55 protein-coding genes, 1 tRNA gene and 1 pseudogene (1 of these 57 only partly in view) are annotated in these 56,820 nt (G+C 54.5%); 28 read left to right on the forward strand and 29 right to left on the reverse strand.

The annotated features are described in order from the left end of the window. The first annotated feature begins 249 nt into the window (after positions 1–249). The gene (locus MLD66_RS12450; protein WP_247218342.1) at positions 250–2,835 is read left to right on the forward strand and encodes a DUF3536 domain-containing protein; all 2,586 of its coding nucleotides are present in this window, start codon (positions 250–252) and stop codon (positions 2,833–2,835) included. Here MLD66_RS12450 and MLD66_RS12455 read toward each other — a convergent pair. From MLD66_RS12455 to MLD66_RS12465, 3 genes are read right to left on the reverse strand one after another with little or no spacing between them, the layout of a single operon-like run. Next, positions 2,726–3,901, reverse strand: coding sequence for an aldo/keto reductase (locus tag MLD66_RS12455; protein WP_247218344.1), 1,176 nt, complete (start codon positions 3,899–3,901; stop codon positions 2,726–2,728). The two genes, MLD66_RS12450 and MLD66_RS12455, sit on opposite strands and share 110 nt — an antisense overlap. A 4-nt stretch (positions 3,902–3,905) precedes the next feature. Then, the gene (locus MLD66_RS12460; RefSeq protein WP_247218346.1) at positions 3,906–4,502 is read right to left on the reverse strand and encodes a Uma2 family endonuclease; all 597 of its coding nucleotides are present in this window, start codon (positions 4,500–4,502) and stop codon (positions 3,906–3,908) included. Between the two features lie 29 nt (positions 4,503–4,531). Further along, the gene (locus MLD66_RS12465; protein WP_247218348.1) at positions 4,532–5,119 is read right to left on the reverse strand and encodes a Uma2 family endonuclease; all 588 of its coding nucleotides are present in this window, start codon (positions 5,117–5,119) and stop codon (positions 4,532–4,534) included. A gap of 184 nt (positions 5,120–5,303) precedes the next feature. On the opposite strand from MLD66_RS12465, the gene MLD66_RS12470 reads away from it, so the two are divergent. Continuing rightward, positions 5,304–5,735 carry a VOC family protein gene (locus MLD66_RS12470; protein ID WP_247218350.1) on the forward strand — a complete coding sequence of 144 codons (432 nt, stop codon included), beginning with the start codon at positions 5,304–5,306 and terminating at the stop codon, positions 5,733–5,735. 4 nt (positions 5,736–5,739) lie between these two features. Here the strand turns inward: MLD66_RS12470 and MLD66_RS12475 are convergent, their stop codons facing one another. Next, positions 5,740–6,894 carry a cysteine desulfurase family protein gene (locus MLD66_RS12475; RefSeq protein ID WP_281438467.1) on the reverse strand — a complete coding sequence of 385 codons (1,155 nt, stop codon included), beginning with the start codon at positions 6,892–6,894 and terminating at the stop codon, positions 5,740–5,742. Positions 6,895–6,992: 98 nt separating this feature from the next. Here MLD66_RS12475 and MLD66_RS12480 point away from each other — a divergent pair, with 98 nt between their 5' ends. The 3 genes from MLD66_RS12480 to MLD66_RS12490 all read left to right on the forward strand — a co-directional run bounded on the left by MLD66_RS12480 (position 6,993) and on the right by MLD66_RS12490 (position 8,963). Continuing rightward, positions 6,993–7,205, forward strand: coding sequence for a DUF2555 domain-containing protein (locus MLD66_RS12480; RefSeq protein WP_247218352.1), 213 nt, complete (start codon positions 6,993–6,995; stop codon positions 7,203–7,205). A 67-nt stretch (positions 7,206–7,272) separates the two neighbouring features. Continuing rightward, positions 7,273–7,644, forward strand: a complete 372-nt coding sequence (locus MLD66_RS12485) for a hypothetical protein (protein WP_247218354.1) — start codon at positions 7,273–7,275, stop codon at positions 7,642–7,644. After that, positions 7,644–8,963, forward strand: coding sequence for an IctB family putative bicarbonate transporter (locus tag MLD66_RS12490; protein ID WP_247218356.1), 1,320 nt, complete (start codon positions 7,644–7,646; stop codon positions 8,961–8,963). Before MLD66_RS12485 ends, MLD66_RS12490 begins: the two co-directional genes overlap by 1 nt. Here the strand turns inward: MLD66_RS12490 and MLD66_RS12495 are convergent. Both MLD66_RS12495 and MLD66_RS12500 read right to left on the reverse strand, forming a co-directional pair. Further along, positions 8,939–9,190: a DUF2973 domain-containing protein gene (locus MLD66_RS12495; protein WP_247218359.1), complete on the reverse strand. Its 252-nt coding sequence runs from the start codon at positions 9,188–9,190 to the stop codon at positions 8,939–8,941. The genes MLD66_RS12490 and MLD66_RS12495 overlap by 25 nt on opposite strands. A gap of 19 nt (positions 9,191–9,209) precedes the next feature. Continuing rightward, positions 9,210–9,521 carry a DUF2605 domain-containing protein gene (locus MLD66_RS12500; RefSeq protein WP_247218361.1) on the reverse strand — a complete coding sequence of 104 codons (312 nt, stop codon included), beginning with the start codon at positions 9,519–9,521 and terminating at the stop codon, positions 9,210–9,212. A gap of 84 nt (positions 9,522–9,605) precedes the next feature. Here MLD66_RS12500 and MLD66_RS12505 point away from each other — a divergent pair, with 84 nt between their 5' ends. The 4 genes from MLD66_RS12505 to MLD66_RS12520 are packed head-to-tail and all read left to right on the forward strand — an operon-like array spanning position 9,606 to position 13,649. Next, on the forward strand, positions 9,606–10,928 hold the full coding sequence (locus MLD66_RS12505; protein WP_247218363.1) for an NAD(P)/FAD-dependent oxidoreductase: 1,323 nt from the start codon (positions 9,606–9,608) through the stop codon (positions 10,926–10,928). Positions 10,929–10,965: 37 nt separating this feature from the next. Next, positions 10,966–11,292 carry a rubredoxin gene (locus MLD66_RS12510; RefSeq protein ID WP_247218364.1) on the forward strand — a complete coding sequence of 109 codons (327 nt, stop codon included), beginning with the start codon at positions 10,966–10,968 and terminating at the stop codon, positions 11,290–11,292. A 5-nt stretch (positions 11,293–11,297) separates the two neighbouring features. Further along, positions 11,298–12,281, forward strand: a complete 984-nt coding sequence (locus MLD66_RS12515; protein WP_247218366.1) for a photosynthesis system II assembly factor Ycf48 — start codon at positions 11,298–11,300, stop codon at positions 12,279–12,281. Then, positions 12,282–13,649, forward strand: coding sequence for a 1-acyl-sn-glycerol-3-phosphate acyltransferase (locus MLD66_RS12520; RefSeq protein WP_247218368.1), 1,368 nt, complete (start codon positions 12,282–12,284; stop codon positions 13,647–13,649). It abuts the gene before it with no gap. Here the strand turns inward: MLD66_RS12520 and MLD66_RS12525 are convergent. Then, a complete protein-coding gene (locus MLD66_RS12525) occupies positions 13,603–14,730 on the reverse strand; it encodes an MltA domain-containing protein (RefSeq protein ID WP_247218369.1) in 1,128 nt (375 codons plus the stop codon). The two genes, MLD66_RS12520 and MLD66_RS12525, sit on opposite strands and share 47 nt — an antisense overlap. Positions 14,731–15,059: 329 nt before the next feature. On the opposite strand from MLD66_RS12525, the gene MLD66_RS12530 reads away from it, so the two are divergent. Continuing rightward, positions 15,060–15,614, forward strand: coding sequence for a universal stress protein (locus MLD66_RS12530; RefSeq protein ID WP_247218372.1), 555 nt, complete (start codon positions 15,060–15,062; stop codon positions 15,612–15,614). 502 nt (positions 15,615–16,116) lie between these two features. Here MLD66_RS12530 and MLD66_RS12535 read toward each other — a convergent pair. The 3 genes from MLD66_RS12535 to MLD66_RS12545 all read right to left on the reverse strand — a co-directional run bounded on the left by MLD66_RS12535 (position 16,117) and on the right by MLD66_RS12545 (position 17,675). Further along, positions 16,117–16,190: transfer RNA gene (locus MLD66_RS12535), tRNA-Met, on the reverse strand. Positions 16,191–16,236: 46 nt separating this feature from the next. Continuing rightward, positions 16,237–17,196: an asparaginase gene (locus tag MLD66_RS12540; RefSeq protein WP_247218374.1), complete on the reverse strand. Its 960-nt coding sequence runs from the start codon at positions 17,194–17,196 to the stop codon at positions 16,237–16,239. Next, positions 17,187–17,675 (reverse strand): CGLD27 family protein, encoded by a 489-nt coding sequence (locus MLD66_RS12545; protein WP_247218376.1) that lies wholly within the window; start codon positions 17,673–17,675, stop codon positions 17,187–17,189. The genes MLD66_RS12540 and MLD66_RS12545 overlap by 10 nt, the downstream gene beginning before the upstream one ends. A 110-nt stretch (positions 17,676–17,785) precedes the next feature. Here MLD66_RS12545 and MLD66_RS12550 point away from each other — a divergent pair, with 110 nt between their 5' ends. Then, positions 17,786–18,634 (forward strand): tetratricopeptide repeat protein, encoded by an 849-nt coding sequence (locus MLD66_RS12550; RefSeq protein WP_247218378.1) that lies wholly within the window; start codon positions 17,786–17,788, stop codon positions 18,632–18,634. A 604-nt stretch (positions 18,635–19,238) separates the two neighbouring features. Then, a complete protein-coding gene (gene lpxD, locus MLD66_RS12555) occupies positions 19,239–20,273 on the forward strand; it encodes a UDP-3-O-(3-hydroxymyristoyl)glucosamine N-acyltransferase (protein WP_247218380.1) in 1,035 nt (344 codons plus the stop codon). Here lpxD and MLD66_RS12560 read toward each other — a convergent pair. Further along, positions 20,242–20,868: a hypothetical protein gene (locus MLD66_RS12560; RefSeq protein WP_247218382.1), complete on the reverse strand. Its 627-nt coding sequence runs from the start codon at positions 20,866–20,868 to the stop codon at positions 20,242–20,244. The genes lpxD and MLD66_RS12560 overlap by 32 nt on opposite strands. 3 nt (positions 20,869–20,871) lie before the next feature. Continuing rightward, positions 20,872–22,725 carry a hypothetical protein gene (locus tag MLD66_RS12565; RefSeq protein ID WP_247218384.1) on the reverse strand — a complete coding sequence of 618 codons (1,854 nt, stop codon included), beginning with the start codon at positions 22,723–22,725 and terminating at the stop codon, positions 20,872–20,874. A gap of 108 nt (positions 22,726–22,833) precedes the next feature. Between MLD66_RS12565 and MLD66_RS12570 the strand changes: the two genes are divergently transcribed. From MLD66_RS12570 to MLD66_RS12605, 7 genes are all read left to right on the forward strand, one after another. Then, positions 22,834–23,889: a glycosyltransferase family 4 protein gene (locus tag MLD66_RS12570; RefSeq protein ID WP_247218386.1), complete on the forward strand. Its 1,056-nt coding sequence runs from the start codon at positions 22,834–22,836 to the stop codon at positions 23,887–23,889. Between the two features lie 68 nt (positions 23,890–23,957). Then, positions 23,958–25,247, forward strand: coding sequence for a pitrilysin family protein (locus tag MLD66_RS14575; protein WP_281438468.1), 1,290 nt, complete (start codon positions 23,958–23,960; stop codon positions 25,245–25,247). Between the two features lie 110 nt (positions 25,248–25,357). After that, a complete protein-coding gene (sufC, locus tag MLD66_RS12585; RefSeq protein WP_247218388.1) occupies positions 25,358–26,152 on the forward strand; it encodes a Fe-S cluster assembly ATPase SufC in 795 nt (264 codons plus the stop codon). Beyond that, positions 26,118–27,404 carry a Fe-S cluster assembly protein SufD gene (sufD, locus tag MLD66_RS12590; protein WP_247218389.1) on the forward strand — a complete coding sequence of 429 codons (1,287 nt, stop codon included), beginning with the start codon at positions 26,118–26,120 and terminating at the stop codon, positions 27,402–27,404. Before sufC ends, sufD begins: the two co-directional genes overlap by 35 nt. Further along, entirely contained in the window at positions 27,401–28,672 is a 1,272-nt protein-coding gene (locus MLD66_RS12595) for a SufS family cysteine desulfurase (protein ID WP_247218391.1), read from the forward strand. The genes sufD and MLD66_RS12595 overlap by 4 nt, the downstream gene beginning before the upstream one ends. A 501-nt stretch (positions 28,673–29,173) precedes the next feature. Beyond that, a complete protein-coding gene (locus MLD66_RS12600) occupies positions 29,174–29,920 on the forward strand; it encodes a ChaB family protein (RefSeq protein WP_247218393.1) in 747 nt (248 codons plus the stop codon). Next, positions 29,917–30,597, forward strand: coding sequence for a DUF1614 domain-containing protein (locus MLD66_RS12605; protein WP_247218395.1), 681 nt, complete (start codon positions 29,917–29,919; stop codon positions 30,595–30,597). The genes MLD66_RS12600 and MLD66_RS12605 overlap by 4 nt, the downstream gene beginning before the upstream one ends. Positions 30,598–30,800: 203 nt before the next feature. On the opposite strand, the gene MLD66_RS12610 is transcribed toward MLD66_RS12605, so the two are convergent. Further along, positions 30,801–31,973 carry a redoxin domain-containing protein gene (locus MLD66_RS12610; RefSeq protein WP_247218397.1) on the reverse strand — a complete coding sequence of 391 codons (1,173 nt, stop codon included), beginning with the start codon at positions 31,971–31,973 and terminating at the stop codon, positions 30,801–30,803. A gap of 399 nt (positions 31,974–32,372) precedes the next feature. Here MLD66_RS12610 and MLD66_RS12615 point away from each other — a divergent pair, with 399 nt between their 5' ends. From MLD66_RS12615 to polA, 3 genes are read left to right on the forward strand one after another with little or no spacing between them, the layout of a single operon-like run. Further along, a complete protein-coding gene (locus MLD66_RS12615; RefSeq protein ID WP_247218398.1) occupies positions 32,373–33,194 on the forward strand; it encodes a cyanophycinase in 822 nt (273 codons plus the stop codon). A gap of 10 nt (positions 33,195–33,204) precedes the next feature. Next, on the forward strand, positions 33,205–35,838 hold the full coding sequence (gene cphA, locus MLD66_RS12620; RefSeq protein ID WP_339397045.1) for a cyanophycin synthetase: 2,634 nt from the start codon (positions 33,205–33,207) through the stop codon (positions 35,836–35,838). After that, positions 35,835–38,654, forward strand: a complete 2,820-nt coding sequence (gene polA / locus MLD66_RS12625; protein ID WP_247218402.1) for a DNA polymerase I — start codon at positions 35,835–35,837, stop codon at positions 38,652–38,654. Before cphA ends, polA begins: the two co-directional genes overlap by 4 nt. A 343-nt stretch (positions 38,655–38,997) precedes the next feature. Here polA and MLD66_RS12630 read toward each other — a convergent pair whose 3' ends face one another. The 5 genes from MLD66_RS12630 to MLD66_RS14580 all read right to left on the reverse strand — a co-directional run bounded on the left by MLD66_RS12630 (position 38,998) and on the right by MLD66_RS14580 (position 43,119). After that, entirely contained in the window at positions 38,998–39,225 is a 228-nt protein-coding gene (locus tag MLD66_RS12630; protein ID WP_247218403.1) for a hypothetical protein, read from the reverse strand. Positions 39,226–39,308: 83 nt separating this feature from the next. After that, complete coding sequence (leuB, locus tag MLD66_RS12635; RefSeq protein WP_247218405.1) at positions 39,309–40,403, reverse strand: 3-isopropylmalate dehydrogenase; 1,095 nt, start codon at positions 40,401–40,403, stop codon at positions 39,309–39,311. 48 nt (positions 40,404–40,451) lie between these two features. Beyond that, the gene (locus MLD66_RS12640; protein WP_247218408.1) at positions 40,452–42,347 is read right to left on the reverse strand and encodes a fumarate reductase/succinate dehydrogenase flavoprotein subunit; all 1,896 of its coding nucleotides are present in this window, start codon (positions 42,345–42,347) and stop codon (positions 40,452–40,454) included. Next, positions 42,344–42,994: a succinate dehydrogenase cytochrome b subunit gene (locus MLD66_RS12645; protein ID WP_247218410.1), complete on the reverse strand. Its 651-nt coding sequence runs from the start codon at positions 42,992–42,994 to the stop codon at positions 42,344–42,346. The genes MLD66_RS12640 and MLD66_RS12645 overlap by 4 nt, the downstream gene beginning before the upstream one ends. Beyond that, positions 42,991–43,119, reverse strand: a complete 129-nt coding sequence (locus tag MLD66_RS14580) for a hypothetical protein (protein WP_281438469.1) — start codon at positions 43,117–43,119, stop codon at positions 42,991–42,993. Before MLD66_RS14580 ends, MLD66_RS12645 begins: the two co-directional genes overlap by 4 nt. A 182-nt stretch (positions 43,120–43,301) precedes the next feature. Here MLD66_RS14580 and lpdA point away from each other — a divergent pair, with 182 nt between their 5' ends. Both lpdA and trpC read left to right on the forward strand, forming a co-directional pair. Then, complete coding sequence (gene lpdA / locus MLD66_RS12650) at positions 43,302–44,735, forward strand: dihydrolipoyl dehydrogenase (protein WP_247218412.1); 1,434 nt, start codon at positions 43,302–43,304, stop codon at positions 44,733–44,735. Positions 44,736–44,742: 7 nt separating this feature from the next. After that, positions 44,743–45,633: an indole-3-glycerol phosphate synthase TrpC gene (gene trpC, locus MLD66_RS12655; protein ID WP_247218414.1), complete on the forward strand. Its 891-nt coding sequence runs from the start codon at positions 44,743–44,745 to the stop codon at positions 45,631–45,633. 226 nt (positions 45,634–45,859) lie between these two features. On the opposite strand, the gene MLD66_RS12660 is transcribed toward trpC, so the two are convergent. The 4 genes from MLD66_RS12660 to MLD66_RS12675 form a co-directional block, all read right to left on the reverse strand. Next, on the reverse strand, positions 45,860–46,426 hold the full coding sequence (locus tag MLD66_RS12660) for an NUDIX hydrolase (protein WP_247218416.1): 567 nt from the start codon (positions 46,424–46,426) through the stop codon (positions 45,860–45,862). A 14-nt stretch (positions 46,427–46,440) separates the two neighbouring features. Beyond that, positions 46,441–46,908: a DUF2214 family protein gene (locus tag MLD66_RS12665; protein WP_247218418.1), complete on the reverse strand. Its 468-nt coding sequence runs from the start codon at positions 46,906–46,908 to the stop codon at positions 46,441–46,443. Between the two features lie 82 nt (positions 46,909–46,990). Further along, positions 46,991–47,530: a cytochrome b6-f complex iron-sulfur subunit gene (gene petC, locus MLD66_RS12670; protein WP_247218420.1), complete on the reverse strand. Its 540-nt coding sequence runs from the start codon at positions 47,528–47,530 to the stop codon at positions 46,991–46,993. Between the two features lie 43 nt (positions 47,531–47,573). Further along, complete coding sequence (locus MLD66_RS12675; protein WP_247218422.1) at positions 47,574–47,786, reverse strand: DUF2892 domain-containing protein; 213 nt, start codon at positions 47,784–47,786, stop codon at positions 47,574–47,576. A gap of 227 nt (positions 47,787–48,013) precedes the next feature. Here MLD66_RS12675 and MLD66_RS12680 point away from each other — a divergent pair, with 227 nt between their 5' ends. The 3 genes and pseudogenes from MLD66_RS12680 (at position 48,014) to MLD66_RS12690 (ending at position 51,719) form a co-directional block, all read left to right on the forward strand. Continuing rightward, a complete protein-coding gene (locus tag MLD66_RS12680; RefSeq protein WP_247218424.1) occupies positions 48,014–49,306 on the forward strand; it encodes an efflux RND transporter periplasmic adaptor subunit in 1,293 nt (430 codons plus the stop codon). Then, positions 49,303–50,565: an ABC transporter permease gene (locus tag MLD66_RS12685; protein WP_247218425.1), complete on the forward strand. Its 1,263-nt coding sequence runs from the start codon at positions 49,303–49,305 to the stop codon at positions 50,563–50,565. The genes MLD66_RS12680 and MLD66_RS12685 overlap by 4 nt, the downstream gene beginning before the upstream one ends. 307 nt (positions 50,566–50,872) lie before the next feature. Next, a pseudogene (locus tag MLD66_RS12690) lies at positions 50,873–51,719 on the forward strand (IS630 family transposase). Between the two features lie 23 nt (positions 51,720–51,742). On the opposite strand, the gene MLD66_RS12695 reads toward MLD66_RS12690, so the two are convergent. The 7 genes from MLD66_RS12695 to MLD66_RS12725 form a co-directional block, all read right to left on the reverse strand. After that, positions 51,743–52,093, reverse strand: coding sequence for a transposase (locus MLD66_RS12695; RefSeq protein ID WP_247218427.1), 351 nt, complete (start codon positions 52,091–52,093; stop codon positions 51,743–51,745). Then, complete coding sequence (locus MLD66_RS12700) at positions 52,090–52,473, reverse strand: IS630 transposase-related protein (protein ID WP_247218429.1); 384 nt, start codon at positions 52,471–52,473, stop codon at positions 52,090–52,092. Before MLD66_RS12700 ends, MLD66_RS12695 begins: the two co-directional genes overlap by 4 nt. Positions 52,474–52,557: 84 nt before the next feature. Further along, complete coding sequence (locus tag MLD66_RS12705) at positions 52,558–53,364, reverse strand: class I SAM-dependent methyltransferase (RefSeq protein ID WP_247218431.1); 807 nt, start codon at positions 53,362–53,364, stop codon at positions 52,558–52,560. A gap of 92 nt (positions 53,365–53,456) precedes the next feature. Then, positions 53,457–54,257 (reverse strand): pyrroline-5-carboxylate reductase, encoded by an 801-nt coding sequence (gene proC / locus MLD66_RS12710; protein WP_247219122.1) that lies wholly within the window; start codon positions 54,255–54,257, stop codon positions 53,457–53,459. A 9-nt stretch (positions 54,258–54,266) separates the two neighbouring features. Beyond that, complete coding sequence (locus MLD66_RS12715; RefSeq protein ID WP_247218433.1) at positions 54,267–54,845, reverse strand: cell division protein SepF; 579 nt, start codon at positions 54,843–54,845, stop codon at positions 54,267–54,269. 539 nt (positions 54,846–55,384) lie between these two features. Further along, the gene (locus MLD66_RS12720; protein ID WP_247218436.1) at positions 55,385–56,065 is read right to left on the reverse strand and encodes a YggS family pyridoxal phosphate-dependent enzyme; all 681 of its coding nucleotides are present in this window, start codon (positions 56,063–56,065) and stop codon (positions 55,385–55,387) included. A gap of 1 nt (position 56,066) precedes the next feature. Further along, a complete protein-coding gene (locus tag MLD66_RS12725; protein WP_247218438.1) occupies positions 56,067–56,330 on the reverse strand; it encodes a PipX family protein in 264 nt (87 codons plus the stop codon). Positions 56,331–56,565: 235 nt separating this feature from the next. On the opposite strand from MLD66_RS12725, the gene MLD66_RS12730 reads away from it, so the two are divergent. Then, positions 56,566–56,820, forward strand: partial view of an LAGLIDADG family homing endonuclease gene (locus tag MLD66_RS12730; protein WP_247218440.1) — the 5' portion only. 2,124 nt of this gene lie beyond the right edge of the window; the window shows 255 of its 2,379 coding nt (coding positions 1–255); its start codon is at positions 56,566–56,568; the stop codon falls past the right edge of the window.

The raw sequence follows: 56,820 nt of genomic DNA on the forward strand, positions 1-56,820 counted from the left end.
AAAAATTCTGTAAAAATCCGGCAAATATCGTCACAGTCAGTCTTGCGGGATTGGGCACATTGTAACGTTTTGATAAACTCGCCAGGGTTGGGCAAGGGGGAGCAATTCTAAAGATTATGGGGAGAAATGGCATCCCTAGACAAGGGGGGGGTTATTTTGAATCAATAGGGCATCCTGTACCTACAACTCCCGTAAAATGGAGCATCGTTCGGGACGCAAGGCCTTACATCTGAGTTAGGGGGCACAGCGATGGAAACGACCCAAGTTTATGTGACCATTCACGGGCATTTTTACCAGCCGCCCCGGGAAAACCCCTACCTGGAGGCGATTGAGCGGCAGGAGGGTGCGGCCCCCTTCCACGATTGGAATGAGCGGATTTTTCACGAATGCTACCGCCCCAATGCCTTCGCCCGGGTGTTGAGTGAGTCCGGGGAAATTTTGGACATTACCAACAATTTTGAGTATCTGAGTTTCAATATCGGCCCGACGTTATTTAGCTGGTTAGAACGGTATGACCTGGAGACCTATCAGCGCATTATTGAAGCCGACCGGCGCAGTTGTCAGCGGCTCAATGGGCACGGGAATGCGATTGCCCAGGTTTATAACCATATCATTATGCCCTTGGCGTCCACCCGGGATAAATTGACCCAGGTGCGGTGGGCGAAACAGGATTTTATCGCTCGGTTTGGGCGGGTGCCCGAAGGGATTTGGTTGGCGGAAACGGCGATTGATTACGAAACCCTGGCGGTGTTGGTGGCGGAGGGGTTTAAGTTCACCATCATTGCCCCGTCCCAAGCCCAACGGTGTCGTCCGGTGGGGGCCCAGGAGTGGTACGAAGTGGGGGGCGGCCAGATTGACCCCACCCGTCCCTATCGCTGTCGGATTCCCGATGAGATTTTGCCGGAGTTGGGCAAAAACCGGGAAATTGCCATTTTTGTCTATGACGGCCCGATTTCCGGGGACATGGGGTTTGGGGAAGTTCTCAGCAGTAGTCATAATCTGGTGGGGCGGTTGGGGATGGCGGTGCAACCGGGGCGCACCCAATTGATTGCCGTTGCCACCGATGGGGAAACCTTTGGGCACCACAAAAAAGGGGCGGAAAAGACCATTGCCTACGCTTTGACCCGGGAGATTCCCCGCCGGGGCTGGCAGGTGACCAATTTTGCCCATTACCTCAGCCTCTATCCCCCCACCTGGGAACTGGTGATCAAACCCCGGACGGCTTGGAGTTGTGCCCACGGGATTGAGCGGTGGCGGTCGGACTGTGGGTGTGGCGGCGGGGGCAGTTGGCACCAGAAATGGCGGGCCCCCCTGCGCCAGAGTTTGGATTGGCTGGCGCAACAACTGGATGCCCTTTACGAGGCATGGGCGGGGGAATGGCTGGTGGACCCCTGGGGAGCCAGGGATGCCTATATCCAGGTGATCCGGGAGCGCACCCGGGAAGGGAGCCAGCGGTTTTTGGCGCAACAGCAACGCTATCCCCTCACCCCCGCCGAGCAGGTGGATGTCCTGCGGTTGTTGGAAATGCAACGCTATCGCCTGTTCATGTTCACCAGTTGCGGGTGGTTTTTCGAGGAACTGTCCCGCCCGGAGGGAACCCAAATCCTCCGCTATGCCGCCCGGGCGATGGAATTGGTGCGGGAGGTGACCGGTGAAAACCTGGAGCCGGAATTTCGCAAACGCCTGGCCCTCGCCCCCAGCAACATTCCCCAATACGTGAACGGGGAAATGGTCTATCAACAACGGGTGGAAACGGCCCGGGTGACCATGACCCAGGTGGCCGCCCACTACGGCATTAGCTCCCTGTACACCCAATACCCCCGGCAACAGCAAATCTACTGCTACAACATCGAACAACAGGATTACCAAATCCATCGCCTCGGCACCCTCACCCTCGCCCTGGGGGAACTGGTCATTACTTCCGTCATCACTTGGGAACAAAAACACCTGGTCATAGCGGTTTTACATTTGGGGGGTTGGGATTTTCACTGTTGTTTGCAGGAATTTAACCAGCGCAAAGCCTATCAACAGTTGCGGGAGCAGTTACTCGCAATCTTCCACCAGGGCAGTGGGGCGCAGACCGTATTGGCGATGGAACGGCTGTTTGCCGCCAGTCCCAGCTATGGACTCCAGGACATTTTCAGCCAGGAACGGCAGAGAATTATCGGGTTACTGGCGCAAAATACCCTCACCCAACTCGACCAACTCTACAGCCAGGTGTACCGGGAAAATTACGGGGTAATCATGGCCTTCCGCCGGGATTATCTGCCCGTGCCCCAGGAATTGCAGGTAGCCGCCGCCATTGCCCTCAGCCAGCGGGTGATGACCCTACTCCGGCGGTTGGAACTGGAAACCAGCAACCCCCTCCACGACGGCCCCCCCAACGGCACGGTTTACCTCCACGAACTGCACAGCCTCACCCAGGAAGTGCAACAGGTGGGGGTACGTTTGGACATCCAGGAGGGGCGGCAAATCGTCGAACGCCTCCTGCTCACCTGGTTGGATGAACTGCTCACCCGCCTGCCAGCCCATTTACTGGGCATCGGCGTGCAACGGTGGCAAAAACTCTTCCAACTGGCGGAATGGCTCTACCTGCAACCCCAAATGGAACGCATCCAGGAACGCTACTTCGCCGCCTGCTGTCACGGGCAATTGGGCACGGAACTGCTGGAATTGGCTCCCCTGGTGCGGGTGGCTCCCCCCAGTTGCTCCACCGAACCCTGGCTCAAGCCCCGGACAACCGTTGCCCCTTACCTGCTCCCCACAATTGATGTGCCCGGTGTAGCTTTTGTAACACGACCTCCATCTGGGGATGATTCGCCAGACAATCCCTAAGTTCCGCCAGGGGTAATTGGGCGGCATTTCGCCCCGGCACCCAATGCCCCGCATTGCCAATCATGCTGTAGCGGGTGCGGCTGTAATCCCATAAATCAAAGGCTTCCGCCAGGTTTAGCAAACGCAAAATCAAGGGCATATTGACCTGTCCCGGTGTGGCAAACCAGGGGGGCAAATTCACCGCCCATTGCTCAAACCAATCCCGCCCCAAAGCCGCTATTGCCGCCTGTTCTAAGCGTTCTAAAATCGGGGTTAATATTGCCTGGGATGTGCTTAGTAAATCCAAGGTTTTTAAGTGTTCATCAAAATCCGTCGGTTTGGCGGCTCCCAAGCTCAAAGTATGCACCTGGGGGTGGCTCAAACAAAATAGATCATTAAACACCATTGGATGCAAAGGGTGACAGAGTTGCACCAGTTTTGGGGGCGGGTCGTACAAATGTCCACCCTTATCACTGGGGCTAATAATAAATACCCCCATATCCTGCTGTTCTGCCGCCAAAATAGCAGGCCAATTTTCTTGAAAAATATAATACCAATGCAAATTCACATAATCAAATTCCCCGGTTTGAATCGCCTGGGTAATTAAACTCACATGACCGTGGGTAGAAAATCCCACATAGCGCACTCTTCCCTCTTTTTGCCATTGCCGCACCAGGGGTAAACACACCCGCAGACTCCAATCCAAATGCTCCGGTAAATTAATGCCATGAATCCCCAGCAAATCCACGTAGTCCAATTGCAGATAGTGCAAAGATTTAGTAAATTTTTGCGTAAATACCTGCGGGTCAGGGTCAGGGGAAATTTTCGTTTGCACAATTAATTGTTCTCGGGGAAATTGTCCCAAAACCCAACCCAATTGCATCTCGGAAGTCCCATAGCCCCGAGCGGTTTCAATATGGGTAATCCCCACATCCCAGGCTCGCTGAATAGTGGCTCGCAAATTCGCTTGATGATCGGGCGGAATCTTTTCTGGCGCTTGATCCTGCCATTGGAATTGGTAACGCATCCCCCCGCAGGAAAACACGGGCATCGGTAATTCGGTGCGACCAAAACGTCGGTATTGCATGGGTTTATGGTGAGGTATCATACCCAAAAATGTGCCGTAAATCTAAGGTCAATCCTGGTAGAACATCCTCCCCGGAAAGAAGCACATCAAAAGTGACAATTTCAGGGGCAACCTTGGGGCGATAAATGGTGACACTCCGGGTTTCGGGATTCACCAGCCAACCCAACCGACAGCCATTTTCCAAATACTCCTGCATCTTGGCTTCCAACGTAGCTAAATCATCCGCAGGGGAAACTAATTCCAGGACAAAATCAGGGCAAATTGGAGCAAAGGTGCGCCGCTGTTCTGGGGATAACTGTGCCCAACGTTCCTGAGCAATCCAGGCGACATCAGGAGAACGAATTGCCCCATTGGGTAACTTAAATCCGGCGGAAGAATCAAAGACTTTTCCAGTTTTAACTTGACGATTCCAAATTACGAAATCCGAAATTAATTCACTATTAAAACTGCCCGTTTCACTCCCCGTTGGTGGCATGACAATCACTTCCCCTTGAGCGGTTAATTCCCAGCGTAAATCAGGATTGCATTTCGCTAATTCTGTGAATTGCGCCTCAGTGCAACGTAAGGTCGGCGGAATCTGGATGGGAATGACAGCATTCATGGTTGTCATGGCTAGGTCATGCTTTTATTTTAACCATTTCCAAAAATGTGCCGTAAATCTAAGGTCAATCCTGGCAGAACATCCTCCCCGGAAAGAACTACATCAAAAGTGACAATTTCAGGGGCAGTATTGGGGCGATAAATGGTGACACTCCGGGTTTCAGGATTCACCAGCCAACCCAACCGACAGCCATTTTCCAAATACTCCTGCATCTTGGCTTCCAGCGTAGCTAAATCATCCGCAGGGGAGACTAATTCGAGGACAAAATCAGGGCAAATCGGGGCAAAAGTGCGCCGCTGTTCAGGAGATAATTGTGCCCAACGTGCCTGAGCAATCCAGGCGACATCAGGAGAACGAATTGCCCCATTGGGTAACTTAAAACCCGTCGAGGAATCAAAGGTTTTTCCGGCTTTTTGCTGGCGATTCCATAGTTCAATATCCGTGCCAAGACCCAGATTATAATTCCCCGTTTCACTCCCCGTTGGTGGCATGACAATCACTTCCCCTTGAGCGGTTAATTCCCAGCGTAAATCGGGATTGCATTTCACCAATTCCGTAAATTGTGCCTCAGTGCAACGTAAGGTCGGCGGAATTTGGATGGGAATGAAGGCGTTCATGGTTGTCATGGCTAGGTCATGCTTTTATCTTAGAACTTCTCTATAGCAATCCTACTTGATTAACCAAGAGAAATTCCCCAGAACCAAGGAAGAAAACGGTGCCCCTATGCCCCCTTGTTCTGAACATAACCAGGATTGATATATAAAATAGATTATAATTCCCCCAAATCCTATGGTTATTGCCATGACCCAACCCCTGTTTCATTTAGCATTTCCGGTGGGAGATATTCCCCAAACCAAAGCATTTTATGTCGCCGGTTTAGGATGCACAGCCGGCCGGGAAACCCCCCGTTCCTTGATTCTCAATTTTTATCAGCATCAATTGGTGGCTCATGTCACCCCGGAGATACATCCCCAAAAAGGCATTTATCCCCGACATTTTGGGCTGATATTTTCCACAGAATCCGCATGGCAAGAACTATACCAACGGGCAAAGACGCATCAGTTAACATTCTACCAAGAAGCAAAATTGCGCTTCCCCAATTCCCCCCTGGAACACCGCACGTTTTTCCTCGTTGACCCCTTTGGCAATTTATTGGAATTTAAGTATTACGTTGCTTCAGAAGCGATTTTTGGCTGTCAGGAATACGCCCAAATTGGGGATGCAAATAGCTGAGATTTTAACAAGGGGAGAGGGCAGGGGTTAATTGCTGTAAAATTTCCCCCAAAGCCGTAACCGCCTGGTCAATTTCAACGTAGGTGGTTCGATGGCTAAGACTAAACCGTAACCCACAGCGAGCCAGATGATCCCCATAACCCATTGCCTGCAGTACTGGACTGGGTTGGGTTTTGCCACTGGCGCAGGCGGAACCAGAACTTACACACACCCCCCGTTGATTCAGATAATGGACTAGGGTTTTGCCCGTGTGCTCCCCATCGCCGCCGGTCCAAACCACGCTGACATGGTGGGGCAACCGCTCCGGCCAAGCGCCGGTGAGCCGCAACCCCGGCAATGCCTGCAACCGAGCACAGAGGTAATCCCGCAACGCCCGCACCTGGGCGACCTGGGGCAAAAATTCCGTCTGGGCTAACTGCGCCGCCACCCCCAAACCCGCCAACAGCGCCACCGGTGGGGTTCCCGAACGCTTGCCCCCTTCCTGCCCCCCGCCGTACAACCAGGGCTGAACCGCCAAGCCCCGCCGCACCACCAACGCCCCACACCCCTGGGGCCCGTAAAATTTATGCCCCGACAGGGAGAGCAAATCCACGCCTAAGGCGGGGACATCCACCGGCAAACGCCCTACCACCTGAATGGCATCGGTGTGAAATGGAATGCCCCGGGCACGGCAAATCCGGGCGATTTCGGCAATGGGTTGCAATGTCCCCACTTCACTTTGTCCATAAATAATACTGACTAAAACCGTATGAGGTCGCAGATGGGTTGCAAGAATTTCCGGGTCAACCCGTCCCCAGGCATCCACCGGCAGGGTGGTAATCTGCCAACCCCGTTGCGCTAACACCGACAAAGGGGCACTCACCGCCGGATGTTCCACCGCCGAAGTCAGGATGTGTTGGGGGCGTTCGTACTGCTGGGCAATGCCAAAAATGGCGAGGTGATTGGCTTCCGTGCCCCCGGACGTGAAAATAATTTCCTCCGGTGTGACCCCCACCAGTGCCGCTACCGCCAGCCGTGCCCGTTCCACCACCAAAGCCGCCCGTTGTCCGTAGTGGTGAATACTGCTGGGGTTGCCCCACTCCTGCGCCAAAACCTCGCTGACCCGGGCGATCACCTGGGGATGGGGGGGCGTGGTGGCACTGTAATCCAGGTAAATCATAATTTTATTCTGCCATGAACCCCCGATTGGCTATCCATTGGCTAAGATAGAATTTACTTGATACTCACCGTTCTATTCCTCTGGGAACTGCCTGTGCCATGAATGCGCAAACCATCACCGAACAAGAGATTCAGCACCTGACACCCGCTGATGTGGCCGCCCTCGCCCAACGGTTAGAACAGGACGATTATCCCAATGCGTTTGCCAGCCTGCAGGATTGGCATTTGTTAAGAAAAATTGCGTTCCAACGCCCAGACATCGTGGAACCCTATCTGCACCTGTTGGATTGGGAAGCCTTTGACGAAGCCTGACCCAAAATTTTCGGATAAGATATAGAGTGCCCGATGAACAAATGCTGTTGTTGATGGGGGGACAATCATGGGTGTAATTGGTAGGCTGTTTGGAGCCATTTTTGGCTTTATTGGTGGTATTTTCGGGGCAATTTTTGGCATTTTTCGGCGGCGACCCCAGGGGGCATCGCCTGAGAAACCGCAGTCAAAGGAAACGGCTTTTTTCCTAGACCCAGAGGAAGCCAAGAGCATTGGGCGCAAATCGGAATCCCCGCAGGAAACGCCAGCGGCTTCTACGGAGGCTAAATTGGAAGCCAAACCCGAAGCAGTGGTGACAAAACCGGCACCTATGCCCACGCTGGTGTTTAGTTCCGGTTCCCCGGATTTACGCAACCGGCGGCGGCCTGGCCCGAATATGAATTCATTTTTAGACATGGCGAAACAAATCCGTCGCGCCTGATGGTGCCCGCCCATTGGTTCCCCGCCAGTTGGGTGACCGGGTGGTGGGGCAAGGGCGCTCCCTGGGTGCCGGGCAGTCTGCTGGGACGGTGGCGGGATGAAGTAGCCGCGCTGTGGGTGGCAGGACTACTGCTGGGTCTGCCGTTTTTGAGTAATGACCAGTTAGGTGTCCTGTTGCTCGGCGGGGTGGGGCTGGGGTGGTGGCTATGGCTGTTGGAACCGCCTGCGGGTCTTTGGGGGACGGCGGTGTTGTACTGGTTGACCCTGACCCTGGCGACGGCTTTTTCCCCGGTGAAAATGGCGGCTTTGAGTGGGTGGGTGAAGGCGAGTTTGTACTTGGCGGCTCTGGAGGTGCTGTTGCGGGGGGTGCGCCGCTGGGGGCAGTGGTTAATGATTTTGTACTTACTGGTGGCACTGCTGGTGGCGGTGGTGGGGTTGCGGCAATGGTTTTTTGGGGCGGAAGCTCTGGCGACTTGGATTGACCCGGAATCACCGCTAGCGGGCACGACCCGGGTGTACAGCTTTTTGAAAAATCCCAATGTGTTGGCTGCCTATCTCCTGCCGGGGGTGGGGATGAGTTTGGGCTGTCTGCTGGGTTGGCGTACCTGGGCACAACGGGCACTGGCTATAACCCTGGTGCTGGTGCTGACCACCTGTGTGGTACTCACGGGCAGTCGGGGGGGCTGGCTGGGGTTAGCCGCCGTCTATGCCAGTTTTGGGGTGGGGCTGGGCTGGGGCTGGTGGCAATGGAGTCCCCACCGTCCCCTCTGGCAAAGGCTATTGCTCTGGGTGGGGGCGGGATTGGTTCTGGTACTAGTACTGGCACTGTTAGGACGTTCGGAACGGTTGCGCCTGCGGTTTTTGAGTATTTTTGCGGGACGAGCGGACAGCAGTAATAATTTTCGGATTAACGTGTGGGCGGCGGTGGTGGCGATGATCCGGGATCACCCCTGGCTGGGCATCGGACCGGGGAATCGAGCCTTTAATCTGATTTATCCCCTTTACCAGCGACCGAATTTTAATGCGTTGGGAGCGTATTCCGTCCCCTTGGAGGTGGCGGTGGAATCGGGACTGCTGGGTTTCGGGGCATTTGTGGCACTCACGGGCACCATCCTGCACCGGAGTTGGCAAAAATTAATTTATTTAGTCAAGCAACCTTGTCCCCAAACGTTTTTGCTGATGGGCATTTTGGCGGGGATGGCGGGCACAATGGTACACGGGCTGGTGGATACCCTCTGGTTTCGCCCCCAGGTGCAAATGCTCTGGTGGTTTAGCGTCGCTTTGGTGTTCAGTCGCTACGATTCCAAGTCGTCCCCGTAGAGTTTGTCCAACTGCTGGCGGGCTTCCTCCAAATTCACGCTCCGCATCACCAGCAGGGGTTCGTCCACCGGATTACCCGCCTCGTCCAACAATTCCGGGTGGGGAACGGGGCGTTGGCGGGGATATTGGGATTCCAAACTCAAACGCATTAAACTCCGTAGAAGATTGCCCAGCGCCAGGACAGCCAGGATGGTAAATAGGACAACGTACAGCAAATGGAGAATCATTGTTTAACCAGAAGTAGGGTCAAGGATGGGGATGGGTACGGGTCTGCATACGGAGATGCCAACATTGTAAAACCAGACGATGCCAGGTCATTAACACAGTCGTATCCACCCCGACCCCGGTACTGCTGAGCAGGGCATGGGCGGCTTGGACTTCTTGCTGGGCTTGGTTAATCTGGGCAAGCAGGGCTTGCCGTTCCGCAGGCTCCAAAAAGGGGAGGGTCTCCCCCTCGAGCATTTGGCGCGCCTGGCTAAACCAGTACACGAAGTCACTTAACAGTGGCTCTAAAAGCGATTTTACTATGGGAGAATGGGGCAAATGGGGGGAGTTCATAGGGGGCTATCAAAGGAAATTTAACATCTGCATAATATATTAAATCTTTTTACACTTCTTAACAATAGGGGGGAGGGGACGGAAATGCGGCGGCGGCAGTTGGGGCTGGTGGGCTTGGGGGTGTTGGCGGGTTGCCAAGGGTGGCGGGTGGCGGCGGTCGATCTGGATGTCGTCGTGGTGGGGGCGGGGTTGGCGGGGTTGACGGTCGCCTATGGGTTGGCGCAACGGGGGGTGCGGGTGCGGGTGTTGGAGGGCAGTGACCGCCTGGGGGGACGGGTGTGGACGCAGGCGCAGGGGGGACAGCCGGTGGAGTTGGGGGGGGAATTTATTGATGAAGACCATCGGCAGGTGCGACAGTTAGTCCGGGCATTGGGGTTATCCCTGGTGCCGGTGCAGACCCAGGGGCGGATGGGGTTTTTCCTGGGGGGACAGCAGTACACGGCGGCGCAGGTAACAGAGCAGGTGCGACCGATTTGGCAGAGGGTACGCCGGGATTATCAGCGGTTGCCGGAGCGGGAACAGGATTTTCCCCAGGATGCCCTGACCCGTCAACTGGATCGGGCTTCGATTACTGATTATTTAGACCGGTTGGGGGTGCGTCGTTATTTGGAACTTCAATGCCAGACGGAATTTGGTCTGGAGGTGGGGGAGCAGTCGGCGTTGAATTTGATTTTTTGGTTGGCGGCGGCGGGGGCGGAGCCGGAGCAGGAGGCACCCCGGTATCGGATCGCCGGAGGCAATCGTCATTTGGTGGAACGGTTGGCGGCGAAATTAACCGGGCAGATTGCGTTGAATTGGCAGGTGGAGGCGGTACAGGCGGTGGGGCAGGGCTATCGGCTCAGCGGCGGGGGCAAGGAATTGCGGGCGCAGGCGGTGGTTTTGGCGGTGCCCCTCACCCGGTTGCGGCAAATGGAGTTGGGGATTGGGCTATCCCCTGCCCAACAACGGGCGGTTCAAACCTGGGGCTACGGCACCAATGGCAAGGTGGTGATGCAGACGGAGCGGGCGTTTTGGCGCACCCAGAGCTACAGCGGCGAAACGATCACGGATGGGGGGTACCAGTATTCCTGGGCGCATGGGGAGCAGGGGTTGACGTTTTTTTTAGGGGGACAGGCGGGGTTGAATTTACCAACCGGGCAGGCGGGCTTAGCGGTCATGCAAAAATACATGGGCAGTACGGCACCGATTACCGCCGAAACCCAGGTGGCTTGGGGGCGGGAACCCTGGGCGTTGGGCAGTTATACCTGTTTTCAGCCGGGGCAGTGGACGACTTTGGCGGGGGCGTTGACCCAACCGGTGGGGCGGGTTTGGTTTGCCGGGGAGCATACGGGCGGGGAATGGCAGGGTTATATGGAGGGGGCGGTGCGTTCGGGGCAACGGTTGGCGCAGGCGTTGGGGCGGGGGTAGCCCTATGGCATAATGGATAAGGCGTTGGGGATGCACTATGAATGAACCAGCAGTGGCGGAATTGTCCCGCTATGAGTGCCGAGCCTGTGGTTACATTTACGAGCCGGAGCAGGGGCAACCGGATAAGGGCATACCGGCGGGAACGGCGTTTACCGCTTTGCCGGTGGATTGGCGCTGTCCCGTGTGTGGTGCCCGGAAAACCGCATTTGCCGATATTGGCACCAAATCGGTGGCGGGGTTCCCGGAAAATTATCGCTATGGGTTGGGGGTGAATACCCTGACGCCGGGGCAAAAAAACCTGCTGATTTTTGGCGGGTTGGCGCTGGGGTTTCTTTTTTTAATGAGTTTTTACGGGTTGAAATAGGGGCGATGGGACGACTGTTGGCGGTGCTGGTGTGTGTGTTGTTGTTGGGGTGTAGTCGGGGTCCGGTGGCGACGGCGGTGCATCCCTGGGAGCAGGTACCTCTGCCAACGACGGCGACCCTGATGGATATTGCGTTTGACCCGGATCAGCCCCAGCATGGCTGGTTGGTGGGGACGGAGGCGACCCTGCTGGAAACCGAGGACGGGGGCAAGACTTGGAATTTGCGCACCCTGGATTTGGGGGAAGGTTTATACCGGTTCACGGCGGTGAGTATGCGCTCCGGGGAGGGCTGGGTGGTGGGGAAACCGGCTCTGCTGTTGCACACGACCGATGGGGGTAAATCCTGGATGCGGATTCCCTTGGATGAAAAATTGCCGGGGGCACCGATTGCGATTGTCGCCCTGGGGCAGGATTCGGCGGAAATGACGACGGATTTGGGGGCGATTTACCGTACCACGGATGGGGGCAAAACCTGGCAGGCGCAGGTGGAACAGGCGTTGGGGGCGGCACGGGACCTAGACCGGGATAGCCAGGGGCATTACACGGCGGTTTCGACCAAGGGCAATTTCTATTCCACTTGGGAGCCAGGGCAATCGGCTTGGGTTCAGCACAACCGGGAGAGTTCCCGCCGGGTGCAGAGCATGGGGTACACGCCCGATGGGGGCTTGTGGATGCTCAGCCAAGCGGGGGAATTGCGGTTTAATCCCGATGGGCAGGAGGGGCATTGGAGCAAACCCTTGCAACCGGAGGGGAATGTGGGGTTTCTGGGGATTGGTCTGTTGGACATGGCGTATCGTTCTCCCCAGGAAATCTGGTTGACGGGGGGCAGTGGTACCCTGTATGTGAGCTACGACGGGGGGCAAACCTGGCAACAGGACAAGGAAGTGGCGAATATCCCGGCGAATTTGTACCGGATTGTGTTTTTCACGCCGGAGCAGGGGTTTATCCTGGGGAATCAGGGGACGCTTCTGCGTTACCGAGGGGCGTAGGTGCGGCGGGCAGAACCCGGTTTGCAATTTATTCCCCCCCACTATCAGCCGTGGGTGCGCTGGGTGATTCACCTGCTGTTGCCCTGGTGGATGCGTACCCAGTTGCAGATTGCCCAGGTGCGGGTGGAGGGGGCGGGGGCTTTGGTGCCCTGGTATGAGCAGTTGCAAAACAATCAGGCACGGGTACTGCTCGCCTTTCGCCATCCCACCCTGGATGACCCCTATGTGATGTTGTATTTGCTTTCTCGTTCCGTACCCCAGGCGGCACGGGCAGTGGGCGCAAAACTCCAGTTACCATTACATAATTATTTCGTCTATGACCGGGGCATTCCCCTGTGGGCGGGGCGGTGGGTGGGCTGGCTGTTTTCCCGGTTAGGGGGGATTCCGATTCAACGGGGGCGGGTGGATCGGCTAGCGATCAAAACGATTCGGGAGTGTTTGCTTCAAGGGGAAATGCCCTTGACCATTGCGCCGGAGGGGGGGATCAACAGCCACAGCGAGCGGCTGGCACCGTTGGAGCCGGGGTTGCCCCAGATGGGGTTTTGGTGTTTGGAGGATTTGGCGAAACAGGGGCAGGAATTGCCGGTGGTGGTGATTCCCATTGGCATTCAGTACGGGTTTGTGCGTCCCCCCTGGGAAAAAATTAGCCAACTCCTGACCCGCATGGAGACCCTGTGTGGTTTGCCGGTGATGAGCCAGTCCCCTGAAACTCCGACGGAGCGGCAGGAATGGCTGTATGGGCGTTTGTTGCGTTTGGCGGATTATTTATTGACCCAGATGGAGGATTTTTACCGCCGGTTTTACCATTGTCCCCCGCCGGAACTGCCCCCGGATACGGATTTAGCGGTCAATGAACATTTGAAAATCCGGTTGGAACGTCTGCGGAATACGGCGTTGCGGGTGACGGAGGCGTTTTTTGGGGTGCCGGGGGAGGGCAGTACCGTTGACCGTTGCCGTCGGTTGGAAGCCGCCGGGTGGGACTGGATGTACCGGCAGGATTTGCACGACCTATCCCCCTTGGCTCGCAGTTTAGCGGACCGGATTGCTCAGGAAGCGGAACTGCGCCTGTGGCATATGCAGTTGGTGGAACGGCTGACCAGCGTCACCGGGGATTATGTGCGGGAAAAGCCCTCGGCAGACCGTTTTGCCGAAACCACCTTGATCCTCTGGTCGGTGGTGACCCATCTCCAGGGCAAAGACCAACCGGTGCATCTGGGCAAACGCTGGGTAGCGGTGCGGGTGGGGGAACCGATCCGGCTGAATGACTATTGGGAAACCTATTGCCGTAGCCGCAAAGCCGCCCGGGAGGTGGTGAATCAGGTTACGGAACTTTTAGCTGAGCGGTTGCAGGGGTTGATCCAGTCTTGACCCCCGCCAATGCGGACTTTTTTGCCACCAGCAACCACAACTGTCCCGGTTGTTTCATCAGACCCGCCCGCAGTTCCGCCGTTGCTCCCTGTCCCCAAAAAATATCCCCCCGCCCATGCCCGACAATGGCACTGCCCGTATCCTGCACCAACATAAACCGGGTCAGGGGTCGCCAGGATTGGGCGGTCACCGGATAGGTCGTGGTCACAAACGCCAGCCCGCCCTTGGGAATTAAATGTTGATCCATCGCCAGGGAACGTCCCGCCGTCAGGGGTTGCCCGAGGGCACCGCCGGGGGCTTGGTTTCTGGGAGCAAAAAACACATAACGGGGGTTGTGGGCAAACACCCGTGGCACTTCCTGGGGATTTTGGCGCAGATAGGCTTTGATGGCAGGCATGGAAACCGTTTCCGGGGTAAAAATGCCCTCCTGGACGAGCAATTTGCCAATCGAGCGATAGGGTTGCTGATTATGTCCCGCAAAGCCCACCCACTGCCTGCGCCCATCGGGAAACACCAACAGTCCTGAACCCTGCACCTGCAAAAAGAAATGCTCAATCGGGTCAACGTAAGCCAGGATGGGAGCCTGTCCCGCCAATGCCCCCTGGGCGATGTCCGTGCGGCTCGCCTGCGTCACCCCCGGATAACCATGCACCGGCGTATGCCACATCTCCTCCGGTTGCCGACGGGCAAGAATTTCCGGCTGGTAATAACCGGTGAAAAAAGCTGTCCCCTGGTCATTCTGGCTGGCAAATACCGCAAATTGTGCCGCCAATACCCGCTGTCGTTGTGCGAGTGGTAAGTTCATTACCCGCTTAAATAACCGCAGCGAAGCCTGCATTTCCTGGGGACTGTACTGCTCCTCCCCGTAGGTAAATCGAGTCGCCGGATGCACCCGTTGATAATAGTTCAAAGAGCGTTGGATCGCCTGATTTAATGTCGCCAGCGTATCATCATCCTGCCATCGCAATTGTGCCACCTGTGCTGATGTCAAAGGGACAAGCGTACCTTGCGCCCCCACCTTGGTAGCGAACAGCAACCCCATCCCCATTGCCAGCGCCAAATGTTTCATCACATAAATCATGGGTTGATCACCACGACTATTAAACAAATACTTTTACTTTACTTTTTATACCTTGATCAAGTAGCTTCTAGTGTACTGAGATCGCCAGGTAACCCAATAAAAAATTGGAGCCTTGAATCATGTCCTAGCGATTGCTAAGCTATACCGAGCCTACTGGATTAACGAATAAAATTTTACAGAACCAAGGACGGGGACGGTGCTCCTGCAATCCGTGTTCTAAATTCATTTACGATTGCTACATCAATGCTCCCCTCCCTGGGGAACTCAATTTTTTGGTAAAATAAGTAAATTAAATTAGCCCTGTGAAAACCAAAGGGGCATCAGCCATCATGTATAAAAAAATTTTGGTTGCGGTGGACGATACCGAACTCGGTAAAACAGCATTTCAAACCGCCTTGGATTTGGCATCCCGCTATCAAGCGCAAATGATGTTGATCCATGTGCTTTCTCCCATCAGTGATGCCTATCCCGATTCGATTTTCATAACACCTTTAGCTTCGGGGGCTTATATCGGACTGCACGAAGAACTCATGCGTGTTTATGCCGAGCAGTGGAAAACCTTTGAGCAAAAAGGCATCGAGATGCTCCAGCGTTTGACCCAGATTGCCACCGATCAAGGGGTTCCTACGGAATTTACCCAAGCCTTGGGAGATACGGGTCGTGCCATTTGCGATCTTGCCCAAAACTGGCAAAGCGATCTCATCGTCATGGGACGGCGGGGACTCAAAGGGCTAAGCGAATTATTCCTCGGAAGTGTGAGTAACTATGTTTTACACAATGCCCACTGTTCCCTATTAATTGTGCAAGGGCAAACCGCACTGGAAGATCAGCAAACAGAGGACAAAGCTGGTGAAAAATCTGCGGAAATTCCCACCGCAAGTTAGACAATTTTACATTCCGGCAAACTGAGGAGAAGCCACAGCCCTTGAACAAATTACAGCCTTTTCAGTGGTTACGGGATACGGCTGTAAACCCACCGGCTCCAAGCCTCATGAGAACTAAGCCTTGGAAATAAGACACTTTGCATCCTTATAATCTGTGAACAGGCTGTAAGGGTGCAGTGGCAACCTTTAGTGAACCGACTTCAGAAACAGTTTATAGCACGCCTCAATGAGAATAGAGGTTCCAGGGGCACTACCCCCATAAAAGAAGCACCTGCGGTGTATGGTTCTGGGGAATTTCTAATTTCTCTAGGCTTGCGGGCACTTCAAAAAATAGGTCGCAGGGGCGTAGCCCCCGTATTTGGTTCTGAAAAATTTTTGTTTGTAAATCAATTAGGATCGCTATATATCTAACAATTTGGGCAACATTTGCAAATACCCCTTGATCGTCCCCATGATGACGCAAAACCCTGGGTGAGTAAGGAATTAATTAACTTAATGATCATTGCGGGGACTGGATTTGAACCAGCGACCTTTGGGTTATGAGCCCAACGAGCTACCAGGCTGCTCTACCCCGCGATGTAGATTACTACCTTAGCGCAAAAAAACCACAACGACAACCCACCTAAAGCAAGGACAATTCCCCCTGCACCTCCAAACGCAGGTACGCCCCCAACTGGACAAACTGTTCCGCCAATCGTTCCCGCACCGTCGGCGAAATCCACCCCAATTGGTGCAACAGATGGATGGCCGTCGCATACTTTGCCCGTTTGGCACCATCCAACACCCGCACCGCCAAACCCATGCCGGTTTCCAAATTAGCCAGACATTGCACCCCCTCCGCCCCCGCCTTGCTGACTAGAGTGCCCTGGGTCAGTTGCATCAACTGGGTATCAAAATGCCCCGGCTCCGCCACCAAATCCGCCTGCTGGGTCATGGCACGGGTAATTTGCTCCAGCCCCAGGTGTTGACCGGCGGCCATCCGACCATAGAGGGCGGCCAGTTGATGCAGTTGCAACAAATAGGTGGGTGCCCCGCAATCGTCATGCACGGCAATCAATTCCGCCCCCGGTACCCCCAACAACTCCCCCACCTGGCTCAAGATTAATTCCTGTACCGGGTGTTGCCGGTGGAGATAGGTACTGCGCGGCCAGCCATATTTGGCGCATACGGCTAACATCCCTGCGTGTTTTCCCGAACAGCCGTGGGTCAAGGGACTCTGTTGACCGGGGGGAATCGGGCATTGCAGTTCCGTAGGGTCAATATCCGCCTGCCACAGGATATGAAACACCTGGCGGGTCGCCTCAATCTGTCCCCGGTGGGAACTACAAATCACCGCCAAATCCCGTTCTCCCAGCTTAAATTGCTCCAGGGTGCCGGTGACCACCACCGCCAGGGCTTGAAAGGGTTTGAAACTACTACGGGCAAACGTCGTGGTTTCCCCATCTCCCGCCACTGCCAACAACCGCCCCCGTTCATCACACAAAGCCGCATGGACATAGTGCATGGACTCCATGATCCCTTCCCGCAACAGACGCACGGTGAGCGGCTCCGCCAGGGTACGTTTCCCACGGGCTAGAGACACAGCCACCCCAGCAGTGCGACTGCGCCGTAGAGGATACCCAAACCCGCCAGACTGCGGCGTAACCTTCGGAGCAACGGTTCCACTTGGTAGGCACTCACCAACTGCTCTTGTAATAACACGGTCGGGGGTTTTTCCCAGGTTTGCCCGTCATACCACCCGGATTCTTCGTAAACAATTACCCGACTGGCCAGCCGCTGGCGCACATACCGCCACCCCAGGTATAGCTGAAGGAGTAACAATCCCGGCAATACCCCTACCCCTGCCACCGCCGCCAAGGTGAATCCCCAGAATTGGGTATGGGGGTCAAAACTCGCCGCCGCCACTGGTAACGCCACCAGCGCCCCTACCCCGGCGACCCAACCCAACCGTTGCCCGTATTCCCCCCAGCCCAGGGACGGCCAGCGGTAAAACCAGGAATCCCGCAGTGCCTCGTATTCATTAAGGGGCTGTTGTTCGGTCGGGACAGGGCAAGGGGACATCAAGGCAACCAATCTATCTAGGGGTGGACGAAACGCTCATTTCGCATTTTAATCCTTCTATTCGCCCCCTGCACCCAAAGCTAAAATTTAAGAGAACGCCGGGATTGCCTATGGTTCGGTGGATTTGGCTGGGGTTATGGATACCGCTGGTGGTCTGCCCGGTTTTCGCCCAGGGGAGTGGTGGGGGGGGAGGCAACCGCGCCGAACCGAACCCCTTGGGGACGGAACTGCGTACCGAACTGGTGCGAACCGAAGTGGACCGGGCGTTTCGCCATACCACCCTGCTTTTGAATCTGTTGGTGCTGGTGTTACTCCTCCTGCCCATCGCCCTGGGGTTGGGGTTGTGGGGTCTGCGGCGGAGTATCATTCTCCAATTGGTGCAGACGGCTACGGATGAGGCTCAAAAACAGATCAAAGCCCAGGCGGAAGCCACGATTGCCGAGGTTTTTGCCCAACAACTGACCCATTACCAAATCACCCTCGCCGCCCTCCATGCCCAGAGCCGCCAAACTCTAGAGCAGGAGTGGCAGAAACGGCTGAATACCCTCCATGACACAACCGAACGGGTGCCCCTCACCCCCCCCAGTTCCACCTCAACGCTCCAGCAGTTGCGGCATTGGCTCAGCGAGGAACGCACCGACTTACCCCCCACCCTGTATCAGGCGCTGGTGAATTGGTCGCCGGAAATGCCACTGACCGGGGCGGATTGCCTGCTGTTGGGGCAGGTGTGGCAACGGTTGGGGGAATGGGAACAGGCTTTGTCCTACTACCAACGGGCGTGTGAAGTGCAACCGGAAGCCTGGGAAAACTGGTACCACCTGGGTCTGGCCCTCAATCACCTACATCGGTACGCCGAAGCCCTGAAGAGCTTTGAACACGCCCTCTCCCTCCAGCCCCAGGCCAGCCAGATTCACCAGCATTGGCAGGCGGCTTTAGAAAAGTTAAAAAACACAGAATGAATTACAGTTTTTTAAGTAGCTAGGGGATACGGTCGAAACCCACTTGCTGTCGGTCAGTCATGTTAATGGTTTGTGTGATGATAGCAGACAGCAGTCCTCACTGAATTGAGAGCAGGGGTCGCAGGGGCACTGCCCCCGTTTTTGGTTCTGGAAAGTATGGGTATTCCAGTGTGATAACCGGCTGGTAATGCAAATAAATAGAGGTGCCCATTTATGAATATGAAAATTAAGCTGTCGGTCAGTCATGTTAATGGTTTGTGTGATGATAGCAGACAGCAGTCCTCACTGAATTGAGAGCAGGGGTCGCAGTGGCACTGCCCCCGTTTTTGGTTCTGGAAAGTATGGGTATGCCAGTGTGATAACCGGCTGGTAATGCAAATAATAAATAACAAATAGAAGTGTTCCGATAAAAACGATTGAAAAATTAAAAATAAATATAAAATTTTTGCTCACAGTTCAAATGTGTTTACCCTATTCCTGGGAACCAAGCGTGGGACTGGGTTCAATCCAATTAGGATTCCCGTAGCCGAAAATGCTCTCGATGGCATCGGGATGTGTGCCCCCATGACCGCCTATCCTGAATAAACAATAGAGGTGCCCACCCATGATGACCTTCCATGACCTATTGGCGCATTTACCGAGCGGCTCCCACGGCGGAGGCAACCCGACTTTGACCGGCGTAGCCAGCCTTACCGAAGCCCGTCCAGGGGAATTGACCTTTGTGGAACACAGCCGCCTCCTACCCCAACTCCAAGCCACTCAGGCTTCAGCGGTCATTCTCCCGTTGGATACGGTACTCCAGTCAGCGGCAGAGGCTCGGGGTTTGGCCTGGGTGTCCCTGCCCGACCCCCGCTTGGGGTTTGCCCTGGCGATTCATTATTTTTATCAACCGGCGGAACTGCCCCCTGGCATCCATCCCACAGCGGTGATTGACCCAACGGCGACCCTGGGGTCAGCAGTACGGGTGGGCGCCAGAGCGGTAATCCAGTCCGGGGCAATGGTCGGGGATGGGGTGCAAATTGGCGCTGGCGTCGTGATTGGGAACCAAGTTAAGGTGGGAAATGGCAGTATTTTATATGCAAATTGTACGATCTACGAACGCACGGAAATCGGCGAAAATTGCGTGATCCACAGCGGGGCGGTGCTGGGGAGTGACGGGTTTGGGTTTGTGCCGACCCCAGATGGCTGGGTGAAGATGCCCCAATCAGGGCGAGTGGTGGTGGAAGCGGGGGTGGAAATTGGTGCCAATACCTGTATTGACCGGCCAGCGGTGGGGGAAACCCGCATCGGTCAAGGGAGCAAGTTGGATAATTTGATTCACATCGGGCATGGCTGTCGCTTGGGTGCCCATTGTGCTTTGGCGGCGCAGGTCGGGTTGGCGGGGGGCGTGGTGTTGGAGGACTGGGTGATTTTGGGGGGACAGGTGGGGGCGGCGAATCAACTGCGGGTGGGCAGTCGGGCCCAGGTGGCGGCCAAGAGCGGGTTACATCAGGATGTGCCTGCGGGGGCGGTGATGGCGGGCTATCCGGCGATTCCTTTGCCCCTGTGGCGCAAGGCGATGGCGGTGGTGCAACGGCTCCCGGAAATTTACCAAACCTGGCGTAAACTCAATCGGGAAGGGGGGCCACCCCCGGCTTAAGGGCGTGCCAATCCCATTCCCCCAGGTGGTCTACCGCCCAGTGGGCATGGCGTTGCACCCAGTGATAGGGCATTTGCTGGGCGACCCCCACCACCCAACACCCCACCGCCCGAGCCCGTTGCATCCCCAGGCGTGTGCTGTCAAACACCAGGGTCGCTGGCGGCTCCGCCACATCCCCGTAATCCGCCACGATCCAATCCTGGGGAATGTGACCCTGGAGCAAGGGCAGTAAATCTTCACCTTTTTGCTCCGTCTGTAGCCCAAATTGGTAGCCATGAGCCTGGATTTGCTGTAAAAAGGCTGGGGTTTCCCCATACCAGGGCAAATCCGGTAATGACCCTAGCGCCTGTCGGTATTGGCTGTGGTAATGCTGGACTAATTGAGTTAAATAATCGTCACTCACGGAGCGGCGATAGCTCTGCCAAACATACTGCAAAAACTCCCGATCCGCCCCGCCCCGATACCAGGGATGCCGCTTGCGGGGGGCAATATTTTCCCGAATCAGCAGTTCTTGTAATACCTGTTCCCGCAGGGCTTGGTCACGGAACAGTACCCCGGACAGGGGACAAACCACCGTGGTGATGCGAAAACCCATTTTTTAAGGGGTGGGGCTGGCCTGGGGCGCAGGACTGGGGCTAGGGTTGGGCGTTAATTTGCGGATCAATTCCTGCGCTGGGGCGTGGGCGGGGGTGCCAGGGGGAATTTGCTTGGCCCAGTTGAGGGCTTCCGTGGGGTTGCTGGTTTCGTTTTGACGGGCTTGCTCCAGTAATTTATTACTGCTTTGGATTAACAGTTGTTCCACCTGGGGTTTAATATCTCCCTGATTACGCAGGGGCAGTGCCAGTTGGATCGCCCGCACCCAACCGCTGGGGGTATTCAGGGCGGCCTGTTTTTCCGCATCCTGGAGCTGTACCCGCCCCTGCCATTGCTTAATCTGATTCTGCGCCTGGTTGTAGAGGGCACGACCCGCATTCACCCGCCGGGCTTCGTTGATCGCCCCCTGCCAATCCCCCCGGTCAGCCGCCTGTTGCGCCGCCTCCAGGTAGGGTTGATCCTGCAAGGTTTCCAAACGAGTTTGCCATTCCCGCACCCGCTCCTGCGCCCGGGGGTAGAGGGCACGGCTGGGGCGAATCTGCTGGGCTTCGGCGATGGCACTGGTGTAGGCGGCAATGGTGGCGGGAGCAGCCAACCCCTCCGCTCGGGTTAAAATTGGGCTGTCTTCGGCGATTTGAATTTGATTGATCCAGCCGTCCGCCTCCGCCTGCGCCCGGTTCCACAGGGGATTATTGCTGGGAATTTGCCGCACCAGGGCAATGGCCTGATTCCAAGCGGCCACCGTGCGCCCCCCGGCCACCTGCCGCGCCTGATTGAGGATATTCAAAGCCACAATGGTCTGTTGCCAGGTTTCAATTTGAATTTGCGCCTGATTATACAAGGGACGGCTGGGGTCGAGGGTTTTGGACTTGGTGATCGCCGCCTGGTAGCCCGCCACCGTCTCATTCCAGGTTTGGGATTCCGCTTCCGCCAGCACCATAAAATCGGCCACTTCCTCCTGTAAATTCGCATCCGCCGGTACCTGCCGTGCCGCCGCCAATGCCCCTGCTAGATTCCGGGCCCGCAACTCCCGCAGAGCCGCCACATCCAGAATATCCCGCGCCCACCGCTGGTATTTGGCTTGCGCCTGGTCAAACAGGTAACTGTCCTTGGGAATGGTTTTGGTTTTGGCCATTGCCTCCAGGAGTTGGGACACCTGCCCCTGTTGCGCCAAGCCCTCCGCCTGTTCCAGGATGGTTGCCTCCTGGCGGGTACGCAAAATCATCCGGCTCAATTCCTGATAGCGGGCGGTCTGGGCGTAGGATTCATTGATGGTGGGGAGAAGGCTGGCCTGGGCCATCGCCGTGCGCCAGTCCCCTTTCCGCAGGGCGGCCTCCGCTTCCTCGTAAATCCGGGTCACCTCCGTCCAGCCCATCTGCCACTTGCGGAGTTCCTCCTGGGCTAACTGCGCCGCCGCCGTACCGGGGGGAATTTTCTGCGTAATCCCAAGAGCCGCCTCCAGGTTGCCCGCCTGGACCTGTTCATTGGCTAAGGCCAGCAAATCCATCCCCCAAGTATTGATAAATCGGTCAATTTCCGCCCGCTGGGGATGTTCCGGGGGCAAATCCGCCAGTAAAGTGATCGCCCGTTCCAAGCCCGCCACATCCTTGCTCTTGGCCGCTTCCTGGGCACAGTACAGGCGGTTGGCCACCGAAGCGGTAGGTAAAAACAGGTGGTTACATTTGGGAAAACTGGGCAGGCGCAGGAGTAAGACCACCGCCCCAAAGCCCACCAAACCGGATACCAAGGCCGTTCCCGCCATCAGCACCGGCCAGCGGTCCAACCAGGAAACGGCGGTGTCCACCGTCACGGGCTGGGTTTCTGGGGTAATGAGTTTGGGGTCAGGGGTTTGGGTCATGCCAGGGGGTCAGGCGTTACAGATGAGGCATACTTTACCTTATTGTGACAGCAAGCCTTGGATTTTGTCCCCAATTCGGGTAAAAAAGTGTCCCCTTGCCCATCTTCCATGCGGGTTTTGTGTGTTTCTACGCCGGTGGGTGCCCTAGGTTCCGGCCTCGGCGGGGGCGTGGAATTGACCCTGGCGAATCTGGCGGTCGCCCTCCAACAGCGGGGGCATGGGGTGACGGTGATCGCCCCGGCGGGTTCGACTTTGCCGGGGGTGCCGCTGATCACAGTGCCGGGAGTCCTGCAACCCATTGCCCAAAACCAAAGCCGTCAAGACCCCATCACTATGCCCGCCGGGGGGGTGTTGGGGCGGATGTGGCAGGTGGTGCGCTCTCAACCCTGGGATGTGGCGATTAATTTTGCCTATGATTGGCTCCCCCTCTACCTCACACCGTTTTTTGACCGCCCGGTGGTACATCTGGTCAGCATGGGTTCCCTGGTGGATTACCTGGACGAAATGCTCGCCCAGATTGCCCAAACCTACCCCCACCGGCTCGCCATGCACACCCGGGCGCAGGCCCTGACCTTTGGCTCAGCCATTGCCCAAGCCACGACCATCCTTGGCAATGGACTGGATGTGCGCCGGTATGACTTTTGCCCCCAACCGACAGGGGTGCTGGCTTGGGTGGGACGGATTGCCCCGGAGAAAGGCTTGGGGGATGCCCTGACCGTAGCCCGGCAGACGGGTTATCCCCTGCGGATCATGGGGAAAATCCACGACCCGGACTACTGGCGGCAGATTTGCACCCAATTCCCAGAAGCCAGAGATTACTACCGGGGATTTTTAAGTACGGATGAATTACAAAAGCAGTTGGGGGAATGCGCCGCCCTTTTGGTCACCCCCCACTGGGTCGAAGCCTTTGGGAATGTGGTGATGGAAGCCCTCGCCTGTGGGGTGCCGGTGTTGGGCTATGACCTGGGGGGGCCGGGGGAATTGGTGCGCTCGGGAGAAACGGGCTGGCTGGTCGCCCCGGGGGATGTGGCGGGTTTGGCGCAGGCGGTGACCCGGATTGACCAAATTGACCGCCAACACTGTCGCCGGGTGGCAGAGCAGGAATTTTCCCTGGCGGCTTTTGGGGCACGGGTGGAACAATGGTTGGGGCGCAACCGGTCTTGACCCGGAATTAGGATGCCAGCGGCGAACGCACAGGTTATGATAGATCAGGTACTACACAGAGGGTTGCGATGTTTGCACCCAGTCCGTTGGTGAGGGCAGAAGGCGAGTCCCTGGCGGTGACCCAGCCCCCCACGGTTCAGGTTTTAGCCAACGGGGCGACGGTGATTGCCCAACGGATGCCCGGGGCAACGGTGAATTTCTCCCTGTGGATGGGGTGTGGTTCCCAGCACGAACCGGATGTCCACAACGGCATGGCGCACTTTTTGGAACACATGGTTTTTAAGGGGAATGACCGGGTTCCCCTGGGGCTGTTTGAGCGACGGGTGGAACGGGTCGGGGGCATGACCAATGCGGCCACCAGCCAGGAATATACCCAGTTTTTCGTCACCACCGCCCCCCAGGATTTTCCCGAGGTCGCTCCCCTGCTGATGGATTTGGTGATGGCACCGGGGTTGGCCGAGGAGGAATTTCACCGGGAACGGCAGGTGGTCTTGGAGGAAATTCGCCGGGCGCAGGATGTCCCCCAACGGCGGTTGATGCAACGGGTCTTGGAACTGGCTTTTGCGGGTCTGCCCTATGCTCGGCCGGTGTTGGGATCGGCGGAGGTGGTTGCCCAGCTTACCCCAGCGGCGATGCGGGCATTTCACCAGCAGTGGTACGGTCCGGAACGGTTGACGGCGGTGGTGGTGGGGGATTTGGCGGTGGAGCGGCTGTTGGAGGTGGTGGTGCCCAGGTTACAGGCGTGCCAGGGAGGTGACCCAGCGCCCAGTTGTCCCTTTCCCAACCCGGTCTGCACCTTTTTGCATCGGGAAGAATTGGTGGATGACGTGCAACAGGCTCGCTTGGTACTCTCCTGGCGGGTACCCGGTTTGACGGATTTTAATACGGTCTGTGCCCTGGATGCCCTCGCCATGATCCTGGGACAGGGACGCACCGCCCGTTTGGTGTGGGAACTGCGCCATGAGCGGGGCTGGGTAACGGGCGTTACAGTACAAAATATGAGCTTTGTCCATCAGGGCTTGTTTTGGATTGGGGTGCAAGCCCCGGCGAGCCATTTAGCCTCCGTGCTGGGTGTGATCGAGGAACATATAGCCCGTTTGGCATCAGAACCGATTGGGGCGGAGGAATTGGCGCATCTGCGGCGGCGGGTCGCCAGTCGGTTTATCTTTGCCAACGAAACCCCGGCGGAACGGGCGGGACTCTATGGCTATTACCAAACCGTGTTGGGGGATATTAGCCCAGGGTTGGGGTATCCCGGCACGGTTGCCAGCCTGCAAGCCAGTGTCCTGCAACAGACTGCCCAGACCTATCTCACCCCGGCGTTGATGGGGCAGGTGGTGATGCGTCCCCCGAGCTAGGGGATTCCTTGCGACCCACCCCTGGAGGTGTTAGCTTAAGGAAATAGGGGGGCAATATCTGCCATTTCCTAGATAATTCATCGTGTTGTTATTTAGGTTGATCAAAATAAATGACCGTTGCTGTTGCGCCAGAAGTAACCACCCAAGCCCTGTTGACCATCAGGGAATTGACCGCAGAAATTGACGGCACGCCCATTTTGAAAGGGGTAAATTTAACGGTCAAAACCGGCGAAGTCCATGCGATCATGGGACCGAATGGTTCGGGCAAAAGCACCCTTTCTAAGGTGTTGGCGGGGCATCCCGATTACACGGTTACGGGTGGGGAAGTGTGGTATCGGGGGCAGGATTTGCTAAGTTTAGCCCCAGAGGAACGGGCGCATTTGGGGGTATTTTTGGGGTTTCAATACCCTTTGGAAATTCCGGGGGTGACGAATAGTGATTTTTTACGCTTGGCTTATAATGCCCGCCGCAAAGCCCAAAATTTGCCGGAACTTGATGTCTTGGATTTTGATGACCTGATCCAGGAAAAGTTAGCGATTGTGCAGATGGACAGTGCCTTTTTATCCCGGAGTGTAAATGAGGGATTTTCGGGCGGGGAAAAGAAGCGCAATGAAATTTTACAAATGGCTTTGTTAGAACCAGAATTAGCGATTTTGGATGAGACGGATTCGGGTTTAGATATTGATGCGTTGCGGATTGTTGCCGGGGGCATTAATCAGTTGATTAACCCGCACAATGCGGTGATTTTGATTACCCACTACCAGCGGTTGTTGAATTATATTACCCCCCAATTTGTCCATGTGATGGAGGGGGGGCGGATCGTCCGCACTGGTGGGCAGGATTTAGCACAGGAACTGGAAGCCCGGGGCTATGATTGGTTGCGTGGGGACGGGGATGGCAACTGAGGGGGCGGTCGGGAGCGGCTGGCTGATGGGGCGGACCACCCAAGGGGAATCCGGGTTTCTGGCGTGGCGGGATCGGGCGTTAACCCAGGTGCAAGACCCCCCCCGGGTGGATCGGGAAGCGTGGCGGGGAACAGACCTGCAACCCCTGCTGAATACCCCCTTTCGGTTGGCACAGCGCAAGGATTTAGAAGCGTTAAGGGTCGGGTTAACAACGGAATTGCTCCCGGAATTGCCCTGCCACGTTGCCCTGGTGAATGGTCACATTCTGGATCACGGGGAACTGCCGCCCGGTGTCACGTTGGGGGATTGGCAGGATTTATCGCCCATCGAACGGGAGGGCTTGGGGCGGGGACTGCCTACGGATAGCTTGACCGCCTTGAACCAAGCGACACTGCCGGGGATCACGGTGGTACGGGTGGTGGGAAATCCCATTGCCCCTTTGCACCTGATGCACCAGAGCCAGGGAGTGGACCACCCGGTATTGGCTTGTCCCCGGTGGGTGGTGGTGGTGGCGCCGGGAACCCATGTGACTTTGGTGGAGGAATATGTCAGTACGGGCACCGGCTGGACGAATGGGGTGACGGAGATTTACCTGGGGCAGGGAAGTCATTTGGAGCATTACCTTGTCCAGCGGGAATCCTTACAATCCTGCCATCTCCTGCGGCTGGCGGTGCATCAAGCCCAGGATAGCCATTACACCCTGCGTTCGGTCAGTGTGGGCGCCGGGTGGAGTCGCTGTGAGCCGCTGATTTACCAGGAGGGGACGGGGGCATTTACTCAACTGCGGGGGTTGAGTTTGGTGGGGGGTCGGCAACATACGGATATGCACAGTGTCATTACCCATGACCATCCCCAGGGCACCAGTCGTCAGCTCCACAAATGCGTGGTGGCGAACCAGGGTCAGGCGGTGTTTCAGGGTATGGTACGGGTCGCCGCAATTGCCCAATTGACCGATGCGGGGCAACTTAATCAAAATCTGCTGTTATCCAAACAGGCGAGGGTGGACACCCGCCCCCAGTTGGCGATCCAGGCGGATAACGTCAAATGTACCCACGGGGCAACGGTGAGTGATTTAGACCCGGAAGCCCTATTTTATCTGCAAAGCCGGGGGGTGGATCGGGTAGCGGCTCGGTTGCTGTTGGTGACCGGATTTACCCAGGAACTTCTGCGGGAAATTCCCTTTCCCACCCTGCGGCACCGCTGTCAGGTTTGGCTGGAAAAATTAACCGAATGCCCGGAGGTGACCCGATGACCATGACCACCGTGCGGAATTTAGCCGAGGTAACCCGGGGGGATTTTCCCATCCTCGGGCAGGAAATTCATGGGCACCCGTTGATTTATTTCGACAATGCCGCCACGTCCCAAAAACCCCGGCAGGTTTTGCAATGTTTGCAGGAATATTATGAATTTGCCAATGCCAATGTGCATCGGGGCGTGCATACCCTCAGCAATCGAGCCACCCAAGCCTATGAGGAAGCCCGTGCCAAATGCGCCCATTTGATCCATGCGCCCCAGGTGGAGTCCCTTATTTTCACCCGCAATGCCTCGGAAGCGATTAATTTGGTCGCCTATAGTTGGGGGATGAATGAGCTACAAGCGGGGGATGAAATCATCCTGACGGTGATGGAACACCACAGCAATTTAGTCCCCTGGCAATGGGTGGCGCAACGCACGGGGGCTGTGCTGAAATATGTGCATTTAACGCCCCAAGAAACCTTTGATTTAGAACATTACCAATCCCTGCTTTCGGATCGCACGAAATTGGTGGCTTGCGCTTATGTTTCCAATACCTTGGGCTGTGTGAATCCGGTTACCGAAATTATCCAATGGGCGCATCATTGGGGGGCAAAGGTATTGCTGGATGCCTGTCAAGCCGTACCCCACATGGTGGTGGATGTGCCCGCCTTGGATTGTGATTGGCTGGTGGCTTCCGGGCATAAGATGTGTGGTCCCACCGGGGCGGGTTTTCTCTACGGCAAGCCCGAATTATTACGTCAAATGTTGCCGTTTTTGGGCGGGGGAGAAATGATTGCCGATGTGTTTTTAGACCACAGTACCTATGCGGATATTCCCCACAAATTTGAAGCTGGTACCCCTGCAATTGCGGAAGCGATTATGTTAGGAGCGGCAGTGGATTATTTGCAGAATCTTGGTTTAGAAGCCATCCATCATTACGAGCAGGACTTGGTGGCTTATTTATGGGAACAACTCCGTAACATTCCGGGTATTCGTTTATTTGGACCGGCTCCCCCCCAGCGGGCGGGTTTGGTGACCTTTAGTTTTGCGGATATTCATCCCCAGGATTTATCCACGCTTTTGGACGAGGCGGGGATTGCCATTCGAGTGGGTCATCACTGTACCCAACCGTTGCATCGTTATTTGCAGGTGTCCGCCACCGCCCGGGCGAGTTTGTATTTCTACAATACCCGGCAGGAAATTGACCGGTTTATCCAAGTATTGCAGGACTCGGTGAACTTTTTTCGGGAAATTTTGGGTAATGCCCAGAGCGACCCTGGTTAAGTTTTGAATGTTACATTTTTATTTGAATTGTGAATAAAATTTTGGGCACCTCTATTTATTTGTATTACCAGAAGGTTATCTCGCTGGAATGCCAATATTATTGAGAACCACAGACGGGGGCTACGCCCCTGCGACCTATTTTTAGAAGTGCCCCTTTATGGTTAGACCACTCAGGTTTCAGAACCATACCCCGCCTTGGTTCTAATCACATAGGGTAACTTTGCCATACGCAGTGAGGATTGGTATATTATGGAAACCTCTATTTATTTGAACCAACCATCAATCCTATCGTGGGAATGCCCATATTCCCGAGAACCAAGGGCGGGGGATGCCCCCCTGCGACCGCTAATTTTGAATTTATAGAGGTGCCCTTATTTGAGCCTGTCGTATGCAGTCGTGACACCTGATCTAATGCTAGACTTTAATCGTTGCCTGGAACGGCGAGCAAGGGTAGGTTGAGCGATTATCATTAAGATGGAATTGAGTCTGTGGAGGGGGTCTATGCCGTCTGAGAAAAAATGCGTATCTGCGACCTTTAAGGAAGAGAAAAAGTTGCAAGATGCGGTACAACGCCTGCTGAATAGGGGTATTGCCAAGGAAGATATTTCCATCATGGGGCGCAATTTTCAGACCGAAGCCAAAATTACAGGTTTCCTGACGAAAAAGGATATTATTCTCGACGGTTTGACCAGCGGTGCCCTTTACGGTTCCCTATTTGGGTCGGTGCTGAGTTTATTGAGTGGCGTGGGCGTGCTGTTTATTCCCTTTTTGGGTACGGTGGTGGCGGCTGGTCCCTTGGCGGCGGCTTTGCTGGGGGCTACCAGTGGTGCTTTGTATGGTGCGATTGGAGCGGGGCTAGGCTCTGTACTTATATCCTTGGGCATGGCGCAGGAGCGGGCGGCAATTTATCAGACTCGGGTGCAAGCGGGAGAATTTCTCATCGTGGCAGAAGTGCCTGCTGACAGGTCTGGGGAGATTTTTTTGCTATTACAAAGTGCTGGGGGAGAGGAGGTGGCGATTACGGATATGCAGATTCCCCGTGGGGCGGAGGGTAAATTGGCAGGGGCAGAGGAAATTGCGCCGGATATTAAGTCAGGTATGTCCGAAGAGGCGCAACAGCAATTTGTGGAATCCTACAATCAGGCTTTTGAAAAATCCCCTGAGAATGCCCTTATGGAGGCTTGGAAAAAGGTTAAACAGTTATTTGACCGGGATGATCAAGGCATTTTTTCTAAGCGGAAACAATGATTTATTTACCCGTTGCCTATCTACTCTTTTTACTCCTGCTTTTAGCCTTCCCGTTTCTCTGGTTGGTGGTTACCCTCGATGCGGTTCAAGTTGCTGTTGCCAAGCTAGGATTTTCTCCTAATTTATCTCTTTTGCTCCTGACCCTGGTGATTATTGGGAGTACGATTAATATCCCCCTTTATGAAAGGGTTTCCAAGGTAACTGTCGTACCTGATTTGGAGCGATTGTGGGGGATGCGCTTTTTTTGGGGTATTCCCTTGAGGCGAATTGAACAGAAAACGATTGTGGCGCTCAATGTGGGGGGTGGTTTGATTCCAACCATATTAGCCATTTATCAATTCACCCGTGTTTCGCCAATTTTGATTGTGCTTGTGACTGCTGTGGTGACAGTGGTTAGTTATTATTCTGCCCAGGTGGTGCCGGGGATTGGGATTCAAATGAATGCCCTGATTGCGCCCCTGACGGCGGCGATGACTTCGGTGCTATTAACGGCGGGTTCTGATGTGGTGGCGGCACCAATTGCCTTTGCTGGCGGTGTATTGGGAACCCTAATTGGGGCTGACCTACTACATTTACCGCAAATTGAGCGGATGACTCCCGGTATTCTTAGTATTGGTGGGGCGGGCGTTTTTGATGGTATTGCGCTGTGTGGTTTATTTGCTGTTTTACTAACCTAAAAATCCTAGAAATTCATTTACAAAATGCTCATTTTCGGTTGGAAAAAATCCAGGCAACCCCTATAGCAATCCTATTTGATTAACCAACAAAAATTTTCCAGAACCAAGGACGGGGAGTGGTGCCCCTGCGACCCCTATGCCATTTTCATTTAGGATGGCAATAAGGATTGTTATAGAAATTCCCTAGAAACCCCAAGGTGCGATTATTTTCCCGTACTCTGTTCAGCCTGGGTGTGGTGCTGGTTGAGAATCACCATCTGGGAATAATCGTTTTGAACCTTTTGTTCATAGGTACGGCGAGCTTGAGCCTCCTCCTCCCCGTAGAAAAACGCCAGCAGGACAAACCGTCGCCCGGACAATATATCCGTCGCCTCATGCAACAAGGAGCAATTGAACACCACCGCCGAACCCGTGCCCGGTCGGTAGCGATAGGGACCGTATTCAGGGAACCGGAGGTAGCCCCCCTCGTACTCTTCGGTGTTGAGATTAATGGACATGGCAAAGCGTCGGTGCGCCGTCCCGCCAGTCGTGTTGTCCCGGTGCGCCCGAAAAAACCCCCCTGTCGTCGCATCGTAACAGGCGATTTTGTAATCTTCCCGGCGGGTGGCTTTGTAGCTAAATGCCTTTTCAATCTCTGGAAATACAATCCGTCGAATGGGACGATCAATCGCCCGTTTCAGCTCCTCATCCTGGACAAAGTGATCCTGGCGAATTTTGAAGGAGTGGTCAATGTAGCCCACGGTTCTTTCCCCAGCCCGCTTCATGAACCCGGAATCCGTGTGCCCGCGGGTTTCCCAAATGTGGATCAGATAGCGGCAAAACTCCCGTGAAAATACGTTGGGAATCAGCAAAACCGGGGCTTGCATGGGCACATCAATATCCGGTTGGGGCGGAAACTGCTCCCGCAATACGGTCAAAATCGGGGCGAAAGGCGCATCGTTGGCTAAAATCCAAGCCTGCACCACCCGCAAATTGCGATCCAACAACACCGCCACCCGCTGGTACACCGCTTGGGTCACACCGTCCGCTCCCACCTGGGCACGACACACCCCATACAACTGGCTCACCCGCAACGCCTCATCCGCAACCACAGGAAATGTCCATCCCTCTTGCTGAGCCACTTCCTGCCGCAACGCCAACGGGTCGGGACTGATGCTGACCACCTTGGCTCCCAACGCCTCAAATTCCGGCAAATGGGCTTGAATCTGGCGGCTAATTTCCCGGCAGGCTGGCAGGCGGTCGCTCGCATAAAATACCAACACCAGAGGCTTGCCCGCTTGATCTCGCAGAATGAAATCCTTGGTGCCGTTGCTGGGCAGACTAAATAAAGGAGCCGGTTCCCGGGGGGCAATCCCAGTCAAAACCACAGGTTCCATAGGCAATCTCCAACCACGACAGCGGGTAAACCCTTTACAGCCGCCAAGGTCATATCGAAAGCCTTTCCAGAGCAGGCGGCAGGGAGGTAACCCCAATCAACAGAATGCGATTAGCAAACCTTATGCAGGTTCATCGTAACAAATTCTGGCGGATTAGCCAACCCTGACCGGGGCGATCCCAGCGGTTAATGGCGGTTTGGACAACGGTTAACCAAGCCTTCGCCTATATGCAAAGTCCCCAGTAAACCCAATTAAGCAACCAGTTGTCAACGGGCGGCGGGGGGTCGCCAAGGAATATTTGCATAAGCATATATACTCAAATTGCATCCTGGAACACTGTTTCTGAGACCAGCTATGATTAACTGAAGATTAAATTTTCGTGAGCAGACTGACGGGGACATGGAGCAAGCCTCAACCTTAGTGATTGGTGGTGCGGAGGACAAGGTCAACGGGTTAGAAATTTTGCAAACCTTTTGGCGGCGGGCGGGGGGGGAGGATGCCCGGTTGGGAATTATCCCGGCGGCTTCGGGGGAACCGGCGATCATCGGTGGTATTTACCAGCGGTTGTTTGAAAATTTGGGATGCAAGTCGGTGCAGGTCTTGGATGTGCGGGAGCGGGAACAGAGCGAAGACCCGCATTGGTTAACCCGGTTGCGGGATATGACGGGGATTTTTTTGACCGGGGGGGATCAACTGCGCTTGGCGACCCTGTTGGCGGATTCCCCCCTGTTGGATGCCTTACACTTTTATCGGGAACGGGGCACCCTGACCTTGGCGGGGACGAGTGCCGGGGCGGCGGCGATGGGGTATCACATGATTGCCGGGGGCGGGAATGGGGAATGTCCTCATCCGGCGTTGGTGAATATGGCGGGGGGATTGGGGTTTTTGCCGGGGGTGATTGTGGATCAGCATTTTCACAATCGCAATCGGGTGGCACGGTTATTTAGTGCGGTGGTGATGCACCCGGAATGTTTGGGGATTGGGGTGGATGAGGATACCTGTGCCGTGTTTGAACCGACGGGGGAATTGCAGGTGGTGGGACGGGGGACGGTGATGATCCTGGATGCGGGGGAGGCATCCTATTTTTGTGAACCTCAACCCCACAGTACCACCCCGATCAGCGCCCACAATTTGCGGGTACATCTCCTGCGGCGGGGGGACCGGTTTGATGTGGAACGTCGGCGGGTTCTGCCCCCGGTGTTACGCCATTGTCCTGTTTGAGGAACCTGGGGTGGAGATTTTACGCATCTTGACCTTGACTGGGCCGAACTACTGGAGTGTGGAACGCCCGCATTTGATTGTCCTGCGCTTGGATTTGGGGGCATGGGCGGGGGTCAATACGGTGGAGATACCGGGGTTCCATGGCCGGTTGACCCGATTACTGCCGGGGCTGGAGTCCCACTATTGCATTCCGGGGCACTGGGGCGGTTTTTTGGAGGAGGTGGCGCAGGGCACGTCTTTAGCCCATGTGGTGGAGCATATTGCCCTGGAGTTGCAGTACATCGCCGGGATGGATGTGAGTTTTAGCCGCACCCATTGGACGAGTACGGCGGGGGTGGCACTGGTGGTGTTTGAATATGAACAGGCGGAGGCGGGACGGTTGGCGGGACGGGCGGCGGTGCGGTTGGTCAAAACCCTGGCGCAGGGGGAGGATTATCCCCTGGAGGAGTTGATCGCCGATTTGGGAGAATTGCGGCAGATGCGGGCGGAGGCGGCCCTGGGCCCCAGTACGGAAGCGATTGTACGGGAGTGTGAACGGCGGGGGATTCCCTGGCAGGAGCGGGCGTTGGGGATGATCCAGTTTGGCTATGGCTGTTACCAACGGCGGATTCAGGCGACCCAGACGGACCGCACCAGCATTCTGGGGGTGGAGTTGGCGGGGGATAAGGAGGGCACCAAACGGATGCTGGCGGAGGCGGGGATTCCCATTCCCCGGGGCACGGTGATCCGTCGGGAGGAGGATTTAGTATCGGCGATCCAGACGGTGGGGGGCTATCCAGTGGTGCTGAAGCCCTTGGATGGGAATCATGGCCGGGGGATTACCCTGGATATTCACACCCTGGAGCAGGCGCAGGTGGCCTACGATTTGGCGATGGCGGCATCCCGGGCGGGGCGGGTGATTGTGGAGCGGTTTCACCGGGGGCATGACCATCGGATTTTGGTGGTGAATGGGCAAGTGGTGGCGGTGGCGCAACGGGTGCCTGCCCATGTGACGGGAGATGGGAATCATACCATTGCCGAGTTGGTGGCGCAGGTGAATCGGGACCCGCAACGGGGGGATGGGCATGACAATGTATTGACTAAAATTATTTGGGATGAAACGACGGAAAGTGTTTTGTCCCAACAGGGCTACCAGCCGGGGACGGTGTTGCGCCGGGGGGAGGTGGCCTATCTGAAACGCACGGCGAATTTGAGTACGGGGGGCACGGCAGTAGATTGTACCGATGAAATTCACCCGGAGAATGCCTGGTTGGCGGTGCGGGCGGCGGCGGCGGTGGGGCTGGATATTGCCGGGATTGATGTGGTAACGACGGATATTCGCCAACCCCTGCGGCGGACGGATGGGGTGGTGGTGGAGGTGAATGCTGCGCCCGGGTTTCGGATGCACTATCGCCCCAGCGAAGGTTTGGCTCGGAATGTGGCCGCACCAGTGGTGGATGCCCTCTTTCCGCCGGGGGTGCCCCACCGGGTGCCCATCATTGCCATTACCGGTACCAACGGCAAAACCACGACCACTCGGTTGACGGCGCATCTGGTCAAGCAGATGGGAAAGGTGGTGGGATTTACCACGACCGATGGGACGTATGTGGGGGAGCATCTGGTGGAGCCGGGGGACAATACGGGGCCGCAGAGTGCCCGGTTGGTCTTGAACGACCCCCTGGTGGAGGTGGCGGTGTTGGAGAGTGCCCGGGGGGGGATTTTGCGCTCGGGGTTGGCGTTTCGGGAATGTGATGTGGGGGTGGTGTTGAACGTGGCGGCCGACCATTTGGGCAGTTACGACATTGACACCCTGGAGGAGATGGCGAAGGTAAAAGGGGTGGTTGCTGAGGTGGTGCGTCCGGGGGGCACGGTGGTGTTGAATGCGGACGATGAGCGAGTGGCACCGATGGCTGAGCGTTCCCGGGGGCGGGCGGCCTATTTTTCCCTGCGGGCGGATCACCCTTTGATTGCCTCCCATCGGCGGCGGGGGGGCTTGGCGGCGGTGTACGACCAGGGGGATTTGTGGCTCTACCAGGGGGAATGGACCTTACGCATCCTGCGGGCGGCGGAGGTGCCCTTGACCCTGGGGGGGCGGGTGCCGTTTATGATTGCCAATGCCTTGGCGGCGAGCTTGGCGGCGTTTGCCCTGGGGGTGACCTTGGACCAGATTCGCCAGGGGTTACGCAGTTTTACCGCTTCGGCGCACCAGACCCCGGGGCGGATGAATTTGCTGTCCGTCGGGGCGTTTCATGTGCTGGTGGATTATGCCCACAACCCGCATGGGTACGCAGCGGTGGCGGATTTTGTCCGTTCCTGGCATGAGGGCTTACGCATCGGGGTGATTGGCGGCCCTGGGGACCGGCGGGACGAGGATTTGGTCGAGTTGGGGGCGATTGCCGGGCGGGTGTTTGACTGGGTGATTATCAAAGAGGATGACGACCGGCGGGGACGGGATTTGGGGGAAGTTGCGGAACTGATCCGGGCGGGGTTGACCCAGGTGGGGAGTGCCTGTCGCTGGGAAATGGTCTTGGATGAAACCACGGCGATTCGCACCGCCTTGAGCAAGGCACCGGCGGGGAGCTTGGTGGTGATATTCCCCGAAAAGGTGCAACGGGCGTTAGAATTGATTCGTGCCGATGGTCATGGGTTGCCCGCCCAACCATGAATTCCCCCCAAATACTCTTAGTTGACGGTCATTCCCTGGCATTTCGTGCCTACTATGCGTTTGCCAAGGGACGAGACGGGGGACTGCGTACCAAAACCGGCATTCCTACCAGCATTACCTACGGGTTTTTGAAGGCGGTTTTAGAAGTATTAAATCAGCAAAATTTTACCCATCTTGCCGTGGCATTTGACCGGGGCGAACCCACATTTCGCCATGCGGTGGATGCGGATTACAAAGCGGGGCGGGTGGAAACACCAGCGGATTTTCAGGTGGATATGCAGAATTTGCAAGCCCTACTCACCGCTCTGAATATCCCGATTGTAACTGCGCCTGGTTACGAAGCGGATGATATATTGGGTACGCTGGCAAAACACGCCGCCGAAGCCGGATTTATGGTGAAAATTCTCTCCGGGGATCAGGATTTATTTCAGTTGGTGAATGAGCGGGTAAAAATTTTGCATTTGAGTAACCAAACCAGCCGCCCAGTGGAATTTGCCCAGGAACAGGTGGTGGAAAAATTGGGAATCACACCGGCGCAAATTGTGGACTACAAAGCCCTGTGTGGGGACAGTTCGGATAACATTCCCGGCGTGCGCGGCATAGGGGCAAAAACCGCTGTGGCATTGCTGAAACAATATCAGAATTTGGATGAACTCTACGCCCATTTAGACCAGTTACCCAAAGCCCAAAAACAAAAACTCATCGAAGGGAAAAATGATGCCTACCATTCGCAATTTATGGCGAGGATTCATCAGGATGTACCCCTAGACATTACCTGGTCAGAATGCCAATTGGTGGGATTTGATATATTAGGCGTGATGCCCCTATTAGAAACCCTAGAGTTACAAGTATTTCAACGGCAAATTGACCAACTTTATACCCGGCTTGGGGGTGTTTCCCAGTTAGAAATGGATGGGGACTTATCCTTTTTTACGGCGGCGGATACGGCACAAAAGCAATCCATTGATCTGCCATTCCAAGTGCAAATTATCACCGATTTATCCCAACTAGAGCAACTGGTACATTCCCTCAAAAATCGCACGGAAACCCCCGTCGCTTGGGATACGGAAACGACTGCGCTTGACCCAAGAGATGCTCAATTGGTGGGGATTGGATGTTGTTGGGGTAAAGAACAGGTCGCCTATATTCCGGTCGGGCATCGGCAGGGGTCACAATTACCTTTAGATGTGGTTTTAGCCCATTTGAAACCGATTTTAGAAAATCCTGATGCCCCCAAAGTCTTGCAAAATGCCAAATTTGACCGCAATATTTTCCTGGTACAGGGAATCGCCCTCCAGGGGGTGGTTTTTGATACCCTTCTTGCCAGTTATGTACTCGACCCGGAAGGAAGTCATAAATTAGCGGATTTGGGCGAAAAATATCTGGGGATCACCTCCCAATCCTATCAGGATTTAGTCCCCAAGGGGCAGACGATGGCGGATGTGGCGATTCCATTGGTTGCCAACTATTGTGGGATGGATGCTTATCTAACCTTTCAGTTAATGGGCATCCTCAAAAATGAACTGGCAAAAATTCCTGAGCTGGAACGGGTTTTTACGGAAATTGAACTGCCTTTAGAGCCAGTTTTAGCCGCTATGGAATATCGGGGCATCACCCTGGATTTAGATTTCTTAAAACAGCTTTCTAAGGAATTTGACCAAGCCCTCCAGCACATTGAATCCCAAGCCCATGCGTTAGTGGGTCAACCTATTAACTTAAATTCTCCCAAACAGTTAGGGGTGCTTCTATTTGAAACCTTGGGGCTAGACAAAAAAAAGACCCGCAAGACCCAATCGGGTTACGCTACAGATGCGGCTACTTTGGAAAAACTTAAGGGGGAACATCCGGTCATTGATTTAATTTTGGAACATCGTACCTTAGCCAAACTCAAATCTACCTATGTAGATGCTTTAGCCGGATTGTGCCGACCAGATACAGGGCGAGTCCATACGGATTTCAACCAAACGGTTGCCGCTACCGGTCGTTTATCGTCCTCTAATCCCAACTTACAAAACATTCCTATTCGCACGGAAATTGGCAGACAAATTCGGCGAGCATTTATTCCCCAATCCGATTGGCTTTTGGTTTCAGCGGATTACTCCCAAATTGAACTGCGAATTTTAGCCCATTTGAGCCAAGAACCGGTACTGATTACCGCTTTTCAACGGCAGGATGACATTCACCGACTGACTGCCCAATTACTCCTCGAAAAAGAAGAGATTACCCCGGATGAACGGCGGCTCGCTAAAATTATCAACTATGGGGTGATTTATGGCATGGGACCTCAGCGTTTTATGCGGGAAGCGGGGGTTTCATTTGCTGAAGCGAAAGCATTTATTGAGCGATTTAATCAACGTTATCCCGCCGTATTTGATTACTTACAAAATACAGAACGCCAGGCAATTGTCCAGGGTTATGTGGCAACCATCACCGGGCGGCGCAGGTATTTCCGGTTTACCAGTCCCTTACTGCAACAATTGCGGGGTAAAACATTAACCGAAGTGGATTGGGAAACGGTACAAAAACGCTTAAATCCTGTGGATGCGGGTTTATTACGAGCGGCGGCCAATGCACCCATTCAAGGTTCTAGTGCGGATATTATTAAAATCGCTATGATTCGCATCCATCAATTATTAGCTAACTATCAAGCCCATTTACTTTTACAAGTTCACGATGAATTAGTATTTGAAATCCCCCCGTCTGAATGGCCGGAATTAGAGCCACAAATCAAACAAATTATGTCCCAAGCGATGACTTTAGCTGTCCCTTTAGAAGTAGATATTCATGCCGGTTCTAATTGGCAAGAAGCTAAGTAGGATCATCTAAGTACAGCCCCTTCAGGAATTCAGGTAGTGCTCTCTTTGTAATGCTCAAGAAATATAGCAATCCTAAATGAGAATGGAACAGGGGTCGTAGGGGCACCGCCCCCGTCTTGGGTTCTGGAAACTTTGTGTATGCCTACGGCACGCAAGCTAATGTAAATCAAGTAGGATTGCTATATACAGTCTATTTGTCAATTAAAGGATACAAAAAGCCTTGATAATTCTAAAACTTCAGCATGATTGACCTACGGCAAGTGGGGTTCAACTGTATCCCATAACTACTTAAAAGACTGTATTGTAATAATAAACAATTACTTGGATAGCACTACCGAATAGGCTAGTTCAGTAATTGTCGAGGCACAAAAAATTCTCGGGGTAAAAGGACAGGCTTTGCTGAAAAAATCAACGTCGTGTGATAAGTGTCCGAGTTGACCGCCACCCCCAACAACGGTTTACCCAAGTGTTTCCCCCCCTGGTGATAATCTCGGTAAACATTGCGAGCCGCTCGTAATGCTTCCGGTTCCAATAATACGGGCGGGGCAGTGTGTTCCGGCGTAGGAGACATGGGGCAGCTTGGGGCAGGGAATAGTTCTAGTTTAGCCTGCGGGACAAATTCCGGGCTAAGGATTTGTTAAATTTCCGTAAATGTTAGGGTAATGATGCTAAAGCCGCCGCCACCTGTACCCCCATCCCCCGACAACCCACCCGTTGCGTCCCCTCCGTGTAAATATCCCCCGTCCGGTAGCCCTCACGCAAGACCTGAGCGACTGCCGTTTCCAGGGCTGAGGCCGCCTGGGCTTCCCCCAAACCGTAGCGCAGTAACATAGCGGCACTGAGAATTTGCGCCAAGGGGTTGGCCACGTCCTGCCCGGCAATATCTGGCGCTGAGCCATGCACGGGTTCAAACACCCCCGGCCCCCCCGCCCCCAAACTCGCCGAGGGCAACATCCCGATACTGCCGGTCAACATGGCCGCCTCATCGGAGAGAATATCCCCGAACAGATTGCCCGTCACGATCACGTCAAATTGTTGCGGCCAGCGAATCAACTGCATGGCGGCATTGTCCACGTACAAATGGGTCAAGGTCACCTCCGGGTACTCCGGGGCTAGGGCATTCACCCGTTGCCGCCATAGTTGAGACACCTCCAACACATTCGCCTTGTCCACCGAACATAGGTTTTTTCGACGTTTTTGTGCCGCCTCGAACGCCACTCGGGCAATCCGGTCAATTTCACTCGCCCGATAGGCCATCGTATTCACCCCCCGCAGTTCCCCGGTTTCGGTGCTAAAAATACCCTTGGGTTGCCCAAAATAAATGCCTCCGGTCAACTCCCGCACGACCAGTAAATCCACACCATTGATCACTTCCGGTTTTAGCGAAGAAGCCTGGAGCAATTCGGGAAACACCTTGGCGGGGCGCAAATTGGCAAATAACCCTAACCCAGAACGCAGTCCCAACAACGCCTGCTCAGGGCGCAAATGACTGGGCAGATCATCCCATTGAGGACCACCCACAGCACCTAATAAAACCCCATCACTTTGGCGGCACAATTCTAAAGTTTCCGGGGGCAACGGTTGACCGGTTTGGTCAATGGCAATCCCCCCGATTAATGCCTCAGAAAAACTAAAATCAATCCCATATTTTTGCCCTAACTTTTCTAAAATATCCACCGTAACGGTCATAATTTCTGACCCAATCCCATCCCCCGGCAAAACGGCAATTTTGTAACTCCGATTGGTCATCGTGGCATCGCCAACCCAGCAGAGGTATCTTAACAGGAAATGGGCACCCTAACGGTAATTTCGCACCGAAGGTTGCACAGTTTGATAATTTAAGGGTTCCTCGCTCCGTACTGGCGCCTCTCCCTCCCGCCACTGCCATAGCGCCACATGGGCAAACTGCTCATCATCCCGCAGTGGCTCCCCTTCGGGGGTTTGGTACTCCTCCCGGAAATGGGCACCGCAGGACTCCCGCCGTGCGAGGGCATCCAACGTCAATACCGAGGCTAATTCCAGGTAATCCGCCACCCGTCCCGCATACTCGAGGGCTTGATTCAACCCCTGAGCCACACCCGTCACCCGCACATCCCGCCAAAAGGCTTGCTGTAAATTGTTAATTTTTTGTAATGCGTCTTTTAACCCAGTTTCCGAGCGGCTCATCCCCACCTGATCCCACAGAATGGTGCCCAACTGGCGATGAAACTCCCTAGGGGTTTGGGAACCTGACCCACTCAAGAGGGTAGCAATCCGGTCGTGGGTCTGTTGGATTGCCTGCTGAAATTCCTCCCGGAAAACATCAATTTCTTGGGGTTTGATCCCCGCCAAATAATTACCTAGGGTGTAGGGAATAATAAAGTACCCATCTGCTAAACCCTGCATCAATGCACTGGCACCCAAACGATTGGCACCGTGGTCAGAAAAATTGGCTTCTCCTAGGACAAATAAACCGGGGATCGTACTCATCAAGCCATAATCCACCCACAGCCCCCCCATCACATAATGCACTGCCGGATAAATTCGCATCGGCGTTTCGTAGGGATTTTCCCCGGTGATTCGCTCATACATGGTGAATAAATTGCCATATTTGCGCTCGATTTCGGGGCGATTATGCGCCAAACGTTCCTGGAAATCTAAATATACCGACCGCCCGACCCCATAGCCTTGGTCACAAACATTTTTTACCGCCCGGGACGCAATATCTCTGGGTACTAAATTGCCAAAACTGGGATAGAGCCGTTCCAAAAAATAATCCCGCTCGGCAGGGGGAATGTCCTGGGGATCACGGGTATCGCCAGGGATTTTCGAGACCCAAATGCGACCATCATTGCGTAAACTTTCACTCATCAAAGTTAATTTGGACTGCCCGGTTCCCGACACCGGAATACAGGTGGGATGAATCTGCACAAAACTAGGATTAGCCAACCATGCCCCCCGTTTGTGACAACGCCAGACCGCCGAAGCATTGGCACTTTTAGCGTTTGTAGATAAATAGTAAATGTTCCCGTAACCACCGCTGGCTAAAATAACTGCCTGACCCCCGTAGCGTTCTAATTCCCCGGTAATTAAATGGCGAACAATAATGCCCTGCGCCCGCCCATCTACGATGACTAAATCGTAAAACTCGCGCTGGGGAAATAATTGCACCGTCCCCCGTTGTACCTGGCGCATCAACGCCCCATAAGCTCCTAATAATAACTGCTGTCCCGTCTGCCCCCGGGCGTAAAACGTGCGGGACACCTGCGCCCCCCCAAAGGAACGATTCGCCAACAGACCCCCGTACTCCCGGGCAAACGGCACCCCCTGCGCCACGCAATGGTCAATGATCTGGGTGCTGACCTGCGCCAAACGATAGACATTCGCCTCCCGCGCCCGAAAATCCCCCCCCTTGATCGTGTCGTAAAACAACCGCCAGACACTATCCCCGTCATTCTGGTAATTTTTTGCCGCATTGATCCCCCCCTGAGCGGCAATGCTATGGGCACGCCGGGGCGTATCTTGTAAGCAAAACACCAGTACTTTATACCCCAGTTCCCCCAGGGTAGCGGCTGCCGATGCCCCAGCCAAACCCGTGCCAATCACCAGTACGGTGTATTTACCCCGATTGGCGGGACTCACCAAACGGCAGTGGTTTTTGAATTCATCCCACTTATCTTCTAGGGGACTGTTGGGGATCGGGGTGGGGTTCATCGGCTGTGCCCATAGATGGCTAGGGGAATGATGGCGTAACCCAGCAGTAGGATCAGGCTCACCATCTGACTCCAACGGGGCAACCAGGGGGTGATATGCTCATGTCCCAAACCCAAAGATTGCAGGCTACTGCCAAAACCATGCGCCAGATGCAGTCCAACGGGCAACAACGCCAATTCATACACTGCCACCCAGGCAGGGTTGTGAAATAATTGGGTCACCAAAACTTCTAAATTGCGTTCTCCTGGATGGAACCGGAACTGTTGCAAATGGATGATTAAAAAACCAAGCATCAATGATCCACTGATCACCATAAATCGAGATGTGAGATTGACTGCCCAACTGCCTGCCCAAGTGTTTTTATGTCGTAAATGGGTGTGTTTAGGAACGAATTTTTTTTGCTGTCTGCGGAGGGCAATGGTTAACCAAACATGAGTAATAAAAGCCACGAGTAAGGTTAATTCTAAACCATGAAATAGCCAACCCCACGCTTCCAATTCCTGAGCCAGCTGATTGTAACGACCTGGGGTATCAAAAAGTAGTAAATTTCCCCATAGATGAAACAGCAAAAAAGCGCATAAAAATAAACCCGATAGGGCAATCAGGGCTTTCTGCACAACGCTGTTACTGAGGATGGCTGTGTTCATCGTCCCAAGCTACTAGTAGAAATGGCACGCCAACTGGCAACCCCCGCCAACACCCACGCCAGGGCTAGGATTCCCCACCAAAGGGAACGGCGGAAACGAGGAGGCAGGGAGCGGTTTTTCGTCATCGGTTCAGCCCTCAGGTGGGAACGCCCGGCTTGGGGTTGGATGCACTTCTTTTACCCTAGCTCAAGGGCTTGGGGTTGCGGGGCGGGTTTTAGCAAAATTTTGGCTGGGGTCGCTCCCCGCTACGTTAAAAGGATAGGGATTGGCTACACTAAAATAATCCCCAAACGTTGAGGACGGAGACTTGTTTGACTACGATTTGCTGATTATCGGGGCGGGTGTGGGCGGTCATGGGGCGGCACTCCATGCGGTGGCCTTGGGCATGAAAACGGCGATTGTGGAAGTGGCGGAGATGGGGGGCACCTGTGTCAATCGGGGCTGTATTCCCTCCAAGGCGTTGTTGGCGGCGGCGGGGCGTTTGCGCCAATTGCAGGACAAGGAAACCCTAAAAGCCCTGGGGATCAACGTGGCAGAGATTCAGGTGGATCGGGCGGGGGTGGCGGCTCATGCGGAAGGGATTGTGACCAAAATTCGGGGGGATTTGACCCGCTCGCTGGAACGGCTGGGGGTGACGATCATTCCCGGCTGGGGCAAGGTGGTCGATCCGCAGAAGGTGAGTGTGACGCAGGGCGGTAAAGAAACCCTGGTGACGGCGCGCCATATTTTGATTGCCACCGGTTCCTATCCTTGGGTGCCGCCGGGGATTGAGATTGACGGACAAACGGTGTTTACCAGCGATGATGCCCTGAAATTGTCTTGGTTGCCCCCTTGGATTGGGATTGTGGGTAGTGGCTACATTGGCTTGGAATTTGCCGACATTTACACGGCGCTGGGGTGCGAAGTGACGATGATTGAAGCCCTGGACCGCCTGATGCCCACCTTTGACCCGGATATTGCCCGGTTGGCGCAACGGGTGCTGTTGGCGGATCGGGATGTGGAAACCCATGTGGGAGTGTTGGCGCAGAAAATCACGCCGGGGAAGCCGGTGGTGGTGGAATTGGCGGACACTCAAACCAAGGAATTAAAGGAAGTTTTAGAAGTGGATGCGGTGTTGGTGGCGACGGGGCGACTCCCGGCTACGGAGAATTTGGGGCTGGAATCCCTGGGTATTCAGCGGGATCGGCGGGGGTTTATCCCGGTCACGCCTCAGTTTAATGTACTTAAGGATGGGGAACCTGTGCCGACTCTGTGGGCGATTGGGGATGCGATTGGCACAATGATGCTGGCTCATGCGGCGGCGGCGCAGGGGCGGGTGGCGGTGGAAAATATGCTGGGACAGAACAAAACCGTGAATTACCGGGCGATTCCGGCGGCGGCTTTTACCCACCCGGAAATTAGTTTTGTGGGCTTGACGGAACCCCAGGCGCAGGAGTTGGGACAAACGGAGCAGTTTTCCGTCGCCGCAGTCCGCAGTTATTTCAAGGGCAATTCCAAAGCCATTGCCGAGGGGGAAGCGGAGGGTTTGGCAAAGGTGATTTACCGCCCGGACACAGGGGAATTGTTGGGGGTGCATATCATCGGTACCCATGCGGCGGATTTGATCCAGGAGGCAGCGGCGGCGATGGCGACCCACACCCCCATCCAAGCCTTAGCGGAAATTGTCCACACCCATCCCACCCTCACTGAGGTGTTGGATGAGGCGTTTAAGCGGGCGAGTTTAACGCTGACCCGTTCGTAAGTGGGTTATGGTTTCGATTCGGCGCACCCGTCCCCATCTTGCCCAATCCCTCAGCCGCCTGGGCTACCAAATGGAATTGCCCGAAGCCCAACCCCAGCACATTTTGGAGGAAATTGTCTGGGCGAAAGAAGTGGAAGTGGAGCGATTGCGGCAAGCGTTGCCTTTATCAGAATTGCAAAAAAAGGTACTGAATGCGCCCCCGCCCAGGAATTTTTTGGCGGCTTTGCAATCCCCACCCCATCCGGGTCTCATTGCAGAAGTCAAAAAGGCATCCCCCAGCAAAGGGGTGATTCGGGCGGATTTTGACCCGGTAGCGATTGCCCAGAGTTATGAACGGGCGGGGGCACGCTGTATTTCTGTACTTACGGATGAGCAATTTTTTCAGGGGAGTTGGGATTATTTAAGCCAGATTCGCCAAGCGGTTGACCTGCCCCTTTTGTGCAAAGAATTTATCATTTATCCCTACCAAATTTACCTTGCCCGTTGTCAGGGAGCCGATGCCATTTTGCTGATTGCCGCCATTCTCACCGACCAAGATTTAAGCTATTTTATTCGCATCATTCACGCCTTAGGGATGGTGGCTTTGGTGGAAGTGCATACCTTCGCAGAATTAGACCGGGTATTAGGTGTGCCGGGGGTGAATTTGATCGGCATTAACAACCGCAATTTAGAAAATTTCACAACAGACTTAAGCACCACAGAAAATCTATTAGCGCAAAAATTACCTGAGATACAACAGCGGGGCATTACCCTTGTCAGTGAATCGGGAATTCACACGCCAGCGGATGTTTTGCGGATGAAACAGGCAGGGGTGCAGGGGATTTTGGTGGGAGAATCGTTGATGAAACAACCGGATATTGAGCAGGCAGTGTGGGGATTATTAGAGAGCGTTTATTAATTCTTTTGATTAATAATTTTAGGGCACCTCTATCAATTCAAAGTTAGCGGTCGCAGGGTGGGATTTATGGTTGGTTCAAATAAATAGAAGTTCCCTTTAATCTTCTACAATTTTAGATTGGCGATATAGCAATCCTAAATGAAAATGGTCTAGGGGTTCCGTACTTGGTTCTGGAGCATTTCTGTATGACTACGGCGCGCAAGCTAACGCTAATCAAGTAGGACTGCTATAGATTAGAAAACTCTTGCCTTTGGTATCGTTGGTATCGTTCCTGCCACTCGCGCAAGACGAGGCGACATTGGGCACATTGAATCATCGCCAACAGGGCCTGAAATCCCTCTGAATTATTGGCATAAGTACCTGCCACCCGCTCTGGGGGAATTGCCAAATCAGGTTTTAACTGGGCCACAAAACCGTAGAGTTTCTGATTGGAAAAGGAACTATTAATCGCCCATCCTGCTGGCGGGGTTAATGCGATTAAATGTTCTACGGCTGGTGTTTGCAAGTCTAATTCCCGCGCCAAAATCGCCTCCACCACCTCTGCGGGGGACTGGTTAACCGGGCATCGTCCCCCCGGAAAATCCCACGTCAATTCCCCTATGCCTGGGCGATACATCGGTACGGGTAAAATGATGCGGTCTTGTTGAATGGGGATCACAATGACGGAATCAACCCGCTCCACCCGCCAGTATTCCCGCACAATGCCCTGGTGGTCCTGGAGATGCTCGCCAATCAGCGTGAACCACCGGGTTTCCAGGGTGAGGATGCGGTCCAGAGTTTGCCAGGATTCCATGCACCATCCCCCGCTTAGCCGTTGAACCAGGTCATGCCCATTCCTCTTGCCAGCATCGCCGCCAGCAAAGGCATGAGGGTCAAACCAAGTAATTCACTGCGGATCAGCCAGGATAACCGGTTGACCTGGGAGACACTCAAGCGCGGCGATTCTCCCTGTTGCAATTGTTTAATCCAAGAAATAAAACAAAACGTGGGATAAAGCGATAATAAACTCACTACCGCAAACACGCCAATTTTGGTGTAAAAAACCGGGTTGTGGAGATAATATGCCGTGCCTTTGCCAAAGTAAATCACCCGCAAAATACCCGTGATTAAAATGACGGTTGCCGATAATCCATAAATCGCATCCGCCCACACCACCCGCCACGCCTGCTCCACCTTGAGGTCTTTGTGCAGTGTGAGTCCTTCCACCAGCAGTGCGGCAAACGCCCCCATAAACCCCAAATAGTGCAAATAGGCGGTCACCACACTGCTCCACATGGTCGCTCTCCTTCATCGAAAATGGGTCGCACGCCTGAACCGGCATACTAATAAATTAAGTAAATTAAATTAAGTAAAACATCTAAACCCACCAAGGCTTCATTCCCGTGCGGGGGTCGGTCTCGCGCCAGGGGGAAATCAGAATCAGGTCATTGGCGACCGCCACATGGACGAGCTTGAGGGGCAAAGGAGCCGGGCCACGCACCACCGTGCCATCCGGGGCGTACAGCGAACCATGACAGGGGCATTGAAACTGCTGATCCAGGGGATTCCAGGGAAACGTACAGCCCAAGTGGGTGCAGTTATTGACAATGCCCATCGTATCCAAAGTGCGGTCTTCCTTCACCACCAGATAGGTGGGTTCCCCAGCCAATCCGGCCACCAAGGCCCGGGTTCCCGGCGGTTCCTGCAAAATCCGGCTAGCAGGAATGGGCGTGCCAAAGCGATCCCGGGCAACCACACTCCCATCAGCGCCCGTGTCTTCCCCCGGAGGCACCAAAAACTGCCCCACCGGATAAAGCGATGCCGTCAGGGCGGTGGCCACCGTTGCCCCGGTGAGAAAATTTAGGAGTTGCCGCCTCGACAGGGATGCGTCTGCTGCTAAAGGAACACTCTGATCCATACCCTTCCTGCCTCCTTATGCTTCCTGAAGGTTGAACATCCTGCTAAGGGGCTTGCCGGGAGGGGCGACTCGAAATGCCCAACAGCTGGTAAAGACCGCAAAAGCCCACCAGCCCGGTGATGAACAATATCCCAGCCACCACCATCAACCCTAAGCCCCACCCAGAACCCTTGAACACAAACCATCCCAGATAAAACAGCAAAGCCGCTAAAACCAAACGAATCAGCCGATCCAACCAACCCAAATTGCTTGCCATAACCTACACCTCCAAACAGAAATCAAAAGATTAAAACCGAGATCAAATCAATCAAACAACTGGCCTGCGCCGAGGACTTTTTTGAGGCATACCATCCTCTACTTGGCATTATAACTAATCACCTATATAGTTAACAACTCACAAAGATGGGATGTCCCTGGGCGAATGAACGGATTCCCTAGGGCATTCGTCTAAAATGCAGGTAGGGCTGTGGGAGGGTAATCGGCGTGCCAACCTGGCGCAAAAACAGCATCCGGTTTCTGCCCGTCGTGGGGGTAGCGGTATTGCTGGCGGGGGGAATTTGGTGGTGGGGGTTCCGTCCCCGCTCCCAGAAACAGCCCCAGGTACGCACGGCAACGGTGACCCGTGAAACCTTGCCGGTGACGATTCAGGTGAATGGGGAGGTGCGCCCGGAACGGACGATTAATATTAGTCCCAAAACTGCGGGTATTGTGCGGGAATTGCGGGTCAGGGAAGGGGACCGGGTGGAACAGGGGCAGATTTTAGCCAGGATGGACGATGCCAATGTGCGGGGGCAGTTGACCCAAGCCCAGGGGCAGGTGGCGGCGGCGCAGGCGAATCTCCAGCGGTTGCAGGCAGGGAATCGTCCCCAGGAAATTGCCCAAGCCCAGGCGCAGGTGCAGGAGGTGCAGGCGGCTCTCAACCAAGCGGAATTGAATCTCAAACGCAACCAAACCCTATTCGCCCAGGGAGCGATTTCCCAGCAGAATTTAGAATTATCTTTGACAGAACGGGATCAAGCCTTAGCCCGGTTACAGCAAGCCAAACAAGTTTTGGATTTACAAAAAAGCGGTTTTCGCCCGGAAGAAATTGCCCAAGCCCAGGGGCAACTCCAGCAGGCACAAGGCGCATTACAGGTGATTCAATCCCAGTTGAACGATACGATTTTGCGGGCACCTTTTGCGGGGGTGGTGACCCGGATTTATGCGGAACCGGGGGCATTTGTCACACCGACCACTTCCGGCAGTACGGTATCCTCGGCGACCTCTTCTTCGGTGTTGGCGTTGGCGGCTATGAACCAGGTGGTGGCGAAGGTGCCGGAAAGTAGCCTACCCCAGTTGCGGTTGGGGCAAACCGCCAAAATCCTTGCCGATGCCTACCCGGAGGAACCCTTTACCGGCAAAGTCATCCAGATTGCCGTGCAGTCGGTGGTGGAGCAAAATGTCAATAGTTTTGAAGTACGTTTGGCGGTGGAGGATGCCCAACAGCGGTTGCGGGCAGGGATGAATACGGCGGTGACCTTTCAGGTGGGGGTGCTACCCAATGCTTTGGTGGTGCCGACGGTAGCGATTGTCCGTCAGGAGCGGCGGGCGGGGGTTTTGCTGGCGGAGAACCCACCCCGGTTTCAACCTATTCGCACCGGTGCCAGTGTGCGGGATAAAACGGTGGTGCTAGAAGGCTTAAAAGAGGGGGATAAGGTACTGCTGAGTTTTCCCCGGGGAGAACGCCCCCGTACCCAACTTCCCTCGCTGATCCCCGGTCTAGGACCAAGGCGATGAGGGGGCAAAAACGCCAACGGCCCCCAGGGGTAGGTAGTGCCGAAATTTTGGCGATGGCTTGGTCTGCCCTGCAGGCGTACCGATTGCGGACGGTGCTGACCATGCTGGGGGTGGTGATTGGCATTGCGTCGGTAATCCTGGTCACGGCGGTGGGGCAGGGGGTACAGGCGGCTACCGAGCGGCAAATTCAAAACCTGGGAACGAATCTTCTGCAAATCCAAGCCGGTCCGCCCCAGGTGCGGGGGATCAGCCAAGGGGCGGGCAATGCCTCAACGTTGACCTTAGAGGATGCGGAGGCGGTGGCGACCCAAGCTCCTTCCGTAACCCGGGTGGCTCCCTATCTGACCCGGCGACGGCAAGTCACCTACGGCACCCAAAATACCCTGACGCCGGTGAATGGGGTGGATGACAATTTTTGGTCGGTGCGTCAGTTTCAAGTGGCGAGCGGGCGGGTCTTTACCCCGATGGAACTGGACACGGCGCAATCCCTGGTGGTGCTGGGGGCAACGGTGGCACGGGATTTGTTTGGCAATGACTCCCCTCTGGGTCAGCGGGTGCGGATTCAGGGTGCCCTGTACGAGGTGATTGGGGTGATGGCACCAAAAGGCAGTACGGACGGCTTTGACCTGGACGACCAGGTGTTTATCCCCTTGAAAAGTATGGCGGGGCGAATTGTGGGGCAAAATGCGCTACAGGGCGTGGCTTTGAGCGGGTTTTGGGTGCAGGTGCCCAGTGCGGAGGAAATGGAGGCGGCGCAGTTTCAAATTACCAATCTGCTGCGCATTCGTCACAACATTTATCCCCCCCAACCGGACGATTTTCGTATCAATAATCAAGGGGATATTATCAGTGCATTTACGGCGATTACGGGTTTGTTGACGGTGATGGTGGGAGCCATTGCCGCCGTTTCCTTGGTGGTGGGGGGCATCGGTATTGCCAATATCATGCTGGTTTCGGTGGTGGAACGCACTAGGGAAATTGGTATCCGCAAAGCGGTGGGGGCAACTGGGGCGGCGATTTTGCAACAATTTTTAACCGAAGCGGTGCTGGTGTCCCTGGCGGGGGGCGCAATTGGTCTGGCGCTGGGGGTGGGCTTGGCTTGGGGGGCGGCGCAAATGCTCCAAATTCCCCTGGTGTTGGCTCCCTGGGCGATTGGGGCGGCATTGCTGTTGTCCGCTGGCGTGGGTTTGGTGGCAGGGGTGGCACCAGCGCAACACGCGGCTCGGCTTGACCCGATTGTGGCTTTGCGGAGCGAGTAGGGTAATCCTGTCGTTACAAAATTCCCTAAAAACCTCGACGGGGCGGTGCCCTGCGACCGCTATAGCTAAGCAGGCAAAGGTTGGCATATAGAGCAGATGACTGAATCTATAAGATCATGAAGATTTTGGGTTGTAGATGTCATGGTTTTTCTAACTCTTTGCTTGATTCTATGCCATTGATGCTCAATCGGATTTAAATCGGGAGAGTATTTCGGTAGATATATAGTCATTTTTAATAAAAATGCAACATTTTATGAGAAGAGGGTGTAAGATAGAAGAGAAGTAGGAATTAAGGAGAAGAATCAGGATGTGTTACAGTCTGGATTTACGGAAAAAGGTGATAAGTTTCATTGAGAACGGGAATAGTATCACGAAAGCGGCGCGAATCTTCGGCATCAACCGAGCAACCGTGTACCGGTGGCTAGACAGACCCAATCTGGAGCGCACGAGAGTAGTGAGAAGGAAGAGGAAAATCGATATTGCCAGACTGAATCAAGATGTGGAGAAATACCCCGATAAGACTCTTCAGCAAAGAGCACAAGAGTTTGGGGTAGTGCCAAGCTCAATATATTATCAATTGAAGCGGCTAAATATCACGAGAAAAAAAACAGTTTCGCTATCGAGAAAGAAATCATTCCGATAGAATATTACACTACCGGACATTGAGAGAATTAATCAAGAAGTATGGGATAGAAAGTCTGCTATTTATTGATGAGACGGGCTTTGAGAGGTTCGTCAGTCTGATTTATGGTTGGGCTAAACGGGGAAAAAAGATTTATGGAGAGCGTCAGGGACGGCGGTATAAACGAGAGAATCTCGTAGCGGGTCGGCGCAAACATAGCAAGGATTTAATTGCTCCCATGCTATTTGACGGCAGTTTAGATGCGGTGACTTTTGAGCGATGGTTAGAGGTGCATTTATTACCAGCATTGACGAGACTATCGGTGTTAATTTTGGACAACGCACCGATTCATCGTAAGAAACGCATTCGAGAATTAGTGGAAGCGGCGGGGCATATCGTATTATTTTTGCCAACTTATTCCCCAGACCTCAATGACATTGAGCATGACTTTAGCGCATTAAAAAAATTGAGGATGTACGCTCCCCCTGGTACCACCATTGATGAAGTCATTCGTAATTATTGCGCAAGTTAGTGTCGCATTCTAAACCGAAATGACTATATCAATTCGCACCCAGCGGCTTCCACAACCTTCCTAACCAGTTGGCAACGATGAAAACTTGCATTATCTAAAACAATTTTCTTCCCTGCTCCAATTGTTGGCAACAACATCTCTGTTAACCAGGTAATCAATACTTGCAAATTACAACTACCAATCCAAGTAAATGGTGCAACCAATTTCCCTAAATGATAACCACTCATCATGCTTATTCTCTCTCTCTTTTTGCCAGGTCGTTGACCATATATTCTTTGTCCTTCTAGCCCCCAACCATATTCATAAATATCTCGATTATCCATCCCAGACTGGTCAACATAGACTAAATCTTCATTCTTTTCCTCTTTTATCATCTTGATAAATTGTTGTCGCTCTTCCTCGTTTTGTTCTTCATAAGAGTATGTTTTTTTTTACGGGTAAAGTTGATTTTTTTAAGGGCTTGACCAACGGTTGTATGACTTACACCGAGAATGACTCCCATTTCTTTTTGCGTCAACCCTTGATTTGCTTCTACAAATTGGCGAAATCCCTCCAAATCAGTGATCTTAGCACTATGACCTTTTTGATAGTTCTGTTTCGGGCGATAATCACCACTTTCTGACCACATTTTTAACCATCTTTGTACGGTTCTTCTGCTAATACCAAATAACTCACTAACCTCAACCAGTTTTGCCCCATTTAAGACTGCTTCGACTGCTTTTTGACGCAAATCGTAACTGTATGGTCTTGCCATCGCTTTTCTCCAAAATATCTATTCTATAATAGGACAAACTTACCCTGCTTGACTATAATTTTCAATTTATGAAGGACTCAAACATTACGGTAATAATTGCCCCCAAATGCGCATACCGCCGACATTACCCCCGCTGAATAAATCCACCACTGCTTGATAAAAATGGAGATAACTTTCCACCAAGTCATCCCCGTGTTTTTGGCGGTAATGGGCTTGGTTTTGTTGGAATTGATACCATCTTTGATGTACCCAATTGTGCCAGAGCGGGGTGACATTTTCGTAAGCAAGTACCCCCAAACCCGCCCGGGCTAAATCCTGTTGATAGGATTCCAGAGTGGGCAGATAGGGACAGGCAATTTGTTCTGCTAAAACCCTTTGTTCTACCGGGGTTAAAGATTGTAATTGCACATAGTCTTCGATATAAAAGCGTCCCCCTGGTTTCAGTAGGACAGCGCATTGAGAAAATAAGGTTTTGCGGTCAGGAATATGCAGAAAAACCAATAGGGACAACCAAGCATCAAACGTTCCGGCAATTCCCGCCAAAATATCCCCCTGAATAAAGGTCACCCGCTGGGATAAGCCGGTGCGTTCCGTAAGTTCCACCGCCATCTGCTGTAGTTGGGGTTGCAGTTCCAAGCCCGTGACCCGACAGCCCACCTGTTGCGCCAGATACCGAGCCGTCCCCCCCACCCCCGCCCCAATATCCAAAACCTGGGATTCAGCGGTGATCCCCAGCCGTTCGATGGCTATATCAATCGCCGTCGTGCCGCAGTAATGGTAATGGTCCAAAGACTGCAAATCCGTGAGGGTCAATCGTTCCGGCAAATGCGCCAATTCCCCCCGCAAAAACGGCAGACGATATTCATACATCCGGGTCATGGATTCGTGCATAGCGGGTCGCTCATCACTGGGTTACCGTTGATCCCCAGGGGTTGGGGTCGGGACAATCTTAACGCAAGGCACCAGGAAACCGCCTCATTCGCCTAGCCTTCTAAACCCTGCGCCCGTTGGTACGCTGACTGCACCGCTTGCATGAGGGCACCCCGCACCCCTTGCTGTTCCAAACACAACAGCCCAGCACTGGTGGTACCGGCGGGACTCATCACCCGGTCTTTCAACGTGGCGGGGGGTAAGTCCTGCTGTTGTAATAACTGCGCCGTCCCCAAAACCGTTTGCAGTACCAACTGGGTCGCCAACCCCCGGGGCAAACCCACCAATACGCCCCCATCAATCAGGGCTTCCATCAGCACCGCCATATACCCGGGTCCGGAACCCGCCACCGCCGTCACCCCGTTCAGATAACGCTCCGGCACCTCCACCACCTGCCCCACCGCCGCAAATAATTGCATAGCCCATTGCCGCTGTTGTTCATTCACCTGCGTTCCCCAAGCCAACGCCGTGATCCCCGCCCCCACCTGCACCGGGGTATTGGGCATCGCCCGCACCCACGCCCGCCCGGGAACCGCCGCTTCCAACGTACGCAGAGGCATTCCCGCCAATATCGAAATACACACCGCCTCCGGGGACACCACCTGTAAATCCGGCACCACCTGCGCCCATTGCTGGGGTTTCACCGCCACCAGTACAACTTCCGTCGCTTCTGCCGCCCTTTGATTGTCCCCGCTCACCCCCACCCCGTAGGTTTCTGCCCAAAACTGCCGTCGTTCCATCCGGGGATGGCTCACCAAAATTTCCGCTGGCGTATAAATTTTTTTTGTCAATAAACCCTGAATGAGGGCTACAGCCATCGCCCCCCCGCCAATTACCCCCAAACGATGGGTCACGGTGACCAACTATTGCGCCAGATAGGCGGGCATCGCCTCCGGTGTCCAGATGGGGGGCGTATTGCGCAGGGTGCTGGGAGACTCCAGGGGGACCGCACTGGGTACGGAGCTCCGGGTACTCACCTGCACCCCATTAGGGGTAAAAAGAAAAATGCTTTCCCCCAGCCGCTCCTGGTGCCCGTCAATGGCATAGGTGCCGCCAGCGACAAAATCCACCGCCCGTTGCGCCAAATCCGGCTCCATCAATGTGACATTCAACACCACCGACTTACGCTCCCGCAGAGCCTGGATCGCCTGGGGCATTTCCTCAAAGGAACGGGGTTCCATCACGACCACTTCAAACTGGCTGGGCTGGGCGGTGGGCAAACCAATCACGTTGTTCATGGGATTGTTCATCGGATTACGGGGGGTAGGGGTTTCAGCAGTAGGGGTCGCCATCGGGGTACGTTCCCGCCGCCGGGGCGGTTCCCGATAGTCATGGGAGGTGGGGGGTTGGGGCACAGGGGTCTGGTGCTGACCCGGGTCATAATCATATTCCACCGGTTCACCCAGGCTCACCAAGTCCCGGAGTCGTTTCAATAACTGCATGGGGTATGGGCTCCCGCCACAGGCGTAAAGGGTCTAAGAAACATTTAGCACATCAACTGTAAGGAACATGGTGTGTGTCGAGGAGGGGGCTTGGGGTGAGTCAGTTGGTAGATTCGGTTATTCACCGTATGTTTACCCGCAATCACGGAAGGCGATTGTGTGGGTATTAGCCTACCAATGTACTTCAATAGGATTGCCGATACTTGAACAGTAACCGTTTTTTTAACAAAATTCAATATATGATGGCAAAATTTTCTGGTCTGGAGGGGCATAGATACTATCTGATTCTGGTGATTTAAGTAATCGTACTAATGACAGGTGGCAAATGGCGGATATTTTCCACTTTTTCTTAAGGTGGTTTTGCCTCGGTTGAGGGTGTCTGAGGGCACCAGTGGCGGCTGGTACGGGCGGGAGTCGGGATGTTTGGGTGCCTAGGGTTACACAGATACATAAGGGATGTAGCCGGAGATACACAGTGAGGATGCGGCTGAATACATAAAAATCTAACTATCCCCCAGGTGCTAAACTGCAATGGTTATCTAAGATACAAAATCCGTTTCCTGGGGACGTTCCCCGAACAGGCAACGACCGAGGCGGAGGATGGTGGCACCGGCGGCGAGGGCTTGGGGGTAGTCATCGGACATCCCCATTGAGTATTCCCGCAGGGGGAGGTGGGGTTGGAGTTGGGCACCGAGGGCGGGCAGTTCGCTAAAGACCTGCTGGCGTTCGCTGGCGGTTAATCCCAGGGGCAGGATGGTCATCAGTCCGACAATTTTGACGTGGTGCAATTGGCTCAGGGCAGGAAGGGCGGCAAGTAATTCGGGTACGCTCCAGCCGTATTTTTGGGGGTCGGGGCGGAGTTTGACTTGCAAAAGCAGGTGGGGGGGATGCGGCAGGTCTTGGCTGAGTTGGTCGAGTTTTTGGGCGAGGGGGAGGCTATCGACGCTGTGAATCCAGGGGAATAGGTGCAGGGCGGGGCGGGCTTTGTTGCTTTGCAGGTGACCGATCAGGTGCCAGGTGATGTCGGGTAAATCGGCGAGGGCTTGGGCTTTGGCTTGGGCTTCTTGGACACGGCTTTCCCCAAAATCCCGTAATCCCAGGGCGTAGGCGTGACGGATGACCGGCACTGGCACCTGTTTGGTGACTGCCACCAGCCGGACGTGGGGGGGAATTTGGGTTTGGAGGGCGTGCAGGCGTTGGGAGAGGGTGTCCTCGCTCATGTCACATTTGTTTTTCGACCTGTTGTAGTTTTTGATATTCTTCGGTTTTACCGAGCCGCCGCAGTTCCCGCAGGTGCATTTCTACCAATGTCCGGGCTTGATTGCGGCTGACGGGTTCGATTTCCAGGGATTCAGCTAGATAATGGACGTGGAAAAATAGGCGGTGGGCGTACAGGGTCATATACAATTCACTCCCATCCCCTAGACGGCAAATTCGGTACAACAAACCGAAGTTTGGATGGTTCAAATAGGATTCGACGGTCATGGGGTTGGGCATGAAATGAAAATTGTGTCTGTCAAAAGCGACACAAGAATTATTTATATTACTGTATCGTAAAGTTTGCCCGCATTTAGAACCCTTTGCTGATTTGACCGGTTGATTTATATTAACCTGAACCACGACGGGGATGCGCCCCTAGCATTCCTGACCGCCGCTGGGATGCTGTACCCATAAGTTACCTATAAGTTATAGTGCTAATCAAGTTTTCTAAAGGTTGCCCATGTCCGACCGCCTTGATGGTAACGAAGTCTGTTCCCAGGACACAGCCGTAGCTCCCCTCCAAGCGCCCTGCGCCTACCCGGTGTTTTTCCGTACCTACAGCCGTCGTTTTCAGGGGGTGCGGGAGTCCTGGGAGCAGGTGTGTGAGCGGACGGTGCGGGATTTAGCCGTTTTGGGCAAATTTACCCCGGCGGAGCAGGCTTTGGTGTTGGAGATGCAACAGCAGTTAAAGGCACTGACCTCGGGGCGGTGGTTG

It is taken from the genome of Synechococcus sp. C9 (assembly GCF_022984075.1).
Taxonomy (GTDB): Bacteria; Cyanobacteriota; Cyanobacteriia; order Gloeomargaritales; family Gloeomargaritaceae; genus Gloeomargarita.

Bases quoted from the DNA above. Each gene is read 5' to 3' on its own strand.
- MLD66_RS12450 (WP_247218342.1), top strand. From the start codon at position 250: ATGGAAACGACCCAAGTTTATGTGACCATTCACGGGCATTTTTACCAG.
- MLD66_RS12455 (WP_247218344.1), bottom strand. From the start codon at position 3,901: ATGCAATACCGACGTTTTGGTCGCACCGAATTACCGATGCCCGTGTTT.
- MLD66_RS12460 (WP_247218346.1), bottom strand. From the start codon at position 4,502: ATGAATGCTGTCATTCCCATCCAGATTCCGCCGACCTTACGTTGCACT.
- MLD66_RS12465 (WP_247218348.1), bottom strand. From the start codon at position 5,119: ATGAACGCCTTCATTCCCATCCAAATTCCGCCGACCTTACGTTGCACT.
- MLD66_RS12470 (WP_247218350.1), top strand. From the start codon at position 5,304: ATGACCCAACCCCTGTTTCATTTAGCATTTCCGGTGGGAGATATTCCC.
- MLD66_RS12475 (WP_281438467.1), bottom strand. From the start codon at position 6,894: ATGATTTACCTGGATTACAGTGCCACCACGCCCCCCCATCCCCAGGTG.
- MLD66_RS12480 (WP_247218352.1), top strand. From the start codon at position 6,993: ATGAATGCGCAAACCATCACCGAACAAGAGATTCAGCACCTGACACCC.
- MLD66_RS12485 (WP_247218354.1), top strand. From the start codon at position 7,273: ATGGGTGTAATTGGTAGGCTGTTTGGAGCCATTTTTGGCTTTATTGGT.
- MLD66_RS12490 (WP_247218356.1), top strand. From the start codon at position 7,644: ATGGTGCCCGCCCATTGGTTCCCCGCCAGTTGGGTGACCGGGTGGTGG.
- MLD66_RS12495 (WP_247218359.1), bottom strand. From the start codon at position 9,190: ATGATTCTCCATTTGCTGTACGTTGTCCTATTTACCATCCTGGCTGTC.
- MLD66_RS12500 (WP_247218361.1), bottom strand. From the start codon at position 9,521: ATGAACTCCCCCCATTTGCCCCATTCTCCCATAGTAAAATCGCTTTTA.
- MLD66_RS12505 (WP_247218363.1), top strand. From the start codon at position 9,606: ATGCGGCGGCGGCAGTTGGGGCTGGTGGGCTTGGGGGTGTTGGCGGGT.
- MLD66_RS12510 (WP_247218364.1), top strand. From the start codon at position 10,966: ATGAATGAACCAGCAGTGGCGGAATTGTCCCGCTATGAGTGCCGAGCC.
- MLD66_RS12515 (WP_247218366.1), top strand. From the start codon at position 11,298: ATGGGACGACTGTTGGCGGTGCTGGTGTGTGTGTTGTTGTTGGGGTGT.
- MLD66_RS12525 (WP_247218369.1), bottom strand. From the start codon at position 14,730: ATGATTTATGTGATGAAACATTTGGCGCTGGCAATGGGGATGGGGTTG.
- MLD66_RS12530 (WP_247218372.1), top strand. From the start codon at position 15,060: ATGTATAAAAAAATTTTGGTTGCGGTGGACGATACCGAACTCGGTAAA.
- MLD66_RS12545 (WP_247218376.1), bottom strand. From the start codon at position 17,675: ATGTCCCCTTGCCCTGTCCCGACCGAACAACAGCCCCTTAATGAATAC.
- MLD66_RS12550 (WP_247218378.1), top strand. From the start codon at position 17,786: ATGGTTCGGTGGATTTGGCTGGGGTTATGGATACCGCTGGTGGTCTGC.
- lpxD (WP_247218380.1), top strand. From the start codon at position 19,239: ATGATGACCTTCCATGACCTATTGGCGCATTTACCGAGCGGCTCCCAC.
- MLD66_RS12560 (WP_247218382.1), bottom strand. From the start codon at position 20,868: ATGGGTTTTCGCATCACCACGGTGGTTTGTCCCCTGTCCGGGGTACTG.
- MLD66_RS12565 (WP_247218384.1), bottom strand. From the start codon at position 22,725: ATGACCCAAACCCCTGACCCCAAACTCATTACCCCAGAAACCCAGCCC.
- MLD66_RS12570 (WP_247218386.1), top strand. From the start codon at position 22,834: ATGCGGGTTTTGTGTGTTTCTACGCCGGTGGGTGCCCTAGGTTCCGGC.
- MLD66_RS14575 (WP_281438468.1), top strand. From the start codon at position 23,958: ATGTTTGCACCCAGTCCGTTGGTGAGGGCAGAAGGCGAGTCCCTGGCG.
- sufC (WP_247218388.1), top strand. From the start codon at position 25,358: ATGACCGTTGCTGTTGCGCCAGAAGTAACCACCCAAGCCCTGTTGACC.
- sufD (WP_247218389.1), top strand. From the start codon at position 26,118: ATGATTGGTTGCGTGGGGACGGGGATGGCAACTGAGGGGGCGGTCGGG.
- MLD66_RS12595 (WP_247218391.1), top strand. From the start codon at position 27,401: ATGACCATGACCACCGTGCGGAATTTAGCCGAGGTAACCCGGGGGGAT.
- MLD66_RS12600 (WP_247218393.1), top strand. From the start codon at position 29,174: ATGCCGTCTGAGAAAAAATGCGTATCTGCGACCTTTAAGGAAGAGAAA.
- MLD66_RS12605 (WP_247218395.1), top strand. From the start codon at position 29,917: ATGATTTATTTACCCGTTGCCTATCTACTCTTTTTACTCCTGCTTTTA.
- MLD66_RS12610 (WP_247218397.1), bottom strand. From the start codon at position 31,973: ATGGAACCTGTGGTTTTGACTGGGATTGCCCCCCGGGAACCGGCTCCT.
- MLD66_RS12615 (WP_247218398.1), top strand. From the start codon at position 32,373: ATGGAGCAAGCCTCAACCTTAGTGATTGGTGGTGCGGAGGACAAGGTC.
- polA (WP_247218402.1), top strand. From the start codon at position 35,835: ATGAATTCCCCCCAAATACTCTTAGTTGACGGTCATTCCCTGGCATTT.
- MLD66_RS12630 (WP_247218403.1), bottom strand. From the start codon at position 39,225: ATGTCTCCTACGCCGGAACACACTGCCCCGCCCGTATTATTGGAACCG.
- leuB (WP_247218405.1), bottom strand. From the start codon at position 40,403: ATGACCAATCGGAGTTACAAAATTGCCGTTTTGCCGGGGGATGGGATT.
- MLD66_RS12640 (WP_247218408.1), bottom strand. From the start codon at position 42,347: ATGAACCCCACCCCGATCCCCAACAGTCCCCTAGAAGATAAGTGGGAT.
- MLD66_RS12645 (WP_247218410.1), bottom strand. From the start codon at position 42,994: ATGAACACAGCCATCCTCAGTAACAGCGTTGTGCAGAAAGCCCTGATT.
- MLD66_RS14580 (WP_281438469.1), bottom strand. From the start codon at position 43,119: ATGACGAAAAACCGCTCCCTGCCTCCTCGTTTCCGCCGTTCCCTTTGG.
- trpC (WP_247218414.1), top strand. From the start codon at position 44,743: ATGGTTTCGATTCGGCGCACCCGTCCCCATCTTGCCCAATCCCTCAGC.
- MLD66_RS12660 (WP_247218416.1), bottom strand. From the start codon at position 46,426: ATGGAATCCTGGCAAACTCTGGACCGCATCCTCACCCTGGAAACCCGG.
- MLD66_RS12665 (WP_247218418.1), bottom strand. From the start codon at position 46,908: ATGTGGAGCAGTGTGGTGACCGCCTATTTGCACTATTTGGGGTTTATG.
- petC (WP_247218420.1), bottom strand. From the start codon at position 47,530: ATGGATCAGAGTGTTCCTTTAGCAGCAGACGCATCCCTGTCGAGGCGG.
- MLD66_RS12675 (WP_247218422.1), bottom strand. From the start codon at position 47,786: ATGGCAAGCAATTTGGGTTGGTTGGATCGGCTGATTCGTTTGGTTTTA.
- MLD66_RS12685 (WP_247218425.1), top strand. From the start codon at position 49,303: ATGAGGGGGCAAAAACGCCAACGGCCCCCAGGGGTAGGTAGTGCCGAA.
- MLD66_RS12695 (WP_247218427.1), bottom strand. From the start codon at position 52,093: ATGATAAAAGAGGAAAAGAATGAAGATTTAGTCTATGTTGACCAGTCT.
- MLD66_RS12700 (WP_247218429.1), bottom strand. From the start codon at position 52,473: ATGGCAAGACCATACAGTTACGATTTGCGTCAAAAAGCAGTCGAAGCA.
- MLD66_RS12705 (WP_247218431.1), bottom strand. From the start codon at position 53,364: ATGCACGAATCCATGACCCGGATGTATGAATATCGTCTGCCGTTTTTG.
- MLD66_RS12715 (WP_247218433.1), bottom strand. From the start codon at position 54,845: ATGCAGTTATTGAAACGACTCCGGGACTTGGTGAGCCTGGGTGAACCG.
- MLD66_RS12720 (WP_247218436.1), bottom strand. From the start codon at position 56,065: ATGAGCGAGGACACCCTCTCCCAACGCCTGCACGCCCTCCAAACCCAA.
- MLD66_RS12725 (WP_247218438.1), bottom strand. From the start codon at position 56,330: ATGACCGTCGAATCCTATTTGAACCATCCAAACTTCGGTTTGTTGTAC.